A 55,628-nucleotide genomic window follows, 5' to 3' on the forward strand; every position below is an offset into this window, starting at 1 on the left:
TCGGATCCGTTCTTGGCGAACTTCACCATGTCGTCGCCGACGGCGACCTGGGACAGGAACACCTCCGCAGCCTGGAGTTCGGCGGTGGGGGGGAGCTGGAAGGCCGTGCCGCGCTGGAGCGCGGCGGGGACCGCCGCGGTTGCGGGGGGGTGGGCGTGGGGGTGAGGGCCGCTGGTCAGCCGGGCGAACCAGGCGGTGTAGCGGTGGGCGTCGGCATCGCAGAGCCGGGCGCCGGGGGCGGGGGCGTGCGGCGGCGGAGCGTGGGGGGGGGGGGGGTGTTGGGGGGTGGGCCGGCCCGAGGTGTGGCCGTGCTTGTCGCGGGCCTGGTGCGCGCCGGTCGGGTGGTGGGGGCGGGTTCGGTGGTGGCGTGTTGCCAGCGGGTCCGCACGGCGGTCAGGTCGGCGAGAGCGCGGCGGCTGCCGACGACGAGCTGGTACGGCGTATTGGCCGGGTCGTTGGTGAATGTCTCGATGCGCCGGCCGAGGTGGTGGGCTGCGGCTAGCACGGAGCGGTGCAGGATGCGCTCGCCCCAGTGCTCCGGGGTTCCGACCGGCCCGGCGAGGAGCTTCAGCAGCTCTCGGGGTTCGGCTCCGGCGCCGAGAAGGCCGCGGTGTTGTGCCTCCCACAGCACGGTGACGGGGTCGACCGGTGTGTCGCGGCGGATCAGGGTCGTCAGGCACAGCCACAGCCCGGCGTGCACAGGGTGGGTGAAGTCGCCGGGCGTCAGCCAGCGCATCTGGCCGACGCTGTTGGGGTGGGCGGTCGCGGTGGCGAGCAGCAGCCGTTCTTCGTCGAGCGCGTCCTGGTCGTGGGTGGTGGCCTGCGGTGGCGTAGGGGTGCGGGGCAGGGATCCGGCATGCGGCGGGAAGCGGGCGGCGATGTCGTCCACCACGCAGCCCAAGACGTCGGCCTCGTCCAGGGTGGAGGCCACGCGCTGGGGGAGTGAGGTGTCGCGGGCGCTCTGGATGAGGTGCTGAGCGGCGGCGGCCAGACGGCGCCTGCACTGCTCCGCTTCGATCATCCGCGCGTACGCGGGCGCGTGCGGGGGCCACGGGCAGACCTGGATCAGGCTGTGGAGGTAGGCGGCGGTCAGCCCTCGGGCCTGCTCGCGAGCGACGGCAAGCACGGCGTCGAGCCACTGCGGGTGGGCGGCGTGCTCCGCCGGGTCAGGGGCCGGCAGGGAGCTGATCGCGGCGAACAGGGCGGCGTGCGAGGCGGTGGAGAAGGCGTCGGGGCCGATCCCGGTCACCTCGTTGAGGCGCTGTGGTTCGAGCAGGAAGGCGCCGAGGAGGGCCTGCTCGACGTGGAAGACCGGGTGCGGCGGAGCGACGGCGTCGAGAACGTCCTCGTCGGGCTCGGGGGAGTGGGGCATCAGGCGGCCAGGGTGAAGTCGTCGGGGTTGAGCGGAACGTTCAGGTGCGGGGCGAGGAGGTAGGCGGCGAGCAGCGGGGGGACGGCGTTGCCGATCTGTGAGAACTGCTGGCCCTTGTTGCCCGCCCAGGGGTAGTCGGCAGGGAAGGTCTGCAACAGCCCGGCCTCACGCGCGGTGATCCGGATCGGGTCGGGGACGGCCTGGGAGGCGCTGTTTTGCTGGTGGATGGTGGGGGCTTCGGCGATCCAGGTGCATTCGTTCGCGCGGTGCCCGAAGAACAGCGTCCCGGCGGGCTCCTCGATGGATCGGATGGTGGCGTTGGCCTGGTTGTTGCTCCGCAGGGACCACGCCCAGCGTGCCGCGGCGTCCCGGCGGGGCTGAAGGGCGATATCCGGGGGTCGGGGAGTCCAGGTGCCGCGGTCACGGGCGTTGGCGAGGGTCTTTCGGGAGCCGGAGGGGAAGGGTTCGGGTCCGCCTCCGGGTCCGCCGCCGGCGCAGACGGTGGGAACGGGCCGATCGGTGGCACCCCATCGCAGGGCCTGGGCCATGCTGACCCAGCCGGCGCGGCCCGGGCCAAACAGGCTGTCGGGCTCGGCCGCTTGGGCGTGTGTTGGCGGGGGCGGCTGGGCTGTGCGCACCCGCGAGGCGATCAGGATCGCCCGCTTCCTGGTCTGGGGTACTCCGAAGTCGGCCGCGTTGAGGATGCCGGTCCACACGGAGTATCCCCAGGACCGCAGGATGGCGGCGTACTGCTTCCACAAGGGCAGGACGTCGGGGACTTCCTCCATGGCGACCCACTCCGGCTCGCCTACGGTGTTCAGGGCTTGGAGGTAGCGCATGGGCTCGGCGGCCAGCAGGGAGCGTTGGTCCCGGCAGGCGGACAGCAGGCGTTCGCGGATGTCGCGGCCGGCGGCGAGACTCTCGACGGCCTCGTGCACGAGGGGCTGGTCGAGCAGGCCGAGGCGTTTGCCGGCCATACTCCACGCCTGACACGGAGGCGACGCCAACAACCCGCGGGTCCGGCCGAGCCACGGCCACGTCGGATATCTGGCCACGTCGGTCCGCACCGTCCACTGCCCGGCGGCCACACGGGTTTTCTAGGCCCATTCGTCCCATTCCAGGCCGACGTCCCGCACACCGAACACCGTCAGCGCGCGGCTCCAACCCCCCGGACCTGCAAAGAGGTCCAGAATCAAGTGGCCAGCCCGTAGTCGTCCTGCGTCGGCCCGTCCGCGTCCCCGCGACATGCCCAGGGGGAGCAGCCGTCCACGACGCCGTTCTCCAGCTCGTCCGCGTCGCCTAGTTCGGGCTGGAGGGCGGCCCGCTCGGCGGCGGTGACGTGGTCGATCGGCGCCTGGCCCAGCGGCACCCGCGAGCGGTGCAGGAACGCCTGGCCAAGCAGCGCGTTGCCCGTGGCGTTGGCGCGGGCGTTGCCCTGGCGAATAGCGGCGTCGAATTCCACGACGTCCTGCCACTCGTCGGGGCTGGTGTCGCGAATGGTGCGCCACTGCGCGTTTCCGTGGAAGGGGCAGCCGAGGCACGATGACTTCGGAGTGTCGGCGAGGCCGATCGAGGTCAGGTAGCGGATGCAGTCGCCGCGTGACCAGCCCAGGTCGATGAGCGGGTGCCGATTGCGCATGTAGCGGACGTCGGCGTCCTTGGCACGGTGGAACTCGTCCGTGGATATCCCGACCCATTGCTCGACGAAGACACCCTTGGGAATGCGCTGCGGGTACGGGTATCCGAGAAGTTCGCGGACCTTCTTCTTGATTGGCTTTATCTTATATTCGCCGGTGCATTGGCGTCGGGTCATGCCTTGCTTTCCGTCCTTGTTCAGGATGTAGAGCGGCATGGAGGCGAATCGGTGATCGGGGTCGAGTGCGTCGTTGCGGATGTTCCCGGAGCTGACTCGCAGCACGGGTATTCCAGCGGGTTCGGCGACTTCCTTTACGAGTCGGTCGAGATGGGCGTATACGGCGCGAGGCTCCCACCCGGTATCGGCGAAGATCGCGTAATCAACCTTCGGGAGAACGCCCTCGGCGGAGAGGGCGAGCATGGCGCTGGACTGGATTCCCGCGCCGAGGGAGATGGCACGGAACTGCGGTATAGGGGAAATGGGGAGTCCTGACGGTAAGGAGGGGCGGCGGTGCGACCGTGCGGAGCGTGCGGGCGAAGGCGGTGACGGTGGCGCCCGCCTCGTGGGGCCGACCCTTGAGGGAGAGCCGGACCGGGGACGCCGATGGCGTTCACCAGAGGCACCGCAGCGGTGCCCGACGAGCCCAGCACGAGGCCACTGGTGCCGGCGTCGTTGCTGCGGTCAGCGGCGGTGGCCTGCTGCGAGAGTTGAGGTAGTGACGGGGACAACGGCGCTCGCGCGCGGTTGCGGACCGGGCACGGCGCCCGTGGGCCGGCCACTGAAGGCGGGAGCGACCTGGTCGAGGGTCTGGGCGACCTGCTGGGCCTGGGCTCGGGCTTGACGGAGCTGTTCGGCCACCTCGTGGGGGAGGCGCTCCCACTGGGCCGTGTACTGGTAGTCCCGAAGGATTTCGGCGGCGTTGCGGAGTTGTTCGGCGACTTGTTGCAGGATCGCGGTCTGCTGTTCTGGGCTGGTCGCGGTACCGGTGTGCTGCAGGAGTGCGTCGAGGGCGGCGGGCAGGGGGTCGGTGTCGGCGGGGAGGCCGAACAGGTGAGCGTGCAGGGATGCTGCGAAGGCGGTGACGGGCCCGCCCCGGGAGCGGTGGCCGAACTCGGCTGCCGCCTGTGGCCGGACGTGGAAGCTGACAATCACGTCTCGGGGCGCGGCGTCGGGGTGGATCTGGTCGGCGAGGGCGCGGGCGAGGTCATGTGCCGTCGGTAGGTTGGAGGGCGTGGTGGCTCCCAGTTGGGTTGGTCAACGGGCCAAGCTGCGTGTGGCGGTAGCGGTCGGTCGTGCTGCGGCGGTTGCGGCGGTGCGGATCGGCCGAGAGCGGTTGCGAGGGCGCGGCAGCCGTCGAAGGTGCGGTGGTGGGGGTGTGGTGTGCGAGGTTGCCGGCCGGGTCCGGGCCGCGCAGGAGAGCGAGGTAGTTCAGCGCGTCCTGGTGGCGGGTGCAGTCGGAACCCAGAGCCAGCAGGCGTTCGAGGATGGTGGAGGCGGCGGTCATCGTCTCGGCTGTCGGCTGGCGTGCGCCCGGGCAGCCTGGGCGACGGCGTGGTGGGCGTGGGGGTTGACCGCGGCACCGCTCACGGGTGTGATCAGCGCGCTGTCGCTGTTCTGGACCAGGAACGGCACCTCTTTGAAGACCCGTTCGACGGGTTCATCGCTGGCGAGGTGGACGAAGAACTGGGCGACCAGGCGCTCGGGGGTATCACGGGTGAAGGTGGCGCTCCACTCGGTGTCGAAGCCCTCATAGAGCGAGTGCTCGAACCGCCAGGGCACCTCGGCGTCCCGTTCGTGGCGCAGATGACAATGCTCGTCGGGCGAGGTGAACAGGGTGATCCGCCCCACACGTACGACCGTCCACCCGTTGAGCTCCGCGCTCTGGGCGAGAGTGCTCGTGGTGAGCGGGATGCGATCGGCGTGCCGAGTGTCGCCCAGGAGTTGGGGCAGGACTTGTGTGACTGCGGCCAGGGCCTCGGCCGGTGTCTGCCGGCTGAACCGGGCTGTCCAGTTCGGCTCGTGGTGGCGCAGTTCCCACCAGATGCCGTCCCGCCGGTTCGGCTCGAAGTCGAGGAAGACGCTGCCGCAGGGGCTGTCGATCTCGATTCGCCCGGTGCTCGGGTTGTGTTCGTAGCGCCAGTTGAACAGGTGGACCAGCGGACCGATCACGTCGTTGAACTTGTTCATCTCGCCGCTGGCGAGGTGCCGCGGAGAGACCATAACCCGCTCATCGGGGTTGAACTCGGTCATCGACGCGGCCCCTTCGTCGCCGCCGCGGCGGACGGCGTGATGGCCGCACCCTTGCCCGCTGAGTGATGGGCCAGTGCGCGGTGCCCCTCGGGGGTGACGGTGATGCTCCGCCCCCTGTACAGGGGTACGGAGGTGTCGAGGTGCAGCAGGCCGCGCTTGTCCAGGGACTGGAAGGTGGCGGTGGTGATCACGGTGAGGTCGGGTGTGCAGACCGTGGTGGAGCCACGACCTCGCGTCTGCATCGTCGCCCCGCCCTGCGCCAGCGAGCGCAGCGCCTGGTACTGGGCGGCGCTGAGCCGGTGCGGTACCGGCCGGCCGGCGCTGGTGCTTGCGGTGCGTTCGAGATCGCGGGTGATCCCGGAGGCGGTGTAGTGGCAGCAGGTCGCGCACAGCTTGAGGTGGTGGGCGGCGGTGACCAAGCTCTCGGCCAGGAGCGGTGCGGCTTCCGCGTGCCGGGCCTGGCGCACGACCGCGTCATCGAGCGGCGGCCCCCCGGCGAAGGCGGAGGCTTCGAGAGGGTTGTCCGCCACAGCCCTCGCCAGTTGCCAGGCGGCGAAGCAGGCGGAGGCGACGACTTCGCCGAGTGTTTCCAGGGAGGACCGGCTGCCGGGCACGGCCGTGTACTGGCTGCCGTCGAGAGCGGACAGGTGGACCAGAGTGCGGCCGGTCAGCTCGTGGATGGAAAGGATCTTCGGGCCGAGCTGCTGTAGCAGCTCGGCGCCCGGTCCCGCGTCCAGGGCGGTGAGCGTGGTGCACAGGGCGGCGAAGTCGGCGCCGAGTTGACGCAGATGCTCGATCTGCACAGGCAGGTCGATGGGGCGACGGGTGATGGTGCGGCTCCGAGGTTGGGTCAGATCTTTCGGGCGGATGCCTTTGCGGCGGCGGGGACCGGCGCGGGTGCTGCGCCGAGTGCTTTGGCGGCGGGAGGGTGGCTGAGGGCGGCGGCTAGGGCAGTAGTGCCGGCGGAGGTGAGGTGGACGCGGTCTTGGAGGGGTCCACCGATGTAGGCGGAGGGCGCGGACTTCGGGAGGCGCTCGGCCAGGCCGGTTGCCTCCAGCGACCGCAGGGTGCCGATGAGTACGCGCTCGCGTCGGTAGTGGACGTAGTGCCGTCCCAGGGAGCTGGTCGCCACGACGTTGCCGCAGGCGATCTCCCACAGCGCGGTGTGCTGCGCGGCGGTCAGCGGGCGCTGCGGGGGGTCGGGGGTGTTCCCACGTCGGCGTCGCATTTCTCGGGCGATGGTGTCGGCGCAGTCCGTGGCCGCTTCGGGTGCCAGGGCGGTCAGCGTCCGGGCCATCGCCAGGCGGTGGTCGGAGGAGGCGCCGCTCAGGAACGCGACCTGCTGGAGACGGACCACCGCGTCCGACAGCTCGTGACTCTCAAAGAGCCGCTCATCGATGACTGCTTGGATAGCGGAGCGGGTCGCGGCGGCCAGATGCTGTGCGGAGGCGACGTGGACGTCGGGCTCGGCTGGCGAACCTTCCCGCAGGTGCCGGTCGAGCGTGTCGTTGTGGCGCACGTACTGCCCTGCGAGCAACAGCAGCCGTTCAACCGGCGTCGGTAGCCGGGCCACATCGAACAGCAGGCCGTCGCCAGGCGGTGTCGTCATGCGCGGCGCCGGACGGCCAAGGCATGCGACGGCGCGGGCGTGGGTGCGCTCGTAACAGTGGGGGAGAGCGGATCCTCCAGCGCTGTACGGGCCGACACCAGGGCTCGGTCGGCATCGTCGAGGTGAATCCGCAGACGGCTGTGATGTTCGAGCGCGTCGACCTTCTGCTGGAGCGTGTCCTGCGCTGTGGTGGTGAGGGCGATGAGCGGCGCGAGGGCCTGGGTGGAGTGGGCGATGGCCTGCCCAAGCTGGCCGACGCTGCGACCGAGCCTCTTGGCGGGCGGCAGGTCGCAGACGTTCCAAACGAGTTGATACTCGACGTCGGCGGCCATGCTGGCAGCTAGGTGGCACAGCAGGCTGCCCTGCCGCATGGAGTTGAACAGGCTCGTGTCGTCCGCGGTGATGGGGTAATCGGGGATGTCGGCGATCACAGCGTCCACGGCGTGGCGCGGTGACAGGTCGCCGAGGCCGGCGGGTTCGTAGGTGTGCAGGTCATCTCCAGGCTCTGGTTTTGGGGGCTTGCTACAGGAAGCGGGCCTCGCTGCTCTGGCAGGCCCGGGACGGGACGTGGCGCTGCCAGGCGGGCACGGAGTCCGTAGCCGCACCTGGGTGGATCGGCACCAGGTGCGGCTGGACTCTGGCTTACACGGCCTTGCCGAAGTCGGATCGCGTCGGCGCGTGCTTGGCGACGGCACGGTCGGTGATGGCCTTCGATGCGCGAGCGGAGGCGGCCGACAGTTCGGCGGCGCCGGGCTCTCTGTACCAGGGGCGCAGGTCGAGCATGGCCACGCGCATGCCGGTGGCGAAGCACAGGGCGCTGCCCTTGGGCAGGGCGCGGATCGCGTCGGCGGGCAGGATCCGTTCCTGCCGCATCGACACGGAGGTCGATTTCCCGGATTCGGAGTGCGAGGTGGAGGTGGTCTCCACGTCGTGGTCGCCGATCAACCGGCTGAGCTTGTCGGCGAAGTCCGGGTCGTCGATGCCGGCCCCGATGACTTTCACGGTGGAGGCGGACCACATGGCGTCCATGCCGGCGTCTCCCCAGACTTTCTGGCCCTGGCGGTAGCTCTGGAGGATCGTGATGGGGATGATCCCGCGGCTGCCGAGGTGGGAGTACAGGTCCGGCAGGTCGCTGATCTTGCAGACGTTGGCGGCCTCGTCGAGGATCGCCAGCATCGGCGGGTCGAGACGTCCTCCGGCGCGCTCAGCCTGGGTGGTCGCGGCCCGCATCACCGAGTCCGCGCACGCCGCGATCAACGCCGAGGCTCCGCCGCCGCCGTCCTTGCTGAGCAGGAACAGCGTGTCGGTGGAGGTGACGAAGTCGGCCGGCCGGAACTCGGCGACGTCCTTCTGTGGGGTTACCCACGCGGCGATCTCGGTGTTGAGCAGGGCTGCGGCGTACTGGCGGGCGGTCTCGTAGATGCCGTCGCGTGTTTCGGGGGGTCCTTCGACGGTGCCCTTGAGCTGGGCTGCGACGGCGGTGAAGTCGTGGTCGCGCAGGATGTCGAGCGGGGTGCGGTCGGCGGGGAACGCGAGCCACTGCATGATGTCGGTGATCGGCCGCTCGTCGAGGGCTGCCGCGAGGAGCAGTTGGCTCAGGATGTTGCTGCCGGCTTTGGACCAGAAGTCGCCCTGGGCGCTGGCATCGACGCTCGCGGCGAGGAAGTGGCCGGCCAGCCGGCCGGCGCCGTCGAGGGTCCTCGCGCTGGCCAGAGGGTTCCACCACATGTCACGGGCCGCGTGGGCGATCTGCTGCGGGTCCATCGTCCACACCTGACCGACCTGGGTGCGGGCGTCGTAAGCGGCGGTGAACGCGTCCCTGGCGGCCTTGTTCGAGGTCAGAAGGACCGGGCCGGGGGCGTTGAGGATGGAGGGAATGGCAAGCGAGGTGGTCTTGCCGGACCGGGGGGCCATGATCGCGACAGCGACGTCCTCGAACCCCATCCGCACCTCGTGCCGGGTGCCTTGCAGGTTGCCGAGCAGGACCCCGGTGTCCTGGGCGCCGATGCGCTTGGCGTCCTTCAGACTCGGCCGCAGCGACCGGGCCTTATCGGTGATCGCTTTGGCCATGAGGGGCTCGATGTCCCTGGCCTTGGCCATACCGGTGATCTTCTTCCGGCCGCCGTTGCGGTTGTTGTGCCGGGCCCACAGGACACCGGCGACTGTTGCGAGGGCTAGGACGAGGAGACCCGGCACGATGCGAGTGCCAATCAGCAGGGACGTTTCTGCGGCCTGCGGCCAGAGCTGTTCGGGGTGGAGCAGGGCGGTGGTCGGCTGGTAGGGCGCCCAGGGGGTGCCGGTGAGGTGGGCGGTGATGTTGCCGGACAGCCAAGCGAGGTTCGAAAGGGGAACGACGACGGCGAAGACTCCCAGCAGGAGTCGGAAGGCGATGTCGTACCCGTCGGTGGAGTTGTTCGAGGAAGGGGGCAAGGAGGTACGCAACTTCCGGGCGGGGACGGAGGGGTCAGCGGCTGCGGCCGTTGCGGGCTGGCGGCTGTGGCGGGGCACTGGGACTCGTCGGGGTGGTGCGGCGCGAGGCGAGGGTGCGCACGCGTTCTTCCAGGGCGAAGGCAACGCGCTGGACGGGCATCTCCTGCGTAGTCCCGATCACCAGGGAAGTGCCGCAACCCGCACCTTGGTGAGCGGAACTCGGACGTGGCAGGGGGTGGGGTCGGCCAGCGCTGGGGTGAATGCGGCGATCAGGTGGCGAGGTGTGGGCGCCGAAACGGGTCTCCCACGGCGGTCCCTGCGGTAGAGCGGTGGTGACGAACCAGCAGTCGGTGGTGCTGTTGACGAAGTGCTCCACGCGGGCCAGACCATCAGGCGAGGTCATCGCCCTGTCACCGCCGACGTGCCGCCAGTCGGCAGCTACCAGGGACCTGTGCGGATCGGCCTCGGCGGACGTACAAGCTTGCGGGTCGGTGAGGGCGTCGGTGAAGGCGGCGATGATCTCCACCGGGGTGCGGGAGCCAAAACTCGCGTACCAGGCCGCCGGTCCGGTTCCGGGGCGTGGTGCAGCGTCCACCACTGTCCGTCGGGATCGGGCTCCAGACGCAGGAGGGCCTTGCGGTCGGGGCTGGTGAGGATGACGCGCGGCATCAGGAGGTCGTGGCCGTAGCTGTTTGACATGGACGGGTCTGGCCGACTCTCCGTATGCTGGTGATCGCTTACGAGGGGGGCAAGGTGAACGGCAATCCGCTGTACCACTGGATAGCGTTGGCCGTGTATACGGGCCTCTTGCTGCCCGTCGCGGTGGCGATACTGGCAGGCTGGACGCCGCCGTGGCTGCGGAAGCGACAGGCTGGGCTGCGATTTCATGCCTACGGCCTCCTGTGCGTCTACGCCGTCATGCTCGTCAACGGCATCCCCCGGATCGCAGGCGCCTCTTCCGGCACAGTTCTGGCCTGCATGGGCGTCGGTATCGGCTTGTTCGCCGCCGCCGCAGTCCTGTTCCTGCTCTCCGAACGCAAGGATTCAGGCGCCCAGAGAACGGGCGCAGTCGAACCTCGGGAAAGCTGAGAGACACCGCTCCAGCCGCAGGCGCGGTGAAGGGGGACGGTGACCCAGGCGGCGTCACCGCCGCCGGCCAGGTGGCGCGGCGCGATGAACGAGACCTCGACGGTGTCGGGCACCAGGGACACCGTTACCTCCGCACTCGGGCGGGCCGGCCGGGCGTGGGGGCCTTGGCCGGCGGTGGGGCCAGAGGGGAGGGGGTGTGCTGAGCGGCGGCGTGGATCTCGACGAGGACGTGACCGTGGGTGGCCCAGTCGTCGAGGTAGCTCCACGACTCGGCGTGGTACTCAGCGAGGGCTTCGTCAAACGGCGGGGTGCCGGGCGGGGCGTCGGCGAGGAGGCTGTCACGGGTGTGCACCCACTGCTCGTGCAGCGCGTCGAGCAGGTCGACCGCCGCGCGAAGGTGGCCCAGTTGGTAGGCCCAGCGGTGTTGCACCGCGCTGGTCGGCATGGTTCTGAGCTGCGCCTCGGCTGTGGCCAGCAGGTGGCGGGCGCCGGCGCGGACGGTCTCGAACGCCTCGGCGGTGTCGGCGTCGCGCTGGCGCTGGCGGGTGCCGTAGGCGTGGTCGTCGTGGGGCCAGCCGTCGAGGTCGGTGTGCTCGTCGGAGTAGGCGTCCCAGGCGTCGTAGATGTTCTTGCTGTCGCTCAAGTAGTCGTCGAGATGCTGGAGGAGATCGCGGTCAGCGGTGGTGTCGGGGGAGATGGGGAGGGTCCTGTCGGGGTCAGCGGCGAGCGGCCGGACGAGGGGTCGCCGGCGTCGCCGGGGCTGTCGCGGGTGTCGGCTGCTTCTGGCGGCGGGCGGCGCGGGCTTGCGCGCGGATCGTCTTGATACGGGTGGTGTGCGCGTCGACCACCTGCTGCGGGGTCAGCGGGCTGGGCTGTTGCACGACGGTGTAGTGGGCGGTGCGTTCGAACATGGCGCGCTGCAGCGGGGCGGGGTCAGCGAGCGCGGTGACGAAGGCGGTCACGACGTGCTCGGGTGTGCGGCTGTCGAACCAGGCGTGCCAGATGCGGGGGCCCAGGAAACCGTCTTGTCCCGGCTCACCCGCCTCCACATGCCAGGACGCCATTGCGGGGTCGTGGGGATCGGCCCGCTGCTCGACGCGGCACATCGCGTCCGGTGAGGCAGCCGCGTTTCCTGCGTCGATGAGCCAGCCCGCGGCCTGCAGCGCCGACAGGGGTGCCGCCGGTTGAGTGCGCGACGGGGCGATCAGCGCATCGGTGAGGCCGGCCAGGACCTCAGCGGGGAGGAGTTCGCCGAACTCGGCGTACCAGCCGTGCTCGGCGTCGGTGGGCTCGGCCCGCAGCCGCCACCACGCGGAGGTGGCGGACTGCGGGTCGAACTGCAGGCGGTAGCGGCGATCGGGGCTGCGCAGGATGATCTCAGCGCTCAGCGGGTCGGAAGTGGGGGACCAACCGGCGGCGGCCAGGCCGTGGGTGACGTGCCGAGCATCCCCGGGGCCGGCGAGATGACGCGGGCTGGTATCGAAGGGCACCCGCCAGGCGTGTATCTCGGCGAAAGCGGCGAGCTGCCGTTCACTTACCGGCACTCGCCGTCCTCCGGCCTGGTCTGCGGGGCGCTGTCGATCAGGGCGCGCACGTGGTCCAGCGAGTAGTGCAGGGTGTGCTGATCGGACTGCTCCCACGCGGCAGCCCGCAGCTCGTCGACCAGGACGCTGACCTCCCTGCTGCGCGGGGCGTCCGGGTGCTCCAGCAGGGAACGGGCGAAGGCGCGCAGGATGTCGCCGAACTGCACGGGGATGCCGGTGTACTCATCGAGCAGCGGAGCGACGAGGGCGAACGCCTCCTGCGGGTCGGGCTTGTCGCGCAGGTATGCCGTCAGGCGGGACAGCGTCTGCGTCACGGTACGGACGGATTCCAGGGTGGGTGCGAGCATCGGGCTCCTCGGGGGCGTCGGGGTTCAGCGGCGGGTGCGGGCGCCGCCGGCGTGAGCGTGGGGTCGCGCCGCGGTGCGGGGACGGCTACCACGGGGGGTGCTGCTGCGGGCCCAGGCGGCGCGCGCGGCGGTGATGCGTGCCTGCTGCCAAGCCCGGAGCTGGGAAGGCAGTACGGAAACCGATGTGGTGCGGACCTGCGCGCTGTGCGGGACGCGGCCCAGTGGCCGCATCACGGGCTCGGGACTGGAAAGCGCGGTGGAGAAGGCTTGGACCAGGTGCATCGGGGTGCTGGCGGTGAACTGAGCGCTCCAGCCGTTGCCCTGCTGGTCCTTCGCACCCGACGACCACATCGCGGTGCCGCCGGCGGCCTGGTGGTACTGCATCCAGGCACTGCCATCGGGGCTGGTCACGGTGGGATGTCCGGCGTGGGGATCATGGCGCCAGCGCTGTTCCCGCAGCGGCGCCCACACGTTGGGGGCGTGCGCGGAGCGGGGCTGGGTGAGGGCGTCGGTCAGACCGGCGACGATCTCCACCGGCGTCTGCCGGCCAAGGACCGCCCACCATTCGTCCTGATGGCCGTTCGCCTTGCCGTGGATGGTCCATCCGCCCGGCAGGACGTAGGGGTCGTAGCCGACGCGCACGGTGCGGTCCGGGCTCTCCATGACCAATGGGCCACCCCGCTTGGACCGGTCCTGCCATCCCGAAGCGCGCAGGAATTCCGAGACGTGCCGCAGATCGCCACCGCCCGCAAGGCCGCGCGGTGCGACGAGGTAGTGCTGCTCTGGCTGCTCGACCGCCCCCCAGTTTCGCCGCTGCTGTTTGCTCATCGGTGCCGCCGGACCACGAGCGATGCAGGGGCGGGCGGCCTGCCCGCGCTGGTGGCGGGCTGTGCGGAGGCGCGCTGGAGCGTCTCCCGATACTCCTCCAGGTCCGCGCTGGTGTGGGCGAGGTCGTTCGCGGCTCGGCCTAGGGCGAGCCACACCTCGGCTGGCAGGGCGCCGCGCTCGGTCTGGTCCTTGGCGAATCTGCTCGCTGTGTCAACCAGGTGGGCGACGCCGCCGATCAGTCCGTGGTCGGGGTCGCACATCCGCGCGATGACCTGGGCGGCCTCGGGCGCCGGCAGCTGGGTGAGGTGCTCGGTGAGCTGGTCGAGCTGGCGGCTGATCTCGTCAGTGAGCCGCACCGCGTACGGGGTGGGCTGAGACATGCTCCTCCAGAAGGGGGTTGGTCAGTCGCGTGGGCGGTTCGCGACCTGTGGAATTTGGCGGGAACCGCCGTTGGGCGTGCGCCGGTCAGCGGGCGGGCCCGGTCCGGGCCGATGAGGACGTATGTGTGCAGGGGTATGGGCGGATCAGTCCGGTCGCGGCGGGGCTCGCGAATCCGCCGCTCTGCTTCAGCGAGTCCGGCGGGCCGGGGCCCGGGTCGCGGCAGGGGCCGGCGGCAGGGTGACGGTCGGCGCGGTTCTGGTGGCGGTGTGCTGGAGCGCGGTGCTGATGCCGAGGGCGTCGAGCTGGCGACCGATGGCCAGTACGGCGTGTGCCTGCACGGTGGTGTCGTCCCCACCGAGTCGGAAGATGCCGCTCTGCGGGTCCTGGACGAAGCCCTGCTCGCTAAGGACTGCGCCGGCCACTTCGCCGACCGGTGCGGCGGCGAGGCTGCCGTCCGGCTGCCAGGTCAGGACGACCCGCTCGGGCTGGGACGGCTGGACGCCGCCGATGGCGTTGTGGCGGACCTGGGCGAGGGCGCTGTCGTAGCGGGCGAGGAGGTCGCCCGCGACGGTCTCGGCACCTTGGAAGGGGTCGTCGACCAGCGCGATGCCGTTGGGCTCGGGAACGGCGCGGTATGCCTCGTCGGGAAGGTTCTGAGGGGCGAGGGCGGCGACGAGGAACCCGTCGCGATCGTCGTACCGATCCAGGACGAGGAACTGGGCGCCGTCCGGGCGGCTGAGGACGGCCGCATGCCGCAGCGCAGTCTCGGCGAGGGTGTCGGCGACGAGGTCCAAGTCCCAGACCCGGTCCGTCAGATCGATGAGGTCGTCCTTGTTCTCGGACGGAAGGTAGGTGCTGGTCCAGGCGCCGGACAGTTCCCCGGCGAGGACGTCGGCGTAGGAGGCGAGGCGCTCGGAGTTTTCGTGATCGGGCATGGGGTCCTTGGCTGTAGTGGAGGTCAACGGCGCAGCCCGGTGGCCACCGGGGGTGGCGGGGCGGGAACGGTGCGCGGTGGGGGCGGGCAGGCGCAGACGGCGGACCGCTCGCGCTCGGTGGCCGGCACCTGTTGGGTGCAGGCGCTGCGGCCGGGGTGCGGGGCGTGCCGGTCGGCGAGGGCGTTGCGGGTGTGGTGGAGGTCGGCGCTGATGACGGGCAGGCGCTCGTCGGCGAGGTAGCGAAGCCGCTCGGCGATGTGCGGGTCGGCGGCCTGGCCGAGGCCGTCGTGGAACTCCGCGGTGGCGGTCAGGACCTCGGCCAGGGCGGCGAGAATGCCGTCGTGCGCGGCGGTCAGCTCGGTGAGAGCGTCGGCGGCCTCACCGGTGGTGGTGGCCTGGCGGATCCGCTCGGCGAGCTGGGCCACGGAGGCGCCGAGTGTCGGGTAAGTGGCCGGCCGTGCCTCGGTGTCGAAATCCGCATCGCAGTCGACGTGGTAGCTGGCGGCTCGCAGCCTTGCCACAGCGCCGATGGCGAGGCGAGATTCCTCGTCCTGATCGAGACCGGTGGGGGTGCGGTGGTAGGTCTCGTGGACGCGCACGACAGGGACGAAACCTGCCCGCTGCAGAACACTGTGGGCTCCTGCGTCTCCGCCGCGGGCGAGGACCTCATCGGAGTGCGGATCGCGGCGGATGTCGAGGAAGCGGTCGGCGAGAGGTGAAGGAACGTTTCTCCTATGGTGATCGGTGGGTGGCGGACCGGACGGCGGGTGGTGCGGGGGCCACGCTGGGGCGGACGACCGACAGGTGGACTGCCGTGGTGTCGAGGTCCTGCTGGATGGCGTGGAGCCGGCGGGCGATCAGCTCCAGACGGTGTGCCGTGTCCGGCCTGGTGGCTCCTGGCTGGCGGGCGATCCGGTGGGCGGTGTGCTCGATGAGTGAGCGGACCGTGGCCAGCGGACCGGCGTGCTCGTCGGCGAGCTGCGACAGGACGCTCGCGAGGTGGCCTGTGGCAGTGGGTACGGGCGGGATGGGGGCCTGCGGCTGGGGAGCGGTGGGTGCCGGGGTCAGGCGCAGGTCCCCTTCAATGCGGCGGGCTTCGACCGAAAGGCGCTGCAGGACGCCGGCGGGCTGGGTGTTCCATTCGCCGTCGAGGCGGATCAGGTTGGCGATCAGGTCGAGGTGCCCGAGTTGGGCTTGGACGGCGATCCACCGACAGCCGTGCTCGTCGCCGGGGACCTCGATGCCTGCGGCGCGGGCGAGCCGGTGGGCGACCTCCGCCCACTCCGCCGATGACAGGTCACGGTCATCGTGGTGGAGCCGGGCGTGCAGGTGGAGGATCGCGCGCCGGTCCTCCGTGGGACTGGCGGCGAACGGGTGCTCCAGAAGCGGGTCTTCGAGGTGATCGGCCCACTGGGCGGACGTCCAGACCTTCTGCTCGTCCTCCAGGGTGTAGGAGTCCAGGCCCGGCCAGTGGGCGACCACCGTGTACTCGGTCAGTCCGTCATCCGGTGAGACCGGGCGGCCCAGTGCCGCGGTGAGCGGGTCGTGCGGGGTATGGGTGCGCTCGTGGACCTGGAAGATCACCGGCCGCCCCGGACGTCGGCGACGTGCACGAGCTGGTAGAGGGCGGTGATGGTGTACCAGCCGCAGTCGACAAGGGCGTTGGCGTCGGTGTGCTTCGGCAGGAGGTAGTCCTCCATGGCCCGCAGGTGGATCAGGCAGTCCGGGCAGCGGCGCGTGAGGTGGACGAGATAGCGGGGGTGGGCGGTGAGGTACGACTGTGCTCCGCCGGTCGCGTCGCGCACTCGCCATCCGTCCTCGTCGGTCGGGGCGTGCCAGGAGGAGGCGACCACGCGCACAGCGTCTCCCCACAGCTCTCCGCCGGCGACCCCTCTCAGGACGACGACCTGGTCGCCGGCCTGAAAATGGCCGTGGGTGATGTCCCGGACGGGGGTGAACGGGTCAGGCGTCGCAGCGAACGCCGGTATGGGTGGGGGTAGGGTCATCCGGTTCCTTCCACGTGAGACGTGATGCGGTGGGAGGAACAATGGTCCGGAAGAACGCCGGTTTGGCTAACCGGCGATCCCCGGCTATGTTCCCCCTTCGTCACCGGAACGGGTTCTCCGTCCCCTGGTCGTCCTCACCCGCCGCGTCGAGGAGTTCGGGCAGGTCAGAGCCTTCTACGTCCCTCTGGTCGATCCACCATCCGGCCCGCGTGACGCCCCGCGCTTTCTCCTCCATCTCCGCCCAGTCCGCCTCGTCCCAGGTCCCCTCGACGACCAGCGCGACGTGCGCGGCAGCCATCAGCTGGTGGCGGGAGCGCACACCCCAGTCCAGGGCCTTGTCCGGCCCTTCCAGCGGCGGCATGTCGAACTTCTCCGCCCATTCGACGGCAGCCTGCTGCTCCTGGGCACGCTTGGCGGCGAGCCACTCTTCCTTGGATGGGCTGTCAGCGTCCCGTGCTGCCTTCCAGCAGTCGGTGCAGTCCTTCGTGGCGAGCCAGCGGGCGAATCCGGCCCGTTTATCGGCGGGACGGTCGGACAGGTCGTGCTCGACTGCGTGGGAGCAAGGGTGCTGGACGGTCCATTGGGTGCGTACTGCCATAGATGGGTCTCCTCAAGTAAGTGGGCTGAAAGTGGTGTTGGGCTGCTGGTCGGGGGGTTTCGCTTCGGGGTGGGGCCGCGCGGTTGTACCGGCAGGGCCGGGAAGGTGTCCGGCCGGGCGCAGGTGCGGGCGCCCGGCGAGCAGGACAGTGAGAGCGAAGGCGGCGCCGGCTGCGGGGAGTGCGGCGCTGGCGAGGTGGTGCTCGGCGAGGCGCCCGGCCAGCGCGGTGCCGGCAGCCTGCCCGGCGCCGATCGACAGGATCAGCCACGCGTACGCCTCGCTGGTGCGGCCCGCAGGGGCCAGGGTGTCCGTGGTCAAGAACGCGCAGGCGACCACGACGGTGAGGAACGCCCCGGGCACGATGACCGCGGCGGTGGCCGCGCCCGGGCCCAAGACGGCCAGGAGCGGGAGCCACCCGGCCAGGAACGCTGCCCCACCGGTGATCAGTCGGCTGGTGGTGGTGCCCTTCCACGTGCGGCGTCCGTAGACCAGGCCGCCCAGGAGGCTGCCGATGGAGAAGGCGGCGGGGATGATCCCGGACAGCATGCTCTGGCCGTGCTGCTCGGCCAGGGAGACGGCCCAGACGTTCATCGCTCCGATTGCGAACCCGACCCCGGCAAGAGCGGCGAACAGCAGCACCAGACCCCAGCTGGTCAGCCTGCGGACCGACCCGGCGTGCGCACTGGCGGGCTGTGCGGGGTGCCAGCGCCGGGAGGGCGGTGCGAGGGCGACGACGGCGGTGCCGATCAGGCCGAGGGCGGCGGTAACGATCAGGGCGCACGATGGCTCGTACGCGGCGGTGAGTGCGGCGACAAGCAGCGGGCCGACGACGTACAGCAGGCCCTGGCTGCCGGTGTCGAGAGCGAGCGCCGCGTGCCGCATCCGGGGGTTGGGCAGCACGCTCGGCCACAGAGCCCGCAGTCCGACTTCCAGGGCTGGCGTGGACAGGCCGGCGGCGATGACGATCCCTACGGCGAGCGATGCTCCGCCGTGCAGGCCGACCGCTGGGAGAGCCACCAGGAACGAGGAGTTCGCCAGGGCCGCCAGCAGGTGTACGGCGGTCTGTCCGTGGCGGTCCATCAGGCGTCCCATGGCTGGCTGAGCCAGCGACGACGCGAGCCCGTACACGGCAGCGAGCATTCCTGCGAGGGCGATGCCGCTTCCCGAAGCGGTGGCCCACAGCATGATCGCGACCGGGGCCGTGGCGTTGGGCAGGCGGCCGGTGAGAGTGCCGGCGAGGAGCCGGGTGATGTGCGGGCTGCCCAGCACCGCGCGGTAGGTGATGCGCGGTGCCGGAGTCGAGGGTGCGGTCAAGGACAACGAAGGGCTTTCTGGGAACGGGAGGTTATGGGCGGCGCGCGGTTGTCGGAGTGCGAGGTGGCGGCGCAGCTGGAGGTGCGGTCTCCAGCGCGGGGCGTGGCCGGATCCGCGGAGGTTTCGGCACGCGGTGCGGCGGCAGGACGGCCACGGTGGCACCGAGGTCCTCTGCCGCGTCGCGGACCTCGCGCATCAGGGAGTCGAGCTGCCGCGCGAGTGCGTGGATCCGGGCGCCGATCTGCTGGCTCCTCACCGTGCCCAGCGCGTCGGAGAACTCCTCAGCGGCGTACAGGAGGTGCCCCAGGCGGACCATCGCACCCGCGCCGACGCCCTCTTGCGTGGCACTGAGCAGGACTCCGGAGACATCGCCCGCGGTACGGGCTTCGACCACCTCCCGGAGCAGCTCCTGCAGGGGCTGCTCGGGGACGGGCTCTGGGCGGTTGAACCGGGACGCGGCGTCGGGCCGTAGGACTCCGGGCGGCACTGCTCGGGGCAACGCCTGCCCGGCCGCGTACTCATGGACGTAGTGCCCGATGATCTCCCAGTCCGAGGCGTCCGGGTCTCCGGCGAGCGCGACCACCGTGGAGTCGTCGTCCTCGATGAGGTACGCGAGCGTGATGCGGCGACCGTCAGCCACATGCCACGACTCGATCAAGTCCAATGCCCCGCCCTGCCGTAGCGCGGCGTGCGCCCGCGCGGTCCAGCTCTGCCGTTCCTCATACGTCAGCCCGGGTTCGGGCTCGTGGTGCTGCTCGGCCAGGTCAGCGGCGATGGATCCGTAGTCTGCCCAGGCGGCGAGGTGAGGCCACACCAGGGCGTATTGGACACGCTGCGCGGCCGAGTCAGGCTCGGCGGGACGGTCGAGAACGCGGACGATCTCGGTGTGGGAGGTGGCGAGCGAGTCGAGCACCTCGCGCCACGCGCTCAGGGGTCCGGTGGGCGGCAGTTCATCGAGCGCGCGGTGAGCGGCGCCGAGCAGGCCGTCGGCGTGCGGGGCGAGGTAGGTGGTGTACACCTCCACGGCTGCCGTGTTGCGGTGGGCGAGAGCATCCGCGGCGGCGCCGGGGTGCGCGGTGCGGCCGTAGCGGTCACGGGTCGTGTCGAGCGCGTACTGGGTCTGGGTGTCGATCACGGACATCCGTAGCCGGAACTCGCGGGCCTGTTGCGCGAGGCGCGATGCCTCCGCCTGGAGGCTGTCGGGATACGGGTCGCCGGCGGGCGTCATCGGGCTCGCCCCTCGCCCGAAGACAACGGGCTGCGGGTCGGGGCAACAAGGCCCAGGCCGGCGTGCTTTGCGAAGCAGATGTGGTCAGACAGGAGGAATCCCTCGGTCGTCGTGGTCGTGTGGTGGTGTCTCAGCGTGTTCTGCGGATGGCGTCGGTGGCGGCTTTGGCGATGGCGGCGGGGGTGCTGGAGGGTTGGGGCAGGTGGAGGGGGGTGGTGCCCGGCAGGTGGCGGGACTCTTTGGTGAGGGTGAGTTGGAGTACGGCGCAGCCGGCGGTGGTGAGGCGTTTGATGCGGGTGAGGGCTTGGGCGGTTTCGCCGTCGGTGTAGTGGGCGTCGGTGACGATCACGAGGAGGCGGCCGGTGCCGGGGCGGCTGAGGTCGAGGCCGTGGTCGAGTGCGTCGATGGCGTCGCCGAGGTTGTGGTTGCCGCCGTTGGCATGGAACGTCGTCACACGCTCTGGTGCCCGGTGGGTGGGTCGGGTCAGTGCGGTCAGATTCATGTCGTAGGCGATGGTGGCGGTGCGGGAGTCGGGGTCGGTCAGGGCCGCTGCGCGGGCCACGATCCATGCGGCGGACGCGACGGGTTTGCAGGCGGCCGACATGGAGCCCGAGACATCGACCGCGATCCCCACCCTCAACGGTGGGGTGGGGGAGTTGCGGCGGCGGGTGTGGGTGAAAGGCTCCGCGGTGGGTATCGAGCCGGCGGCGCGCTGGGCGTCGCGGGCGAGGGCTTGGCGCATGTTGAGGCGGCCGGGCGGGGTGGGGCTGGTGGTCCGTTCCTCGGCGCGTTCGCGGTAGGCGGCGGCGCGAAGGGCGCGGCTCAGGCGCGCGGCGGCGCTCTGCTCGGCGGCGGTGGGTTTGCGGCTGCCGGTGACCGGGTTGCTGGAGGGCGCGGGTGTGCCGTCGGGGCTGACGGTGGTGCCGCGTGGGTTGAAGACCGACTTGGCGGTGGCGGCGGCTTTGCGTCGCTGGCCGGCCTGTTGGGCGCGGTCGTTGGCCTTCGCCCGGGACTGTGCTGCCACGGCGTTGTTCGAGGCAGCGTGTGCCGCGAGGTCGGCGGCGTCGTTGGCGGCCATGTTGTCCAGGACGACCGTCACGGCGCCGGACAGCAGATCGGTGAGGTCTTGCGGTACGGCGGGCAGGGCAGGGGCGGCGGTGTCCAGGGCGTCGCACCAGTCCTGGGCGTGTTGGAGCATGGTGGTGGCGTCGTAGTCGGCGCACCGGTGGGCTGCGGTCCAGATGCCGGTGAGGGTGGCCAGCAGGGGCGCGCCCAGGACCCTTTCGCACAGATCGGCGACGGCTTTGGTCTCGCCGGCGTCCAGGATGCCGGCGTCCCGGCGCCCGAGCATCAGGGCCGCCGCACTGGCGGCCTGCTCGACGCCCTGAAAGCTGGGGTTGGCGATGTCGGGCATGACCAGGGTCCGGGCACTGGTGCGCAGGTACGTGCGGTCGGTGGGCCGCCTGGTCAGATGGGCGCCCTCGACGCGGCTCTCCTCCAGCAGCAGCGCGGCCTCGACGACGCGGGGTTCCGCACCGGCCGGCTCCTCCCACACCGAGTGGGCGGCGTGCGCGGCCTCGTGGACGAGGACCCCCCAGGCGGCGGGATATCGTTCCTCGTCACCCACGATCCGCGGGTGCACCTCGTGGGGCTGGAGGGGGGCGAACAGCTTGGCATCGAACTCCACCTCCGCCAACCGGGGAAAGTAGGCCGCCGGTGCGCCGGAGCGGGTGCCGGGACGGCAGATGACGAGCAGGTCCTGGCGGCCGGACAGCGCGACCAGCCGGTCGCCGAGCTCGGCTCCCACCCGCAGCCACGCCGCCGGGGAGGAACGGGGCTGTGCGGGCGGGGCACCGTCGTCGTCCCAGCGCGTGAGGTCAGCGTCGTCGGGCGTGGTGGCGGAGGACTGGACGTGGTGATGGGCGCTCATCGCGAGCGGCCCCGATAGGCGGAGCCGGTGCTGCCCGGGGGCTGCCGGGCGACCGACGCACTGCCAGCGGAGAGCTGCCGGCCCAGGGTGAGGGGCGCGACCTGCTTGACGCCGGCGATCTTGCCGACGGCGTCGGCGACGGCGTCGCGGTCCTCCAGGGGAGCGATGCCGATTAGGTTCGCGAGCGCGGCCTTGGTGCCGAGGACGGCCTCGGTCTTCTGGTAGCTGAGCAGTTCCCGCAGCTGCGGTGCCCAGCCCATCTCGCCGAGTTCGACCTGCCGCGCGAGATGCCGGGCGATCCGGACCACCCGGGCATCGATCTTCAGAGCCAGGGCGAGATCGTAGTCCGTGCCGACCTGAATCTGCACGCTGAACCGGGACGCCAGCGCCTCCGTCAAAACGGCGCCGTGCACGCCCGGATTGTGGCCCGCCACCACGTAGAAGCCGGGCTCGGCCTTGATGGTCTCGCCCTTATGGGCCTTGACCTGGATCTGGCGGCGCCCGTCCATGGCCGGGTAGAGGGCGGCCAGCACCTTCGGTGAGATCAAGGTGGCGTCGTCGATCAGCAGGGCGCGGCCCTCGGTCATCGCGGCGACCAGCGGACCGTACTGGAAGACGTACCCTCCGCCGTCGGCTTGCGTGTACTCGCCGATCAGGTCGCCGACCGTGGTGTCGCCGTCGCCGGCGACGGTGACCAGGTCAGGAAACGCGGCCTCCACCAGGGACGTCTTGCCGGTTCCCGGGGGACCGTAGAGCAGCACCGGCACGTCGGCGTCACGCAGACGATTCAGCGCCTCGACGTCGGGCAGATCGGCCAGCTCCCGGGGATGGTAGAGCTGGCCTCCCGCGCGGCGGATCGGGCCGCCCTGCTGGGGCGTGCGGGCCGCGGGAGCGCTGATGCGGGCCGTGGCCGCTTGGCGGGGAGCGTGGGTTCCCGGTGGGCTGATCACTGCGGCCTGCGCGGCTGCGGCGGTCTTCTGATTCGCGCGGAACTGCGGCTGTCCGGTGCCGTGCTGGTCGGCCTCGCCGCGTCGCGCCAGGGTCAGGGCGGCGTTGCGGACGGCGCCGTGGGAGTGGCCCAGCTGCCTGGCCATGTCCCCGATGGTGAGGCTGTCCGCGGGCCGGTCGGCCAGCAGCCTGGCCACCTTGGCCCGTAGTTCGCCGGCTTTGGTGCGTGCTGTGGCGGGCGGTCCGGGTGTGGTCAAAAAGAGGATCCTTCAACGAATCTGCGTGCGGGCGGGGTTGGCAATGCAGGTGCGGACGGCCTCGGCGTGGGAGGTCCTATCGCTGGTCTGTGCGGGCGTGCCCGGCGGGGGAGCACCGTCGGCGTTCACAGGCTGGCCGATGCTCGGTCCAGGGACACGGGGTGGCCGGCGGCGCGCGGTTCGCCGGCTGCCGTGCAGGTCCGCGGCTCCGGTCCGCGGCGGTTTCCGCGGGTTGGGCGGGCTCAGCCGGGAGTCTCCTCGAAACCGGACTGAAGCAGGATCCGCCGGGCGGCGGCGTTATAGCCGGTGGTGGTGATCTCGCCAGTGGTGCTGTGCCGGATCGGCGCGAACGGCTGGACTGTGCGCTCTGCTGGCGCCGCCTCGTGGACGGGCCAGGGCCCCTTCACGACGAGGGTGCGGGTCGCCGACAGGGATTCGAGCGCCTCCCTGCGGCGGTCTGTCAGGTCCTGTTCGATCCTGGCCAGGGCGTGCGTGAGTGTGTAGGCGGGGACGGATTCCCGGTTGGGGTGGGTCTCGTCGAGGCAGGGATCGACTGCGGTACGGGCACGGGCGATAAGCCGCTGGGCGGCGTGGAGCAGGCCGCCGTCCTGCAGGAGGTGTTCCAGGAGTTGGTCGAGCTGATCGCTGTCGGCTGTGGTGAGGTGGCCGGCAAGTTCGTGCAGTGCCGCAGCGCTGGCCTTGACGTCGGCGACGGAGTCGAGAGGATGCGAGGTCAGGACTTCTCCGTGATGTTCGATTCGCGGCTTGGAGGGCTTGGGCGGCAGGTACCAGCCGGGCTCCAGGGGGCTCGGCGTGCGGGGCCGGTACGGGGGGCCCGTAGCCGGCCTTCCACTGTCCGTACGTTTCTCGGTCGGCGTCGGTCGTCGCGTGTCCGGTGACGGTGACGGTGCGGTTGTCATGGGCGGTGTCGGGCCGTCCGCAGGGGTTGCTCCTAGCGGTGCGCGCGAGCCGGCAATCCTGCAGCAAGCACCGGCGGGCGGCTGCTGGCAGGAGGCTTGGGTGGTGTGGGGTCCGCAGCTCGGCGAGCACTGCCTTCGGCAGGAGCGCCGGAATCCGCAGGCGATGGGCAGCGCCCATGTCGGCTGATCATGAGCAAAACACCCAGCTGGGCGAGCTTGGAGACCACAGTCGGCAACGGGCTCGCAAACGAAGTCCTGCGGTGGGAAGCACTTAGTCGTGCGAAGAGGTGCGTTGGTGACGGGATCCCTGCGAGGCTGCTGTGGTGGGATTGTCCTCGTGGGCCGCTGCGGAGCCGATGCCCTCTGCTCGTAGTCTGATTGGGGAAACTCATCACTGGGTCGTGCGTGCGAGGGGCGTGGGAATGAGGGCACTGGAACCGCTGGGTGCGGACGACCCGAGCGAGGTGGGGTCGTACCGGTTGCTGGGGGTGCTTGGGCACGGCGGGATGGGGCGGGTGTATCTGGGGCGCAGCCCGGGTGGCCGACTCGTTGCGGTGAAGGTGGTGCACCGCCACTTGGCGGGCCACGAGCGGTTCCGTTCGCGGTTCGCGAGAGAGGTAGCGGCGGCGCGGCTGGTGAATGCAGCCCAGGACCGCGACTACACCGCCGCCGTACTCGCCGCCGATCCGGAGGCCGAGGTTCCGTGGGTGGCGACTGGCTTCGTGGCGGGCAGCGACCTGACGCACATTGTGGAGGAGCACGGTCCACTGCCTCACCGGACCGTACGCGCGCTGGGAGCCGGGCTGGCCGAGGCACTGAAAGCTGTGCATGCCCACGGGCTCGTGCACCGGGACGTCAAGCCGTCCAACGTGTTGCTTGCGCTCGACGGACCGTGTTTGATCGACTTCGGTATCGCCCGTGCCGCTGAGACGGCGACCCGGCTTACTTCGACCGGCATGGCCGTCGGTTCGCCCGGTTTCATGGCTCCCGAGCAGGTCACCGGCGAAGCGGCGATCGGGCCCGCCACGGACGTCTTCGCGCTCGGCGCCGTGCTCGCCTATGCGGCTAGCGGCCACCAGCCCTTCCCTGGCGACAGCGCCGCCCAACTGCTGTATCGGATCGTTCACGTCGAGCCGCGGCTCGACGGTGTCGAACCGGATGCCATACGTGAACTGGTCTCCGCCTGCCTCGCCAAAGATCCTGCCGCCCGTCCAGAACTGCTGGAGGTCATCGGGGCCCTGGCTGGCGAGCAGGGTGCGGGCGCGTTGCTGGAGGACTCCTCCCGGTGGCTGCCCACGGCAGTCGCCGAGGGCATCGGCCGCCGGGCCGTCGAGCTGCTTCAGTTGGAGTCTGGGCCGCCGGATCTGGAGCCGCCCGTACGAGGTCCCGTGCCGCCTCACCCACCCACGGCCGTAGACCCGGCACCGGCCTCCGGTCCGGGCGCCGCCACGCTGACAGCGATCACCAAGCCGAAGCCGAAGCCGAAGCCTGCGGCCAAGCCTGCGAACGAGGGGAAGCCCGCGCCTGCGCCCACGGCATCGGCGAAGCCGAAAGCCCCGGTGGCCGAGTTGAAGAAGCAATTCGGACTGGCCGTAGGAGTCGTCCTGGTGTTCGCCGCAGTGGGCCTCGGCATCTGGATCGACCGTCATGGAAGCGACCAACCTGACCAACCCGTCGCCCTTCCCGCCTCCTTCATCGGACGCTGGAACGACTCCCAGAACGGCTACGGCAACGAGCTCGAACTCAAGGCCGGTCGGGTCGGCGAAGAAGTAGGCACGCTCACAGCCGACATCGATGGCCAGAACGGCTCCGCTACCTGCACATACGGCCTCAGGCTCAACCGTACGGCGACCGACAGCTTTTACGCAGACCTTGACGCCGATCCGACGTCCGCCAATCGTGCTGCCTGCAGCACCCCCGTGAAGATCAAACTGCAGACCCAGCGTCTCAAGGGAGCGAACGGCGAAGACGTCCTTATGTTCCTCGCGGGCAAGCCGGTGACCAGCCTCAACGTGTTGTCACGCGCGAGCTGATCAACTGGCGATGCACCTAGGTACGCACGCACAGGACACCGTCCCACGGGTGCTTGCTTCCAGGCCGACGCGCGGTGCCGCGCCTCGTCCAGCTCGACGCTCGTCGGCGAACTACGCTCGTCGGCGGGCGTAGTTGCTTGACACGGGTCGCTGGTCGAATGACACGGGCAGGGTGGGCCAGGGCGCTGGCGACGTGGTCCGCGTCCACGAGGGCCAGCAGGGCCCCTTGCTGGCTGTGGAGTGCCGGTCGTCCATGATCACGCGGAAGTGCTCACGAAACCGCGGAACCTATAGGCGGTGTAGGGGGCGCGCTTTCGTGAGCACCGGCTCCTGCGGAAACGCTGGATTCCGCGAGCGGTGAGCAGAGGGCGTGTCGGCTGATCATGAGCAGAACTGCCGGCCGTACCACAAAGAGCGGTCGCTCTCGGTGACGCGCCGAGGATCCGGGCATGGCCACGAGGCCAGAGTTTGTGCGGTTCGTATGGGCTCCACGGGAAGCTCGTCGGGGGCGCGGGCGAACTTCAATGGTCGCGATGATCGCCGGTTACCCAAACCGGCGATCATCGGCTATGTTGCCGCCGCCTCGATGGTGTCCCGTACCGATCACTTCGTCATCAAGGGCCGCCAATACTGAGGTTCATGGCGGGCCCGCCGCTGCCGCTAGCGCCCTGTCAATAACACCTTTTTGGACAATAATTGGCGGTCTGCGGCTTTCATCGGACTGGGGTGACTGGCGTGCGTAATGTCCCTTTCTGGTGCCGGGCGCTTGGGTCCCCGCACCAGAAAGGGAAGGGGTCTCATGCCGCAGTCCCGTAGTGCCGGGGAACGTCTGGATCTTGTGCGCGAGACGGTGCAGGGCTTCCAGGGGGCGCGCGCCGAGTCACGCACCGCGCGCCGACGTGGGTTGTCGCGGGGGCAGAATCTGCTGCTGGGTGCGGCGCTGCATGCCGCGGCCCGTCTGGAGCAGGGTCTGGAGGCGACCGAACTGGAGAAGAGCCTGCTGGAGATCCTGCGGGTGGCGGCCGACGACGACACCGAGATCGCCGCCTGGGGGCAGGTCTTCGCCGACCAGCGTGCGACCCGGGGCGGGACGGGCATCTTCCCCGACGCGATCAACGGGCTGGACGTGAAGAGCGGCTACGACTTCGCCGACCTGCGCGCCGATCTAATCCGGGTGACCCCGGAGATTGTGGCGCAGCCGAACGTCGAGATCGTGGAAGTGAACGGGCTGGAGCTCGACGGGCCCAAGGACAGCGATGAGTTCCTGGAGGCGATGGGCCGCTACGGCACCGGGGTGAGCGTGTTCACCGGCAGGCCGTCGGAGCCGGCCGCGACGGACACCGGGGAGGCAGGTGCAACGCCCGCCGCGGCGGCGCTCCCGGCGCCGCTGAAACTCACGCTGCGCCCCTCGCGTTTCGAGTGCGAAAAGCGCTCGGGCGAGTTGGGGAGGGACGAGATCTACTGGGCGATGACAGTGGGCACCGACACCGACTCGACGTACGCGGTGAAGACGCCCGAGTTCGGGTCCATCGTCGCCGGCAGCCACCGCGAATTCCCCGTGATCATCCTGGAAAACGGCCCCGTACGCAGCTATGTGTCACTGAACATCGAGTGCTGGGAAGCCGACGACAGCTCCGGCGGCTTCTACAACGCCCTCCGCGATGCCCTGAGCTACATGTCCAAGCGCCTCGCGGACGCCTCCAAGAACCAGAACTACACCCCGCCGGACCGCGAGTTCGACGCCGACGGCTGGGCCGCCCTGCTCGCCATCGTCGGCGAACTCATCAACGCGATCCTCGGCTGGCTCACCAACGACGACGACCTCGTCTGCGAACGCTCCATCGGCCTGTCCCACGCGGCACTCACCCGCTACTTCACCGGGGACCGCGAAGAATGGTGGAAGTTCGACGGCGGCGACGACGGACGCCACAAACTCTGGCTGCGCGGCAAAGCCCAACTGCTTCCGCGTAACGTCAAATTCAAGTCTCAGATCAACGGTGCATGGTCCTTCACCAACCAGGGACTCGACACCGCCGGCCAGGTAGGCACCACGGCTGCGGGGGCCGCCTTTAACGGCGTTCCCAGCTATTTCTACACAAACTCCGCCACTCATCGTCTGTACTGGAAACCCGCCGCCAACCAGGCGGGCCAGGTCATCCATCAGGCCGTCACGAAGGTTCCGCCCGGCGTGGCCGTGCACGACGGCGCCCTCTACTGCATGCACGTCGGACTCGACAATGCCGTGTACTGGAACAAGCGCACGCCCAGCACGGACTGGACCCCGCACACCCCCATCCCGGGATGGGCCACGACCGTCAGCCCCGCCCTGGCCTCGCACAACGGCACCCTGTACTGCGTCCTGACCGCCATGGACGGCTCGGTGCGCTGGTCGAAGTTCACCGGCTCCTCTTGGACCAGCACCACCGTCATCGGTGGCTGGGGGACCCCCCGCGCCGCCGCCCTCACCTCGCACGGCAGCAGCCTCTACCTGGCACACCTGGGGTTCGAGGGCCGCATGTGGCTCTCCTCCTCCAGCAACGGCTCCGGCTGGTCCCAAGCCCAGGCCCTCAGCGACTGGAGCAGCCTGGAAGCTCCCGCGCTGGGCTCGGCCGACGGAAAGCTGTACTTCGCCTGGCGCACCGTGGACGGCACCCTGCGCGTCAGCACCCACAACGGCAGCACCTGGTCCGCCCCCACCGATCTCCAGACCGGCGGCTACGGCGCACCCGCCCTCATCACCCGCCCAGGCTCCGTCCAAGTCCTCTACGTCGCCTAGCCCCCCGGCCGGGGCGGCGAGCCGCCCCCGCCGCACCCTCTCGGCGGCCGCGCGCCCCTGGCCGCCTCCACCCGGCCTTGACCACTGCTCCCTGCGGCCCGAGCTGCTAGTCCTTCGCGGCACCTCGAAACCCCGCAGGCGGAAAGTTCGGGGCTGCGGAGCAGGGCAGTGTGCAGACGCCGGAGCCGAGATCGGTTGTGGTGTGGGGGCGGGTTCGCCCCGTGGACGACAGCAAAGGATGCGTCCGGATGGCTACAGGCACAGTGAAGTCGTTCAACGGTGAGAAGGGCTTCGGGTACATCTCGCCGGACGGTGGAGGGCCGGACGTATACGCCCACTACACCGCAATCCAAACCCAGGGCTTCAGAGACCTGCAGGAAGGCCAGAGGGTCGAGTTCGACATCACCCAGGGCCCCAAGGGCCCCCAAGCCGCGAACATCCAGGTCGGGTAGAAGCAGCCGGTCCGGATCCCGCCGCGCCGGGCTGCCGGCCAACCTTCGGGAGATGAGCTCCCACCCCGTGTCTAGCGTTTGCCCTCTGTTCGGCACTCGGATGCCGCGAGGCTGGTGAGGCCGGACATGCATCCCCGCCCCGGTACAGGCGCCGATGGCTCGTACCGGGCGTGGCCTGGTGTGTCTATTTGGTGCCGAGGCTTGTGGGCCGGAGCCCCGATCCTTGAAGGTATGCCATTTCCATGGACGCCGGCAGGGGCGAGCCATCGGGTTGCAGTAGTTCGATGGTGGGGTCTACGCCGGCGTAGATCGTGAGGCTGCGGGTCTGCGGAGCCGTCTGTGCAGTTGGGGCTTCGCTGGCGACGGCGCTTACGGCGTATACCGCCACTGCTGTGCCCGTCTCGTCAACGACCCTGATTCCCGAGGGGATCGCCGTTCCGCCACTGAGGGTCAGCGTGGGCATACCGTCCTCTGAGTACGTCAGGGCGAGCGTTCCTCTCTGCTCCGGCGTGATGTCCTGCACCAGCAGCTTCGGGACGCCAGTATCGGCGGCTTGCCCGTCGCTCGGGGACTCATTCGGGATCTCAACCATGGGCGTTCCTCCAGGTGTTCGCTCTACTACGGACAGCGATTCAGCGTCCCGTGATCAAGGCTTCACGACTACCCCACCCCCGACTCTGGGCACCCTCGTACGCCCCGCAGGCCCCACAGCCGCAGGCAACCGGTGGCTTCCTCGCTCTCCGGGCGGAAGTGGTTTCAGAACGGGATGGGCAGGGACTGCTCCCGAGCTTCGGCCGCGGTAAGGCATGCGTCAGCGGAAGCGACGTAGTACGTCGTCTCGCCCTGGAGGCTCGGGAAGCAGCTCTGTTCGTAGGCGTACTCCTGAGCCACGCACGCCATGAATTTGGTCGGGTTGCTGGGGTGAGGGTAGTTGCCGTCGGCCCGGCCCTCGCAGGAGAACGGAGCGGGGTCCTGGAGCGCGGCCGGTTGCTGGGCCCCCGCGGCGGAAGCGGCGGCGAGCACGGCAATACCGCTCAGGGCGAGGCTCGTAAGGATCTTGTTCATCACGCCCCGTACAACGTCGCGGACGGCGAGATGTCGCGGGTCGTCACCCGAGCGGGTGGGCGTTACCGGGCGGCGAGGTGGGCTGTCAGGCGGGAGGCGGAGGTGCCCATGCCGGTGGGGCCGGCCGGAACGCGTCCCGGCCCAGGGCGGGAGGGGGAGGCCGAGGCGGGTGCGGGTGCGGCGGGGGTGAAGACTTCGTGCCAGTCGTATTTTCCTGACGTCACGTGCCATTCGAGCATGGCCCGTACGACCTTCTTGATGCCGGCCGTGTACCTTTCCAGCCGGTCGTCCGCGATGCCGTCCTTGCCCGCGGACTGCGCCATGTAGTCGAGCGCGGTCATGTCGGCGTTGATGCGGTCCACGAGGAAGGTGACGGCTTCCACCGAGCTCTTGCCTTCGTGGGCCATCATGGCCGCGATCAGGTTGTACACCTCACCTGATGCCATGTCGCGGTTGAAGCCGAAGATGTCGTTGTACCAGCAGACGGCGTTCATGAACCGCACATGGGTGTCCGCCACGGACGGGTGCCCGTAGATCTCCTCGGGCAGGAACGCGTTCAGCGCGATCTCGTTCCACGGGATGAACATGTCCATCCCGTGGACCTGGATGAACTTGCCCAGGATGTGCGCCGTGGTGGGGATCCGGCGCTCGTGCCGTACTGCCCCGCTCTCATCCAGGGAGACGTTCAGCCAGTTGTCGATGACGCTCGCATGGCGCTTCAGCTGGTCCAGCGGGGAGATGGCCCGCACCTGGGCCCACAACTCGGCAAAGGTGTTCAGGGTGCGGGCGCCCCACGGGTCCCGGCAGGGACCGGGGACCCCTGCCCACAGGATCGGTCGGAACGCCTGGACGTACTCGACCTGCTGGGCGCGGTATTCGTCGCCGCGGGGTTCGTCCATGAAGTCGTCGAGGATCCAGAAGAACGTCAGGAGCTTGTCGGCCAGCGCCAGGTAGTCATACTTCGGGGCGTCGCACCACATGCGGGCGTGGAGGTCCGGCATGCACTGCCGCTGCAACCGCCCCAGAACCTCCTCCTCGCTCACCCCCGGGTAGGGAGGCGCCATCCCCTTCTCCACGATCCACTGAAAATTGTCCTTCTTGAGCCGCTCCGCCTGGGGGTGGATCCCGACTTGCGGGAACGGGCAGACGATCTCAGGGACCTCCGGGCTCGCCCGCGGCACGGCAAGCCCGCGTACGGCGGGGATGGGAAAGCTATCGCGGACGGCGGGAGAGCTCAGGTCATCGAGCGTGAGTACGCGTGCCACGGGGGACCATCCTTAGGACCAGTCAGCCGGCCCGCTCGGTACCTCTATTCGCACCATGGCCAGGCCGCCCGCTGGGGAACGTCACTATCCGTAACAACGGGCGAGTGGACCAAAACATCAGGAAACGAGGCGGGACATCATGGAGCCTCCGGAGCTCCGTTGACGCATTCAACCGCTGGTGCCCTCGCGCGGGCTCCGCAACGTCCTGGCTACCACTCGATGCGGTGAACGCGACCGCGTCGAGGTTTGCGGTAGAACCCGCCGCGGCAACACGAAGCAGCAGGCCCCTGCTGAGCTTCGGCTCATGGCGACGGTCCGGCCTGATCCGGTACTGGATCAGGCCGGAGCGGGCCGTGACTAGATCTCGCCGCCGTCGTCGCCGAACTGCATCCCCTCAGGGCGATCTTGCTCGTAGACGTGCTCATGGGCTACTACCGAGAGCATTTTCGCGGGGTTGGTGGGGTGCCGGTAGTTGCCGTCAGGCCGTTCAAGGAACTCGGGATAATGCTCGGTCGCGAGCATAAGCTCTCCTCCGGTAGGCGTTACTGGCCAAGGGTGCAGCCGCATCCTGGCGGCAATAATGTCTCCTGCCACCCCACAAACCACAACATCCCGATTGGGGAGCGGCGCGCTTCCCTGACGGTTTGAACCACCCTGGTTCCGCTTTCCGAGGTCGAGCCCTGCGGATGGGGCACGTTCAAGCTCGAGCACTGGAATGGCCTGCCTGGGCTGGTCGCGGCCGGTGGTGGCGTACAGGTGCAGCAGTATCCGCAAGGAACTCGGCGCCGCCGCATGGCCGACCGTCTCACGGTGCGGCAACCGGCTCGGGCCCAGGGCGCCAGGCGCGATCAAGCCGGGCCTGGGTGATCCGGGCCGGGCGGCTATGGTCGGTCGTGGTCGAGGCGCTGTAGCAGTAGTTGCGCTTCGTTGAGCAGGGCCTGGCCGCGTGCCGTCGGGGCGACGGGGCGTTTGCGGTGGTTGAAGATCGCGAAGCCGGCGGCTGTCTCCAGCTTCTTCAGGCGCCCGTTGAGGGAGGTTCGGGGGATGCCGAGCGTGAGGGCCGCCGCGCGGCGCGTGCGATAGCCCGGAAGCAGCAGGGGAGTCCGTAGTTCTTCCAGTGCGCCCACGCGCGTGCTGATCCGTTCCATGTCCGGCGACAGCGGCACGCCGAGGTCGGCGAAGGGACTCGGCTGCCACGCCGGCGGTGCGCTGTGGCCTGGCGGATGGCGGGGGACGCCCCACGCGTCGAGGAGCTGTGAGACGTTCGCATTGGGGGCGGCCAGTTCCCGGGCGATGTCGGCCACCGTTCTGCCCTTGCCGTGGTACTCGGTGCGCAGCCACGCCGGATCGACCGATCGTTTCAGTTCGCCCGGTGCGCGGTGGGGTTGCAGCGGGATGTTTGCTTGCTTCAGCGCGGTCTTGACGATCGAGGTGGTGCATCCGGCGAGTTCGGCGATCTGCAGTTGCTGCAGGCCCTGCCGCTGATAGAGGTCGCGCAGCTGTTCGGGTACCAGGTAGCCCTGGCGGGGTGGGCGGGGGTAGTTGCCCTTGTTGTGCGGGCGGGTCTGCGCGCTCAAGCGGCGGTTCTCCATCAGCAGGCGCAGTTGGTGGACCGTGAGGCCGAGGCTCTGGGCGACGTCACGGGCGGTGGAGTTAGGGGTCAGCAGGGCGCGGACGTGCTCGGTGGGGGTGGTGACGGGCGGTTGGGGCAGGGGGATGTTGTCGAGCCAGTGTGCTGGCGGCTCCCACGTCGCCGGCTCGTCGGTGATGTGGTGGCCGGCGAGGTTGCGGTGCGCCTGCTCGTCGAGGAAGGCGAGGATCTCCGGGTGCGTCCGGTAGGCGAAGCGGTGTGTCCAGGCGGGTGCGTGGTTGCCGGGCTGCGGGTCGGCCCCGAGCAGGAGCCGCCGCAGCTGCCAGCGCAGCCGGTAGAGGTGGACTTGTTGGAACTGCCGGGTGCCCAGGCTCTTGCAGAGACGCCAGTGGGCGTTCTCGTCGAGGAGCAACGGACCCGTCTCGTCGGTGAACAGGGCGCGGCGGCGTGCGTAGTCGATCGGCACCTCATGGGTGTCGAGCACGCGCGCGTAGCGGGACAGTGTGCTGCAGATGTGATCGACGTCGACGAAGGCCAGCAGGGCCTCCAGGTTGCTGCGGAAGTGCGGATTGCCCATGATCCGGGCGGCCCCGCGGTGTCCGGCAGGCCCGTCTGGAATGAGCATGAGGCTGGCGCAGGCGCGTCGCAGGCCCGCGATCCTCGGCTGGTGCGGGCTCTTGGGCGGCAGCAGCCGCAGCGTCCAGGACGGCCAGAGCATGCCGGGCATCTTCGCCGCCCGTACAGTGATGTCGGCCTCGCTCAGGGAGGGCTCGGCGGGCTCGGCGGTCGCTGTGCCGTAGCGCAGCCGGGCCTTGAGCGTGAGCTGGCTGTCGGACGCAGCGAGAAGGCGCTGGATGACGCGGGGGCCTGCGGGCCTCCAGTTGATCAGGTTCCGCGTGGGGTGTTCGCGCAGCTCACCCACTTCGCGGTCCGGCGCCAGGCACATCCACGTGAACACGTCCTCGCACCGCGGATGCCCGGGATCGGTGGCGATCGCGGCCAGGGTGGTCCCGATGGCAACGTTGCGCGCGTCGTGGATCTCCATCGCCGCGGCGCCGGCGAGAAGCTCGCCGCCGCAGGCCGTGATGATCTCGCGGGCGATGGGTGGCACGACGTCGGGCCGGGTGCCGATGTTGCGTAGCGCTCGTCGTCCCAGGTGTGACAGTTCCCCGGCCCGTTCGCGCGCAGCAGCGCTGCGATGATCCGCGATGACGTGCGCGTTGACGTCGGCCTGCGACAGCAGGACCGCATCGCCTTCGGCGAGAGAGAGGACGGGGGCTTCGGTCAGGGGGTAGCCGCAGCGGGTGCCGCGGCCGTCGCGCTCGGTCAAGGAACGGCAGGCTTGTGGCCTAGGCAGCATGCGGTGATTTCCGCCGCTGAGTACGGGTGGGTGCTTGCCACAGTGCGGGCACCGGTCGAGGAGCAGGAGCAGGAGCCGGTGTCGGCTGCAGGCGAAGGTCCAGCCCAGGCGCCAGTGCACCTGCCATTGGCCCCCGTTGCCGGCCAGGCAGGCGGGACAGTATCGCGAGGTGGTGCCGTAGAACCGCCAGTGGGCGGGCGCTCTCAGCCGCCGGGTCGGCCCGGTGATCCGCACGAGGGAACCGTCGAACGCCTCCAAGGTCATCGCCCTCAGCTGCTCGGACCCGACGCCGGTGCGCCGCTCCAGCAGCTCCAGCTCGCCCTCGGTCAGGCGCCGGACCATCCTGCGCACGGATGCGTGCGGCAGCCCCAGGTAGTCGGCGAAGTCCACGGTGTGCGTGCGCAGGCGGTGAGCGTAGCGCTCGCACCAGCTGTCCAGGGCCTCCCCAGGGGAGGGCAGTACCCCGATGGGGATGCGCTCGTCACTCCAGCCCGTCATGCCGACCTCCTCCGGCGTCGTGGATCCTGGGGCCGCGTGGTCTTGAGACCGGCCTTGATCTCGGCCTCCAGTTCCTTGCGGGCCTCCTCGGCCGCGGCGTCGTTCTTCACCTGGTTCATCAACTCCTCGTCCAGGCGCTCGTGCCCACCTCGGATCGCGCGCAGGCAGCCACGATTGACCAGCGCCATCAGCGACGCGAAGTGCCCGGTGGAACGGGCGAAGAGGTAGTCCGAGAGGTCCTCGGCGAGCATGCCGGGGTACTTCTCGGCCAGGACGAGCTTCTGCTCGATCGTCTTAAGCAGCTGGTGCCACTGCAGGCGGCCCTCGTCGTCATCGACCTGGAAGGGCAGCAACGTCAGCGCCGTGGTACGGCGCCCGAACTGTGCGAGCGGGCTCTCCCGCGGTGAGAACCCCTCATGGAGAATGCCGCGTTCCTGGACGCCGACACCCACGTAGATCAGCGTGACGGGGAAGACGTTGGAGAGGTACTTGAGTTGGTTGGCCATGCGGACCGCGTTCGACTTCGAGCCGGCCAGAAAGTGGATGTCGTCGATGACCATGGCGACGGTCTTCATCGACAAGACCGCGTCCACGGCCCGCTCGGCCAGCGTGTCCGCGTCTCCCTTGACGGGCAGGCCGTAGAACCGGCAGATCGCCGCGTTCAGACCGCGGATCAGCGTGTTGCCACTGAGCGCGATGTAGATGACCGGCACCCGGCGGGCGCCGCCCGGCGTGGTGTCTCCGCGCAGGTTGACCTGCCGCCTGAACAGGTCGCAGCCGTACGCGCGCACCGCCGTGCTCTTGCCGAGACCCGGATGGGCGTCCACCAGGGCGGCCGGTTTGGTCTTGTTGCCGTCCTGCCGGTTCGACTCGACGATCTCCCGCAAGTCCGCATGGAGCGCGAGCAGCTGCGGGGTGTCGATGGGGCCGATGTTGGCGTGCCAGACCTCCCGGCTGTCGTTGTGCACCGCGAGCGCCCGCGGCGCAAGGTCGGCGATCTGGGGACGGCTCAGGTGCTCGGGCCGGATCCGGTCAGGGCCGTAGACCTCCTGCAGCCACCCGGATAGCCGGGTCGGGCTGTACTGACGGTCGTCGCCTTCGAACGGCTCGGCGTGTACGGCACTGCCCGCCGTACTCAACGGCTCTCCCAGACGTCGGCGTAGTAGTCGTCCTCGTCGATCGCGGCGCCGTTCTCCTCGCCAGGAAAGGCGGCTTCCAGCTCATCGTCTTCGTCATCGTCCCCGCCCGGCACCTCAGCCGTGCCATCGATGACCCGCAGGTCCGGGCCCTCCGTGTCGGTCTGTTGGGCCCCGGGCCCGCCAGCGGCCGCCACGTTCCGCAGAGAGGGCAGAGAGGCGATGAGGTCGGTGTCGGCGGGCGTCTCGTCCTCGCCGACCATGAGCAGTCGTTCCTGGGACAGCCGCACCGCCATGCGGCGCTCGGTACGATCTCGCGTCAGCCCCGCACCCCAGCGCTCCAGCAGCTCGACCAGGGTGCGCTTGGTGTCCGGGAAACGGTCCTTCTGCCGGGCGAGGCGACGGGCGTACCCCAGCGCTTCCCGGCTCACCGGGCCTCCGAGAGCAGCGGCATGCTCCCAGTTCAGGACGTGCCAGTCCCGGATCTGCGGGTCCTGGAAGTACGCCTTGGTGATGTCGCCGGAGTCGATGGCGATTGGCCACTTTCCCGCGTCCACTCCGCGGTAGGGGCTGGGCTGGTTGCGGTGGCCGTTGAACCCGTCCCCGTTGTAGCGCAGGCTGTCGATGTCCACGCCGTAGTGGTGGATCGGGACGCGGAACTCTTCGAGGAAGTCCAGGGCGAGATGCGGGCGCAAAGGAATCCGCAGCGGGCCGGCGCGGGTGACGCCGTGCTCGAACATCTCCAGCGGGCTGAGCTTCAGCCCCGGCACCTCCGGGATGCACAGCCCGCGATGGCGGCGCCGGTGATACACCGTCGTGATCCAATCCCGGATGACCGCTTCGAGCTCGTCGAGGAAGAAGAACGCCTCGTCCTCGACCTTCTCGCCGCGGCTGTGCACGTCGGCGCCCTTGTAGCCGGGCAGCGCGGCCAACAGGCCCTGGTTCAAGGTCCGGAACCAACGCTCGACCGGCTTGTCGGTCGGCGTCTTGGGCCGGGCGGGCTGCAAGGAGATCCGCAGCTTCGCGCAGACGCTCTTGATATGGTTCGACAGATAGACCTTGCCGTGGTCGAAGATGATCGTTTCAGTGGCGACCGTCGGCAGCAGCGGCTGACCATCCCGGTCCACGAGCTTCTCCGCGTCGACCACCACGGTGGACGGCACCCCGGCATACGGCAGCGGCTCCCCGCCGCCGGTGTGGGCCTCGCGCGGACGGACCGTCTCATACAAGACCCCAGCGACATCAACGGACTTCGTCGAGACCGGTGTCAGCCGCAGACCCACGATGCACCGGCTGTAGAGATCCATGGCGACCGTCAGCTCGCACCTAACCCACCGGCAGGTCAGCGGCTCCATCGCGAAGACGTCCAGGCTGTTGGTGTCCAGGACCACGTACTCGCCCGGCCGGGTGGCACGCAGGCGCCCGTACGTGCCTTTCGGGGCGTCCGCGATCGACCGCTTGCCCTTGGTGCTGCCCTCGAACGCGTTGGTCCCCTTGGCCAGTTGCCGCAGCAGCTCGTAGCCCATCGTGCTCGCCGGCAGCGGCACCGGGCCCTTGCCGTGCTCCTTGACCAGCCGCTCCTCGATCTCGGTGAGGATCAGCCCGCGCACCGGACGACTCGCCTTGACGTGCGCCTTCAAGACCTCCTCCGCCATCTCCACCCAGCGAGGATCCGCCCGCTCCACCACGCTGCGTACCGGACGGTCGATCACGAGCCCGGCCGGGCCGGACTTCTTGAAAGCCGCGGTCCAGCGGCGGACCGTGCTGGCCCCGACGCCAAGCTCAGCGGCCTTGACCGCATAGCGGTGCAGCAGCGGAATTCCCGGCGCAAAGTCCTCGCGCGGCTCTCCTTCGAGGGCCAACGCGGCGTCGCCGAGACGGAAACCGGTCAGGACCTCCTGGACGTGCTGGACCTTCGCGGTCAGCTCGTCGTCTTCCTCTTCGGCCAGGCCGCTCAGCAACGCTGCCGATGCCGTCGTCTCTTCCGGGGCCGGTTCCAGGATCTCGGTGCTGGGATGGCTGAGGAGTACGGAGATGTCGACCTGCCGCAGCTTCGGCGGCCCGGCCACCGCGGACTGCCGCAGGAGAATACGCCGTCCTTCGATCTCCGCGACGGTGAACTGCTCACCGTCGAAGGCGATCGGCAGCCCGGGCCGCAGCGTCGTCGTCCACTGGCTCATCCATGCCTCCGCAGAATGCACTCCCCCGACAGCGGCCCAGCTGTGAGATCCGTGGTCAGCCGCCCCGACCACAACAGCGCCATCAGCGCCGGACGGGCTACCTCGGGCTTGCCGTCTCCGGCCAGTCGTCGCTCAGCGAGCCCCAACTCCTCACCATCGACGACCTCCTGCCAAGCCCGTTCGACTTCGGCGACGGGCACGACACCGGGATGGCGATAGGCGGCCAGGAACCGGACGTTCTCCAACAGAGCCGGATCGGCTCCCGACCAGATCTCGTACTGCCAACCATGGCGCTCGATCAGATGGCCCGGCCAGGCCAGCGCCTGCGCGACCTTCGGGTCCTCAAGGCGCGAGGCCGGCTTGACGTTGACGACGCGTACCGTCCCCGAGCCGTCACCAGAAGGAAGTCTGGAACGTGGCTGCGGACCTTGCCGTCGATTCGCGCCACCATGCGCAAGGGCTGGGCGTAGATGCCGCACACCGACGGATCGAAGTCGGCGAGCAGTAGGCGGGCCAACTCGAGCCAGCTCTCGTGGACGACCTGGCCGCCCGTCGTTGCCGAGGCGTAGTCGCCCGAGTAGTGAGCCATGCCGTGTACCGAGCGGACCCGGCGCCACGGGTCCGACTCTGCGAAATCCTCCAAGCGCAACTGATTGAAGGGGACTTCGCGAGTCGACCCGTCGGTGTACCGAATCGACGCCGTAGGGATGTTGTGCTTGCTTCGGCTCTTCCTCGGGCGCTGTACGGCCATACTGGAATGGTGTGAAGAGGACGCACCACCCAAACCGGAAGCTCGTTAACGGTCAGCAATGACCGCTACTAACCGTTACCACTGCTCATGATCACGCGGAAATGCTCAATCGGTGCTCATGATCACGCGGAAGTGCTCACGAAACCGCGGAACCTACAGGCGGATGGTTGCGGAGGGCGGACCGCAGGCTGCGGCCGTACTGCCAGGCATGCTCGCGGGCCGCCGCCTCCAACTCGTCATATCCGTGCTGGGCTGTGAGCTGGCCGGCGTGCTTGCGGTACCTGTAGACCGGAACGGGCAGCAGGATTCCGGGGGCAAGATTCGAGATGCCGACGGCCGTGCAGTAGTCCTCGCCCTGGACGAGGCCGCCCATCGGGGCGGCGCGTACGAGGTCGGTGCGGGCCAGGATCGTGGTCGGCCCGATGGGGATGGTGTCGGCCGGGGACTTCCAGTACGTCCATACGTCGCCGGCCTCGTGGCGGCCGGGCGGGGTGGGGCACCGCCACAGGGTGGTCGAGCCGTCCGGGTGAAGGTCCTCACTCCACCCTGCACACCAGCCCACTCCGGCCGATTCCAGGGCGTTCAGTCGCAGGGACATGGCGTCGTCGGTGAACTCATCGTCATCGTCCGCCCAATTTGTGTACTTGGTGTCGACTTGGTTGAGGGCGAGGTTCCTGGCGCAGGCGGCGCCGACCGGACGGGGGAGCGCCAGGGTGCGGACCCGGGGGTCGTCGGCGAGCGGGGCCGGCAGCCGCTCGGCCGAGACACCGTCGAGTGCGATCACGGCCTGCCAGGGGACGGTCTGGCGGGTGAGGCTGGCGTGCATGGCGGTCAGGTAGTCGAGGCGGTCCTCGCGCAGGCGGGTGGCGATGACGACGGTGATCAGGGGAGCGGCGTACGGGGGCAGGGAAGACTCCTGGGACGGGGGTGGCTAGCGGCGGCTGGTGTGCTGCGGGGTGCCGGCCTGCGCGGGGGCTGCTGCGGGCGTGGTGCGGGGTGGTGCCGCGTGGGCCGGCTGGATGATGGGGGTCGGTGCAATGGGGGACCAGTGCTCGGGGTAGTCGCTGAAGTTGGTGCGCGGGTCTGTGGTCCAGTCCACGAGCCGGCCGGAGCCCTCGTGGGGCGCGCCGATCACTTCGATGCCGTGCTGGTGCAGGAGGTAGCCCCATTGCATGTCCTGCGCGTTGGCGGTTTCGTCGGTGACCGTCATGCGCACCGGTGGGGTCCCGTCGGGGGTGATCAGGTGGTCCAGCGTGCTGCTGGGCCACTGTTCGCCGCCGGTCAGCGCGGTGAGGAGCGCGGGTGGGGCGCCGTCGAGGAGGTCGGTGCCCAGCTCGTCCCAGCCGACGGCGACGTCATCGATGAGGTTGACATGGCCTGCAGGTCGCGCCCGAACTTGTGCTGGTAGGCGGCCAGGAGCAGGGGGAGATGGTGGCTGGGCACGCCGTCGTGGTGGACGTAAATGCCGCTGTAGCCCGAGGTGGTGGGGCGGGCGATGAAGGAGCGTGTGGACAGGGAGGTCTCCAGGTCGCAGGACCGGTTGAGGGAGGTCAGCGCGCCGGTCGGTGCGGGGGCGCCTGGCCCGGTGCTGTGCTGCTCGGCGGGAGCGCGGAACGGCTGGGGGCCGGGTGCTTCAGCGCCGGCGCAGGGTCACATGCGGCCCGCAGCGCCTCCAGGTCGCCCTGGTCGGCGATGGCCAGCGCGGACAGGGCGCGGCCGGCTGCTTCCAGGAGCAGTCTGGCTGGGGAGCCCTTCGCCGCCTCGCGGTGCTGACCGCGCCACTGGGCGGCAGCGACGAGGTAGTCGCTCATCGCGCGGAGCGCGGGTTCGGCGGCGTCCAGGAGGCGGCTGGTGACGGCGTGGACCTCTGCGGGCGTCTGGGCCGCGGCGAGTGCCGCCAGGTAAGGGGCGGGGTCCGGGCTGGGCAGGGGGCTGTCCGGCAGCGGGTGCTCGGCCAGGAAGGGCACGGCGTCGCGCCGTGCCCACCGCAGCAGGTCGGCGCGGGTGGCGATGCCGTGGCGGGCGGCGCTGATCTGGTCGGCGTCGCGGCCGGCGTTGTCGTACAGCTCGAAATCAGGGTGGGACAAGGGCGCTCCTTGGTGGCGCGGGGTCTATGCGCGCTTGAACTGCAGGGGTGTGGACGGCGGGCCGGAGGCGTCGGTGCGGGCGCACGTGTAGCCGATCAGCCGGGAGGGGCCGGCTGTCGCCGGAACGGTGGCGGCGTCGTTGCACACGAAGGTGTAGCGAATGGAGCTGCGCGCAATGTCGTGAAGCCAGGCCCGGTCGTCCTTGTTGGGGATGATCTCCAGGCCGGCGCGGGTGACGGTGTCGGTCTGGGTGTGGGTGTGGGAGAACAGGATCAGCGCGCCGCCCTCGGTGGTCTTGAGCGCGTAGGCGTCCGGGAAGCGGTTGGTGGTCCCGGCGAACACGCTGCTGCCCTGGGACCCGTACTGGCGGCCGGTCTCGGCGTGGACCTTGATCTGCCGCTTGCTCGCCTCGGTCGCAGCGAACACCTTCTGGCCGGAAGTGGTGCCACCGGTGGCGAAATTGTCGAGGACGCCGCTGCGCAGCAGGTCTGCGTTGGCGGCGAGGGACTGCCCGTTGGGCGCCATCGCGGTGGCGTACCCGTCGGAGTCCAGCGCGATCGAGGGCAGCGTGGTGTCGTCGAGGTCGGTCACTGAGACCATCTCCCACCGCTGGTGCTCCGGCTGCTCGGCGAACACCGCGAGCCGGGAGGGGGCTTTGCCCTGGGCGGTGGACAGCGCGGCGACGAACCAGCGGGGCTGGCCGGCGGTGACCCGCGGGATATACAGGCGGGCGCTCGCCAGGTCGTAGGACCACGGCTTGTACGGCTTGCGCTCAGCCTTGGTCAGCCCGCCGTATTCCGTGTACTCCGCGAGCGACATGGCATAGAGCGAACCGTCCTCGACGGTGTCGAGCAGGGCGCGGTCGTCGGTGGCATTGGCCTGGTTGTTGATCATCGAGTAACGGGCGATGACGGCCCTGGCCTGGGCAGTACTGAGAGCGGGCGGCGGCTTTGCCACGGAGCTTGGGGTGGGGGTCGGTTCGGCGTGGGAGGAGCTGGTGCCGGTGGTGCAGGCGGCCAGGGCCAGGGTGAGGCAGGTGGCGCCGGCGATCAGCGGCAGAGAACGATGGGCAATGCGGATGGAGACTCCAAAGGTCAACGGGAAGTGGTCAGCGCCTACGGGGCGAAGAGGGGCTCACGGCCTGAACGGCGGCGGGTGTCGGAGCACGGCAGGGTGGGAGTGCTGTCGGGGTGAGGTGGTCCGCGTCGAGGCGCAACTGGTGCGCTGCCTGATAGAGGTGATCGCGGGCGTTGTTGAGCAGTTGGTCGAGGGCGGAGTGGGTGACGTGCCCGGCTCGGGCCAGTTCCGGCAGGCCCGCGAGGGGGGCGGCGTGTTGCAGGAGCCCGGCGTGGGCGACGGCTGTCCCGAGATCGGCCACGACGCACCCCACGGTGCCCACGGCCTGCGTCAGCGCGGTGACCCTGCGCTGCGTGATGCAGTCCTTGGGGTCGGCCGGGCTGCTGATGCCCCGGTTGGCGAAGGCTGCGCTGCTCGTGACGTGCATGATCAACTCGGCGATGTCGCGGATCCGGTCTTCCAGCTCGTCGAGGTTGTCGCTGACGTAGTGCCGGGCGTTGGTGAAGGGCATGTCCTGGGCGGCCTGGTGGATGCGCTCGGCCAGAGAGCGCAGTTGGCTCCTGGCGTCGAGGTCGGACAGCCGACGGGATCCGGGAGCCACGCTCAGGAGCGGGTCAACGCTGGGGCGCACGGGCAGCGGGCGGCGAGGCCGGCGGAAGGCCGCGCGCGGTGGTCGGTGCGACGTGGCGAAGGTTCACTCCGATGCCCTTGGCCGCGAGCAGTCGGGCCACGACTTGGATCCGCAGCGCCCGACCGCTCTCCCCATACTCGGTCGGCAGGAGGAATGCGGCCTGGTGCGGGTGGTTCTGAAAGCCCCAGGCATACAGCGTCAAACGGGCCTGCTCAGGGACGCTGTTGTACGGCGCGCCCAGAGCCCCGTCGTTGTACAGCGTCAAGGTGAGGACCTGGTCGACGTGCGGTGGTGCGGGCCGATGCGGCGCGTCGGGCTGGACCGCCGCATTGTCGAACACCATGTCCAGCGCCTGCTCGTAGCGGGGCAGCACCCGTCGCGCGACGTGGGCCGCGGCCCGGGCCGGATCGTGGGAGACGGCGATGCCGTTGGGCTCCTCGACACCGTCGAAGTGGTGGGCCTTGACGCCGTCCTCGACGGGTTCGAGTGGAGCGACGACAAACTGGTGCCGGTAGCGGGGTCGGTCGGTGACGTAAAGCCGTTGGCGTTCCGGGCCGTACAGGATGGCGTCGTGGGCCAGGACGTACTCGCTGACGATGTAGTGGATGTGCCCGTTGTCCCAGAGCTGCTCGGCCCGGGGGAACTGGTCCTCGTACCGTTCGTGGCGTTGGTAGTCGCTGGTCCAGGACCCGGGCAGGCGGGCGGCAAGAGCGCTGGCGAAGTCGGACAGGTCGGATCGGGTTGCGGTCATGGATTCCTGAGGGGAGAGGGTGCCGGAGCCGCCGGCGGCGTCAGCGTGTGTGCCGCGGCGCCGGCGGGAGCGCCGACGCAGGGGGACGCGGTGTACGGGCGGGCGCCATGGTGGGCCGGAAAACTGGAGCTTGGGCGGTCAGTGCTCGCATCCTGTCCTCGGCGACGTGCAGCACCTCGCCGAGGTTGCGGATCTCGCAAGCGGCGTCGGCGAGGTCGTACGACAGGTCGAAGCCGTCGTCCTCCTGGGCTTCCTTGGCCTTCTCACCGGCTGCTTCGAAGAACTCGCCGAGCCGGTCCAGCAGACCGTTGATCGGGTCCAGGATCTGGTGCAGCAGCGCGGCGGCCTCGGCGTGCGATCCGGCCCCGTTGAGCTGGTCGGTGAGGGCGAGCAGAGCGTTGCCGTAGACGTACCCGGCGCTGCTGTCTGCGACCTCGGCGGGAGGTTCCGGTGCTTCGGGCTGGGCTGCGGCGGACATGCCCTGGCTTTCGGTGGACGCGAGAGGTACGGGCAGCAGTCTGAGGTGGGTGAGCCGCTGGTCGATGGCCTCGATCATCGGCGTGGCACTGTCCCCGTGGCGGACTTCGGGCCGCTCAGGGGCGCCGGGGTCGGTCGAGGGGACCGAGTCGTAGATCAGATCGAACAGCTCTGGCCGGTCCTGGTGTTGGCGGGTCACGATCCACCCCTCGGGATCCCCCGGCGGACGCTCGCAGGACGGCTCCTGGAGTGGGCCGATGATCAGGTAGCTGTCGTCGGGGAGCGATACGTGCACGAGGTACGAGCTGAGCCCGAACACGATGTCGCACTGCAGCCCGTGCTGCCGCAGGGGCGTGATGATGTGCGCGTGGCGCCGCCACAGCTCCCGCCACCAGGCGGTATGCACGTTGCGGTGGTCGGGAAGCGGTGCGAGAGGCGAGGGGCCGGCAGGTACGCTGCGCGCGGCGGGGACGGAATCCGGGGAGCTTTCGTTGTCAGCGGCCACGGTTGCGCCTGTGGGGGATCAGTGCGCGCAGGCGCGGGGTCCGGTAGGCGGTGCGGGGCTGTTGCTCCGGTCGGGCAGAGACCGCGCAGTCGGATGCGTATGCGTCGTAGGTGCCGAGCAGGTCGTGTTCCATCTGAGCTTCGTGATCGGCGATCTGTGCCATGAGGTCGTCGTGTTCGGCCTGGCTCTGCTGGTACGCGGCCCAGTCAGCGTCGCTGAAATGAGTGGGGCGGTTCAGGGGACTCCTTGGGAAGGGGTGCGCCGGCATGGATGCGTCGGCTCGGTTAGAGACGGTGCGGGCTCGGCTTGGGCGGCACGGGTGCCGGGAAGAAGCGGTGCAGGTCGAGGTACCTGTCGAGTTCCTTGACCGCATCGCGCAGCGCTTCCGACGTGCGCCGCAAGTAGGCGCGGGCCGTGGCGTGGTCGATGACCATGCGGTTTTCCGCGTATTGCCGGTCGGTCGGGTTGCGGGACCGGGCCAGGGAAAACGCGGTCTCTGCGGTTTCGGCGAAGTGCGGTGCGGCGAAGGCAGACAAGGTGGCGGCCGTCGCGAGGTGGGTCAAGACGGCGCTGCCGACACGGCTCGTGCTGTGGGCGCTCCGCGCCCATGCGGTGGTCAGGTCCATGACGTCGCGAGAGAGGGTCTGCGCGTCGGCGGCGTGTTGGATCAGCGCGGCATAGGGCGGAGAGGCCGGTACGCGGCCGGTGTTATCCAGGAGCTGCCACTGCTGGGCGGCCTGGCTGAGCTTGGTCTTCACGACGTCGAGTGCGCCGATCAGGCGGAGGGTTTCGCTGTGCGGCATCAGTTCGCGCTGGAAATCCGGATTTATAGGCACCTCACGTGTGCTGCTCCTGCGCGGGTTCGATGGCCACGTGCACGGTGCGGTGCTCTGCAGCTGCGGGCCGGCGAGCGGTCGCGCGAGGGATGCACAATCCTCGTTCCGGGTCTCCGAGTCCTACGGGTATCGACAAGCCGGTGCGGGCTACGGCTCATCGAAGTCGAGGTCGTCGAGGGTGCCCTGCCGGTAGTGGAAGACGTGCTCTTCGAGCTGGGCGAGACGGCCGTAGGCGGGGTTCTCGCGGAAGGCGTCGGTCCGGTCGAGGGCGTATTGCTGTTTTTCTGCCTCCGCGGTGAGGACACGGGCGGCATTTCGGGAGGAGACGCTCGCCCACTGGGCCATGTCGGTGGGGGTGGCGTCCTTCATCCACGCCCAGGTGCCCCGGCCGAGCCGCAGAATGCTCTCCGGGTGGTAGAGCCCGCCGGTCTTGCGGTGGCGGCGAGGACTTCGCCGCTCGGCGAAGTCGCGCGCGACCGACTGGGCGGCTTTGTAGATTGCGGCGTCGTACAGCTCTGGGACCTGGCGGATCCGCCCGTCCAGAGCGGCGTGGAGGTCTGCCAAGTGGATGCGGCCGTTGTCGGCGGTGACCTCTTCGGCCGCTTCCAGCGCGAGCTTGCGCAGTCGCGCGTCGAAGTCGTTACTCACGGAAGGTCACGCTCCTTCCACACGGCCGCCATCTCGTCCAGTGCCGTCGTGGCGTGGGCAATGACCTCGCGGGTCACAGCGCGTCCAGGGGCGGCGAACTGGGGGTCGTACAAAGCGAAGGTCTGGCTCCCCCGGACCTGGGCGAGCGAGGGCAGGACCTCGCACAGGAGCTGGGTGGCGACCCGGCGCTGCCGCTTGTCCTCCTCGCTGCGCTCGGTGCGCTCTGCCCACGCGCCGGCCAGCGTCAGGGAACCCTCGACGACTCGGTCGGCCAGTTCGGGATCCTCCTTGCGCAGGCGGGCGAGCTGGACCTCGGCGGAGTTGGCCTTGGCCTTGTTCTCCTGCGCGACCGCGTATGCCTCGTTGAGTCCGGTAGCGCCGCTGATCACCGGGTCGACGTGGTCGGGCGCGTGCTGCAGCACGACGTTGGCCTTGCTCACGATGCCCCGCGACATTCCCAACTGTCCACTCAGGAAACGGGAGGACTGTCCACTCGGTGGACGGTCGCTCTGTTCACTCAGGAGACAGGCTTTAGCCGTGATCATGGCCAGCTGGCCCTTGGTCAGGTTGCGCCGGTGAAGGTTCGCAGACAGGACGTAGCCGTCGGGGTCGTCGCCTTCGTACGTGGTGAACGAGGGCTCGGTCTCAGCGATCTCGCAAGCCTTCAGACGGTTGCGTCCGTCGAGGACCTGGCCGTCGCGGTCGAGGACGACGGGGTGCAGCAGCCCGTGTTCCTTGATGTTGTCGGCGAGGGCGGTGAGATCTTCCTCGTCGAGCGCGGGGAAGAGCAGAATGGTGGGATGGAACTGTATGGGGATCTCCTGGTGCGAAAGGGGGTGTGATGCGGCTGGTGTGGCCGACGGGGCGGATGGGATCTCAGTGCATCCGGGCATCTGTATCGAATAGTGACAATTCGTTCGGGTGGAGCTGGTGTTGCACGATGAAAGATCGCCCGGCGACCTTCCAGAGCCCTCGGCCGCGGTTGAGGCGGGAGATGGCGTCCATCTCGACGGAGGTGAGGCCGAGCAGGGTTGCTGCTGCCTGCAGCTGGTCGGTTTCCTGGCGGTAGATGATGCGGGTGGAGCAGTCGGCGAGCAGGCCCTCGGCCAGGGCGCGTCCGCGGGATCCGGCGTCGCCTGCGGTGAGCAGGTCGGACAGCCGGTGGATCACCATGAGGTTGGCGATGCCCAGGCCGCGGGAGAGTTTCCACTGGGCCTGCATGCGTTGCAGGAGGCCCGCGTGGCGCATCAGGCGCCACGCCTCGTCGTAGACGATCCAGCGCCGGCCGCCGTTGGGGTCGGTGAGCGCGGACTCCATCCAGGCGGAGGCGCACGTCATGGCCAGCACGAGGGCGGTGTCGTCGCCGGATCCGCCCAGTTGCGACAGGTCGATCGTGAGCATCGGCGCGCTGGGGTCGAAGGTCACGGTGGAGGGGGCGTCGAACATCCCGGCCAGGTCGCCGTGGATCAGCCGTCGCATGGCATGCGCCAGGTCACGGGCCGCGTCGCCGAGCCGTCCCGACATCATCCCGGCGGCCTCGTCGAGCGCGGCGGGATCGTTGAGGGTGGCCGCGACATCACCGAGGAGCGGCGTGCGGCCAGTGAGGGTGGCGTGGGTGACGGTGGCGTCGAGGGCGATGTCCAGGGCAGTGTGCTCCATGGGCATCAGGTCCCGGCCCAGGACGGTACGGGCGAGGGAGCCCAGCAGGAGCAGGCGCCGCTTGCGGATCTCCCCGCCCCAGTCGGCAGCCGCGATGCTCGCCGGCCGCGGGGCTGCGTCCAGGGGATTGAGGCGGCCGGGCAAGCCCGGGCCGAGGGCCACGGACGTGCCGCCCAGGGCCTGCGCCACCGCCGTCCACTCGCCCTTGGGATCGCACGGAACGTAGACGCGGTACCCGAAGGCGACCGAGCGCAGCGCGAAGCTCTTGGCCAGCGCGCTCTTGCCCTGCCCGATGACGCCGGCGAGCAGGATGTTCGGGTTGGTGAAGCCCTCGATCTTGCCGTACAGGGCGAACGGGTCGAACACGAAGGACGCTTCGGCGTGGACGTCACGGCCGATGTAGACGCCTTCGGCGCCCAGGCCGCCTTCGGCGAGGAACGGGTACGCGCCGGCCGCCACCGCGGTCGTCATGCTGTGGGCGGGCAGCTTCAGCCGGTTCTTGCGGGCCGAAGCCGGCCCCGGCCGGCCGCCGAGGGGATAGAGGGCAGCGGGGGTCGCGTGGGAGGCGGATGTGCTGTCGGTCGGTCGGGTGCTCGCTTCGGCGCGGGCCTTCGCGGTGGCCTCAGCCACCTGGCGGCGGGCTGCTTTGCGGCTGGCCCGGTCGGTTCCGTGCGGGGTGAACAGCGCGGACGCCGAGGCGCGGCGGGCGGGCCGGTGACTCATCGGGCCCCTCTCATCGGCGGTTCATCGGACGCAGGCGGTGGTGTGCGGGCGCAGGTCGGTGGGGGTGGTCTTGCGCCGGATGCTGTGCCCGGCGGCGAGGTGGCGCTGGCAGATGGTCAGGACGGGTGGTCCCTCGGGCAGCCGGTCCGGATGGCACGCGCTCGCCTCGGCGCCTTCTGCCGCCGAGCTGGGCAGCAGGTGAAAGGCCAAATGGATCTCGGCGGTCGCCTGCCAGAGGAGGGTGTGCGCGGTGGTGAGGTGGCGGCCGGCGGCGGGGTGCGGTGGCCGCGTGGTCTCGGAGAGGTGGTCGAGGAGGTGGTGCAGGGCGGTGAGGTGGGCGTGGAGTACGTCCAGGTGCACGCGGTCCGCTGGAGCTGCGGGGGTGGTGCGTGTCAGGGCGCGGGTGTGATGGCGGACTCCGGCGTTTGCGGCCCGGAGGTAGGGGTGCGCATCGTCCGCAGGGGTGCGAAAGGTCAAAGGTGGTGTTCCTTCCTGCCATGGGCAGGGATGTCTGCGGGGATCGGTCGGTGAGGTGGATCAGCGGGGACGGCGCGGTGCCTTCGGCGGCGGGGTCGGCACTGTTGCCGCGGGTTGGGCGGGGGCACGCTGGGCCAAGAGGCGAGCCTGCTCGTGGCGCAGGTCGTTGTACGAGCCGGGGGCACGGGCCCCGGGGTGGCTCTCCTCGGGCAGCAACGTTGTGTCACTGGCCGAAGGGCCGGGAGCACCTGGAGCGGCGACGTCGTTCAACCATGCTTGGAATGACGGCAGTTCGTAGAGGGTGCGGTGCGCATCGTGGAGGTCGGTGGCAAGGACGACGAACAGCCAGGGGCGCTCGCCGTCCTCCTGACCGGGGCCGGTCAGGGCCAGGGTGAAGGCCCGGCGGGCGGGGAGGGCGGTCAGGAGTTCGAGGCGCTTGATCACGACGTCGAGGGTGTCGCTGGCCTCCATGGCCGTTGCTTCACGCACCTCTTCGTATGCGGAGCGCTGTTGCTCGATCACGTCTCCGTCCGCGGTGCGATGGACGTCCAGCTGCTCCTGGTGGCGGTGGCGCATGACCTGCAAGGGGGTAAGCAGGGCCAGGATCTCGTCCATCAGGTGGGGTGCGGGGCCGGCGGCGGGTCGCACCCCGGTCACAGGGCGGTCCGAGCCAGGGGCAGCGCGGCGAGGGTGAAGGCGTCTGGCTGCTGGTAGTTGAGGCGCCGCAGGTCCACGCCCGAGGTGACGGCGTGGGTTTCGATCTGCGCGCAGGCGGCGTCCAGGAGGGTGTCGGTCTCGGCGGTGACGGTGACCAGGCCGGTCAGGGCCACGTCCGCGTGCCCGGCGATCAGCTGGCGCTCCCGCGTTTTGACGTCGGCGTACTCGACGGAGTCTTCCTCACTGTCGACCTGCCCCTTGCGGGTGCGCTCGTTCGCGTCGGCGATGATCGCGGCCTTCTTCCGCTGGACATCGCGCAGCGCGGACTCCAGCCCCTGCGGCGCGTAGATCAGGGACAGAGTGCGCCGTACTCCGGCGGTGAACATGATGCTGTGGAGGAACCCGGCCCCCATCTCGGTGCGGGGCCAGTTCTCCACCCAGTACGTGGCGTGGCGGGCGGAGTCGGTTGCCAGGCGGTCGTACTCCTCGACCTGGACGACGGGCCCGGCAGCTGCGGGGTCCGCCTCGGCGCGACCGGTGTCGGACCACTGCTGGAGCGCGGCGAGCGCCTTGGGATCGTAGGCGGTACGGATGACGGCGGCGATCTCCCGCGAGCTCAGCCAGCCCGTCACCATCAGTCCGGCGTTGCGGGCGGCCTGGGCGATGGACGCGGTGGTCTGTTCCATGACGGTGAAGGAGCCCGGGAGTCCTCCGCCGGCCTGGGAGATCAGTCGCCGGGCGGATTTGAGGTCGAGGGAGATGGCGAGGTAGGTCTCGTGCGGGGCGGCGGCGGGACCGGCGGAGGCGACCAATTCGGAGTAGATCTGGCCGGCGACCGGGATCTGGGGGTGACCGTTGTGGGCCCAGTGCCGGGTGAGGGTGTCTCCGCTGTCGGGGACCGTGCGCTCCAGGACCTGCACGGTGGCGATGTGCCCGGTGCGGGCGATGCCGGCGAGCGCGCGGCCCCAGCTGGTGACGTTGTGGTTCTGGGTGGTGGGGTCGAGCAGGGCGAAGGCGCGGGAGGTGACGCGGGCGATGGCGGTCAGGGTCTGCTGGTGTGGGTCGTACACGGCGGCAGCGCCGTTGGCGGAGTCGCCGGGGGTGACGACTTTGAGGGAGGCGGCGGTGCCGGGCAGGTGCAGGACGCCTTCCTGGCGGGGCCGGGTGACGGGCCGGGCGAGCCACAGGGTCTGCCCGGTGCTACGGCGGTGCGCGTAGCGGGCGACGATCGGCGCCCAGTCGGTCAGCGACCGCCCATGCCGGCGGATCATCACGAGCGCACCTGCCGCGGCCCACAGGGGTGTCAGGGCGATGGCGCCGAGCAGCCCGGTGGAGACCACCGTCATCAGCAGCAACGCCAACGCTGCTGTGACAAGTGCAAGTTGGGGTAGGGAGAGGCCGAGGAGGATGCCGCGGCGGGAGCGGTGCGGGAACTTCACCGTGACCGGGGCGACGGACAGATCAGTCAAGGGGACGGGTCCTGGGGTCGGCGGTGGGGCCCGGGGGCGGGAGGTGCGGTGCACGTCCCGCCCCCGGACAGCGGACAGGGGATCAGAGGCTGGCCGGGGGAGTCGGCGGCCCGGCCGGCCGGCCGGTTGCGGTGGCGGGTGCACTGGTGGGTGGCGGTGCACCCTGGGGCGGCGGGCTGGTGGTCGGCGGGGCGGACATCCGACCACCTCCCGGGCTGGGCGCGGCGCTCGCTCCGGGACCGATCGCACCGGGACCGTTTGGTTCTGTGCCTCCTATCTGGCCGCTGGTGTCGTCGGACACGCTTGTCGGCGGGGGCTGGAGAGCCTGCTCCAGGCCGGGCGGGGCACTCCCGCCGTCTGCGCCGGTGGGGTTGGCGGCGATGTCGCCGGGGAATCCGCCTGCGGAGTCGGGGCCCTGTGGGGCGGCTTCCGCTCCGGCTGCCGCGCCGCCGGCCCCGGCGGTGGCTGCTGCGGCTGCCTTGCGGGCGGCCTTCTCGGCGTGCTGCTTGGCGATCTGCGCTCCGGCGCCACCGGCACGGTGGATCGACTCGCCGTCGGTGCCGTCGGCAGCCCAGTGCACGAACTTGAAGACCGCGTACGGGCACAGCAGCACCAGGACCATGATCACGATGCCGGACATGACGTCGGCGAGTGCGCCGACCCCGTCCTTGGACTCGGTGTTGCCCATGGCGGCGATGCCGAGCACGAAGATCACGGTCATGAGGAGTTTGGAGACCACCAGGGTGGCGGTGGCTTCGATCCAGCCGCGGCGCCACCGGCGGGTGGCTTCCCAGCCGCCGCCCGCGCTGGCGAAGATTGCCAGGGTGACCATGACGAGGATGCCGACCTTGCGGACCATCATCACGCACCAATAGAGCATGGCGCCCAGGGCGGCACCGAGGCCGGCGAGTGTCGCGATGAGCCAGCCCATGGGGATGATGGCACCGATTTGGGAGACCTTGACGATGCGGCGCACGGCCGTCTCGATCGTGAGGTGTGAGGCTCTGAACAGGCCGTCGGACAGGGCATCGACCACTTCGATGGCGACGGTGGTCAGCGCGATGGCTGCGAACGCGAAGATCACGCCGGAGGCGGTGCCGGTGAATGCCTGGGTGAGGGCCTGGCCGTCACGCTTGATGGCGGCGCGGATGAGCTGGGCGCAGAAGGTGGCGACGAGCAGGACCAGGCCCAGCGGCAACAGCATCTGGTAGTTGTCACGGAACCACGGTGCGTTCAGGTCCACCTTGGTGGTGGTATTCACAGCCGTGGCCGCCAGGTCGGCGGAGGTGGCGGCGAGTTCACCGGCGGACTTGGCCATCCAGTTGCCGATCGCTTTGCCCGGGTCGGTCGCGAAGTCCACCGCGTCGCCGACGGCACACGCCTTGCCCACGACGGGGAGGTCACAAAAGTCCATGAACGGGTTCCTCCATTCTTAGTCGGGGTGGGTCACGGCGCGACGCGGGGAGCGATGGCGACCAGGGAGCAGTCGTGGGCGGGCCGGCACTGAACAGCGAGGGACACGGCCCGGTCCTCAGCTCCGGAACCGCCGTTCTTCCAGGCGATCTGCTGCTTGCCGGTGATGGTGACGAGGTAGATGTATGCCTCGGTGATCGCGGTCGGATCATCGGCGAGGGCTTGCTGGAACGCGCTGGGGTAGTGCCCTTCGGCGACGGTGGAGGTGGCGTGCTGGGCGTTGTCGGCCATCCGCGACCACAGCACCGGATCAGGGACCTGCGCCGAGATCGACGGCCAGTCCGCGTACTTGCTCTCCTTGCTCATCCACGCGTTCATGCCGGCGAGCTGCTGGTCACGGCTGGTGTTGCGGGTGTCGTACGACCACAGCATCGCGGCGGCGGCCTTGGCGTAGGCGACCGGCTCCGAGACCGCTGGTGGCGGGGGAACCGAACCCGTCCCACCGGCCGGCCGCGACACGGCCTGAGACGGTGCAGTACTGCCGGTAGCCGAAGGCGTGGGTCTGCTGGCGCGGCCGTGCTGGCTACCGCCCCTGGAGAACCAGGCGAGGGAGGCGACCACCGCGAGGAGGCTGGTGAGGATGATCGCGGCGATGACGATGCGCCGGTTGGGCGACCAGTCGATGCCGCGAGTGGGCCGGGGCAGGGAGGGGAAGCGTTTCTGCATCAGTGGACCTGCGACCCCAGCACGCTGAAGAACGCGACGATGCCGTTGGCGGCGCCGAGGCCCAGGGCCGCGCCGGCGGCGACGACGGCGCCCTTCTTGCCGTTGGCTTCGGCCTGGTGGCCGCCGCTGTGGTGGCCCCAGGCCCACACCGCGAGCGATACGGCCAGCGCTCCGACGACGGCGACGATGCCGAACAGGTTGATGCTGTTGACGACGTTCTTCAGCACGGACAGGCCCGGCAGCCCGCCTTCCGCCGGCGCGATGCCGGGATCGTAGGCGAGGTAGGTGATGCGTTCTGCGAGTGGGAAGGGCATAGGTGTGGCAAGGCTCCTTGCGTACGCGGGCCAGGCGGGGGGCCGGCGGAAGGGGGGAGGGGAGGGGAGAGATGCGCTCGGGGCGCGGGAGAGGGCTGCCCGGGGCGGTGGCCGAGCGGGAGGGCGTTATACGACGCGGCGGACGGCGAGGATCGCCCAGTCCTTGAGCGGGGTGATCCGTACGGGTTTGGTCGTGCGCGGCGCCTCGATGACCAGGCCCGCGCCCAGGAACATGCCGACGTGTTCGGGGCGGGCTGCGGTGCCGCGGGCGAAGATCAGGTCACCGGGTTGCAGCTGGCTGGGGGCAACCGCCTTGCCTTCGTTGACTTGCGTGTACGTGGTGCGGGTGAGGGTGATGCCGGCGTGGGCGTATGCCTGCTGCATCAGGGAGCTGCAGTCGCAGCGGCCCATCGGGTCAGGACCGTGTGAGTCGGTGCAACTGCCGCCCCACTGATAGAGCGTGCCGAGCTGAAACATCGCCCATTCGATGGCCTTGCGTGCCTTCGGGTCGGTATCCAGCGGGATCTTGTACCCCTTGGGCACGCTGCCTTCGGGGATGCGGCCGTATCCGGAGCCGTCAGCGGGAGTAGTGCAGCCGGTGGCGCCGGCCCCGGGCTCCGTGCCGTCCGTGTCCTTGCCGGCGTTCGGGAAGGTTGCGGCGATAGCGCTCTGCAGCGCGGTGGCCAGGCCCTCCCACTGCGCGTACGCGTCGGGGTAACCCGATGCCTGCACGGCCTGGGCGGCCTGGGTGACGGTCAGTTGCTGCCACCCGGAGACCTTGAGTAGGTGGTGGTAGAACTGCTCGGAGGCGTAGATGGGGTCGCGGATCTGCTGGGCGGTGCCCCAGCCTTGCGAGGGCCGCTGCTGGAACAGGCCGAGTGAGTCGCGGTCCCCGGAGTTCAGGTTGCGCAGCCTCGACTCCTGCATCGCGGTGGCGATGGCGATGATCTGCCCTCGTACCGGCACGTGCAGGCTGATCCCGGTGGCCACGATCGTCTGGGCGTTGGGGATCTGTTCCTTGGGCAGGGTGAGGCCCTTGATGTGGACGTCCTTGTCGGACGCGCCGTCGAGGATGGCGGTGACCTGCTTGCTGACGGCGTCGATATCGACCGTGTCGAGGCAGTCGCTGAGGGAACCGGTGTTCTGGACGGCTTCGCTGGAGGAGGCCAGCATCATGGCCGTTCCCGCGAGCAGGAGGGGCGACAGGACGGCGACGGCGATGCCGGCGGCGAGCCCCTTCAACCGGAGCGAACCACTGGGGCGTTAGCAAGCGCGGGTGTCGGCGGGTGGCGCGATGGCATGGGTTTGTCCTTCGAGGTGCGGTGTCCGGCGTGCCGCATACGCGCTGGCGTGGTGGAAGGGTGCGGCGGCCGGGGGCGGGCAATCGAGACGGGCCGGTGCGGGCGAGTTGCCGCTCGCTTCGCCCGGCCGGGCGGTGCGCTAGGTGTGCCGGGGCAGGGGAAACCTCCGCAAGGTGTGGCGTGGGGATGACCGACGGCTGGTGCTCGCCGGCCGGTTCAAAAACAGTAGGGCCGAAATGGCCGTTGACCAAAAAGTTGGTTCGAGGGGTCGGAATTCGACCCCTCACCGGAGACTTCTTGGTCAGCGGCGGATTCGGCCCTATAGTTTTTGGACTCCCTCTCACCCTCCCCGCTCTGTGGCCCGGGCATTTCTATGCCCCTTCGGGCCTGCGGGGACTCGTCTGCGAGATGGGCAGTTCCCTTTGCTTCTCCCTACCCGAATCGGGGTTCCTCTTTGCCATTTTCTCTACACCAGGGCGACGCTCTCAGTGTTCTGGCCGGTCTGCCGGATGACTGCGTCGACTCCGTCATCACTGATCCGCCGTACAACAGCGGTGGCCGGACCGCGAAGGAGCGCACGACGCGCTCGGCGACGCAGAAGTACACCTCCGCCGACGCCCAGCACGCTCTGCCGGACTTCACCGGCGAGAATATGGATCAACGGTCGTACGGGTTCTGGCTGACGCAGGTCATGACCGAAGCGCAGCGGCTGACGAAGATCGGCGGCACGGCCCTGCTGTTCACCGACTGGCGTCAGTTGCCTGTCACCACGGACGCGATCCAGGCGGCCGGCTGGCTGTGGCGGGGGGTGCTGGCCTGGCACAAGCCGCAGGCCCGGCCCCAGAAGGGCCGGTTCACCCAGAACTGCGAGTTCATCGTGTGGGCGTCCAACGGCGCGATGGACGGCTCCCACAACCCCGTCTACCTGCCCGGCATGTACTCCGCCTCGCAGCCGTCGGGGGCCAAGCGCCAGCACATCACTCAGAAGCCCGTCGAGGTGATGCGCGAGTTGGTCAAGATCAGCCCTGAACGCGGCACGGTCCTCGACTTCTGCGCCGGCTCCGGCTCGACCGGCGTCGCGGCCCTGTTGGAGGGCCGCGACTTCATCGGCGTGGAGAAGACCACTCAGTACGCGGCCATCGCGGCCG

The 55,628-nt window shown here is 69.9% G+C and carries 61 protein-coding genes (1 of these 61 running past the window's edge); 7 read left to right on the forward strand and 54 right to left on the reverse strand.

The window, feature by feature from the left end; translation table 11 throughout:
- Positions 1–175: 175 nt before the first annotated feature.
- From O3X23_RS32875 to O3X23_RS32925, 11 genes are all read right to left on the reverse strand, one after another.
- Complete coding sequence (locus tag O3X23_RS32875; RefSeq protein WP_269276070.1) at positions 176–1,372, reverse strand: DnaB-like helicase N-terminal domain-containing protein; 1,197 nt, start codon at positions 1,370–1,372, stop codon at positions 176–178.
- Complete coding sequence (locus tag O3X23_RS32880; protein ID WP_269276072.1) at positions 1,372–2,460, reverse strand: DNA cytosine methyltransferase; 1,089 nt, start codon at positions 2,458–2,460, stop codon at positions 1,372–1,374. Before O3X23_RS32880 ends, O3X23_RS32875 begins: the two co-directional genes overlap by 1 nt.
- A gap of 104 nt (positions 2,461–2,564) precedes the next feature.
- Positions 2,565–3,428 carry a hypothetical protein gene (locus tag O3X23_RS32885; RefSeq protein WP_269276074.1) on the reverse strand — a complete coding sequence of 288 codons (864 nt, stop codon included), beginning with the start codon at positions 3,426–3,428 and terminating at the stop codon, positions 2,565–2,567.
- Positions 3,429–3,689: 261 nt separating this feature from the next.
- Complete coding sequence (locus tag O3X23_RS32890) at positions 3,690–4,160, reverse strand: hypothetical protein (protein WP_269276075.1); 471 nt, start codon at positions 4,158–4,160, stop codon at positions 3,690–3,692.
- Between the two features lie 52 nt (positions 4,161–4,212).
- A complete protein-coding gene (locus O3X23_RS32895) occupies positions 4,213–4,512 on the reverse strand; it encodes a hypothetical protein (RefSeq protein ID WP_269276077.1) in 300 nt (99 codons plus the stop codon).
- Positions 4,509–5,258 carry a DUF317 domain-containing protein gene (locus O3X23_RS32900; protein ID WP_269276079.1) on the reverse strand — a complete coding sequence of 250 codons (750 nt, stop codon included), beginning with the start codon at positions 5,256–5,258 and terminating at the stop codon, positions 4,509–4,511. Before O3X23_RS32900 ends, O3X23_RS32895 begins: the two co-directional genes overlap by 4 nt.
- The gene (locus O3X23_RS32905; RefSeq protein ID WP_269276081.1) at positions 5,255–6,061 is read right to left on the reverse strand and encodes a hypothetical protein; all 807 of its coding nucleotides are present in this window, start codon (positions 6,059–6,061) and stop codon (positions 5,255–5,257) included. The genes O3X23_RS32900 and O3X23_RS32905 overlap by 4 nt, the downstream gene beginning before the upstream one ends.
- A 47-nt stretch (positions 6,062–6,108) precedes the next feature.
- Complete coding sequence (locus O3X23_RS32910) at positions 6,109–6,867, reverse strand: hypothetical protein (RefSeq protein WP_269276083.1); 759 nt, start codon at positions 6,865–6,867, stop codon at positions 6,109–6,111.
- Positions 6,864–7,298, reverse strand: a complete 435-nt coding sequence (locus O3X23_RS32915) for a hypothetical protein (RefSeq protein ID WP_269276085.1) — start codon at positions 7,296–7,298, stop codon at positions 6,864–6,866. Before O3X23_RS32915 ends, O3X23_RS32910 begins: the two co-directional genes overlap by 4 nt.
- 211 nt (positions 7,299–7,509) lie before the next feature.
- Complete coding sequence (locus O3X23_RS32920; RefSeq protein ID WP_269276087.1) at positions 7,510–9,297, reverse strand: type IV secretory system conjugative DNA transfer family protein; 1,788 nt, start codon at positions 9,295–9,297, stop codon at positions 7,510–7,512.
- Between the two features lie 34 nt (positions 9,298–9,331).
- The gene (locus O3X23_RS32925; protein ID WP_269276089.1) at positions 9,332–9,892 is read right to left on the reverse strand and encodes a DUF317 domain-containing protein; all 561 of its coding nucleotides are present in this window, start codon (positions 9,890–9,892) and stop codon (positions 9,332–9,334) included.
- A gap of 128 nt (positions 9,893–10,020) precedes the next feature.
- Between O3X23_RS32925 and O3X23_RS32930 the strand changes: the two genes are divergently transcribed.
- Positions 10,021–10,386 carry a hypothetical protein gene (locus O3X23_RS32930; RefSeq protein WP_269276182.1) on the forward strand — a complete coding sequence of 122 codons (366 nt, stop codon included), beginning with the start codon at positions 10,021–10,023 and terminating at the stop codon, positions 10,384–10,386.
- Between the two features lie 124 nt (positions 10,387–10,510).
- On the opposite strand, the gene O3X23_RS32935 is transcribed toward O3X23_RS32930, so the two are convergent.
- From O3X23_RS32935 to O3X23_RS32965, 7 genes are all read right to left on the reverse strand, one after another.
- Entirely contained in the window at positions 10,511–11,029 is a 519-nt protein-coding gene (locus O3X23_RS32935) for a hypothetical protein (protein WP_269276091.1), read from the reverse strand.
- Between the two features lie 73 nt (positions 11,030–11,102).
- The gene (locus O3X23_RS32940) at positions 11,103–11,930 is read right to left on the reverse strand and encodes a DUF317 domain-containing protein (RefSeq protein ID WP_269276092.1); all 828 of its coding nucleotides are present in this window, start codon (positions 11,928–11,930) and stop codon (positions 11,103–11,105) included.
- Positions 11,921–12,277 (reverse strand): hypothetical protein, encoded by a 357-nt coding sequence (locus O3X23_RS32945; protein WP_269276094.1) that lies wholly within the window; start codon positions 12,275–12,277, stop codon positions 11,921–11,923. Before O3X23_RS32945 ends, O3X23_RS32940 begins: the two co-directional genes overlap by 10 nt.
- A gap of 24 nt (positions 12,278–12,301) precedes the next feature.
- Positions 12,302–13,105, reverse strand: coding sequence for a DUF317 domain-containing protein (locus tag O3X23_RS32950; protein WP_269276095.1), 804 nt, complete (start codon positions 13,103–13,105; stop codon positions 12,302–12,304).
- Positions 13,102–13,485 (reverse strand): hypothetical protein, encoded by a 384-nt coding sequence (locus O3X23_RS32955; RefSeq protein WP_269276096.1) that lies wholly within the window; start codon positions 13,483–13,485, stop codon positions 13,102–13,104. Before O3X23_RS32955 ends, O3X23_RS32950 begins: the two co-directional genes overlap by 4 nt.
- A gap of 186 nt (positions 13,486–13,671) precedes the next feature.
- Positions 13,672–14,421, reverse strand: a complete 750-nt coding sequence (locus O3X23_RS32960) for a hypothetical protein (RefSeq protein WP_269276098.1) — start codon at positions 14,419–14,421, stop codon at positions 13,672–13,674.
- A gap of 23 nt (positions 14,422–14,444) precedes the next feature.
- Positions 14,445–15,020 carry a hypothetical protein gene (locus O3X23_RS32965; protein ID WP_269276100.1) on the reverse strand — a complete coding sequence of 192 codons (576 nt, stop codon included), beginning with the start codon at positions 15,018–15,020 and terminating at the stop codon, positions 14,445–14,447.
- Between O3X23_RS32965 and O3X23_RS32970 the strand changes: the two genes are divergently transcribed.
- On the forward strand, positions 15,009–15,140 hold the full coding sequence (locus tag O3X23_RS32970; RefSeq protein WP_269276102.1) for a hypothetical protein: 132 nt from the start codon (positions 15,009–15,011) through the stop codon (positions 15,138–15,140). The two genes, O3X23_RS32965 and O3X23_RS32970, sit on opposite strands and share 12 nt — an antisense overlap.
- A 13-nt stretch (positions 15,141–15,153) precedes the next feature.
- Here O3X23_RS32970 and O3X23_RS32975 read toward each other — a convergent pair whose 3' ends face one another.
- The 8 genes from O3X23_RS32975 to O3X23_RS44350 all read right to left on the reverse strand — a co-directional run bounded on the left by O3X23_RS32975 (position 15,154) and on the right by O3X23_RS44350 (position 23,622).
- On the reverse strand, positions 15,154–16,005 hold the full coding sequence (locus O3X23_RS32975) for a relaxase/mobilization nuclease (RefSeq protein ID WP_269276104.1): 852 nt from the start codon (positions 16,003–16,005) through the stop codon (positions 15,154–15,156).
- Positions 16,002–16,427: a hypothetical protein gene (locus tag O3X23_RS32980; protein WP_269276106.1), complete on the reverse strand. Its 426-nt coding sequence runs from the start codon at positions 16,425–16,427 to the stop codon at positions 16,002–16,004. Before O3X23_RS32980 ends, O3X23_RS32975 begins: the two co-directional genes overlap by 4 nt.
- 100 nt (positions 16,428–16,527) lie before the next feature.
- The gene (locus O3X23_RS32985) at positions 16,528–17,025 is read right to left on the reverse strand and encodes a hypothetical protein (RefSeq protein WP_269276108.1); all 498 of its coding nucleotides are present in this window, start codon (positions 17,023–17,025) and stop codon (positions 16,528–16,530) included.
- Positions 17,026–17,037: 12 nt separating this feature from the next.
- Entirely contained in the window at positions 17,038–18,345 is a 1,308-nt protein-coding gene (locus O3X23_RS32990) for an MFS transporter (protein WP_269276110.1), read from the reverse strand.
- Between the two features lie 25 nt (positions 18,346–18,370).
- Positions 18,371–19,567, reverse strand: coding sequence for a hypothetical protein (locus tag O3X23_RS32995; RefSeq protein ID WP_269276112.1), 1,197 nt, complete (start codon positions 19,565–19,567; stop codon positions 18,371–18,373).
- Positions 19,568–19,697: 130 nt separating this feature from the next.
- Positions 19,698–21,497: a VWA domain-containing protein gene (locus O3X23_RS33000; protein WP_269276114.1), complete on the reverse strand. Its 1,800-nt coding sequence runs from the start codon at positions 21,495–21,497 to the stop codon at positions 19,698–19,700.
- Positions 21,494–22,642 carry an AAA family ATPase gene (locus O3X23_RS33005; RefSeq protein WP_269276174.1) on the reverse strand — a complete coding sequence of 383 codons (1,149 nt, stop codon included), beginning with the start codon at positions 22,640–22,642 and terminating at the stop codon, positions 21,494–21,496. The genes O3X23_RS33000 and O3X23_RS33005 overlap by 4 nt, the downstream gene beginning before the upstream one ends.
- Positions 22,643–22,944: 302 nt before the next feature.
- Positions 22,945–23,622, reverse strand: coding sequence for a hypothetical protein (locus O3X23_RS44350; protein WP_443048050.1), 678 nt, complete (start codon positions 23,620–23,622; stop codon positions 22,945–22,947).
- Positions 23,623–24,044: 422 nt separating this feature from the next.
- Between O3X23_RS44350 and O3X23_RS33015 the strand changes: the two genes are divergently transcribed.
- The 4 genes from O3X23_RS33015 to O3X23_RS33030 all read left to right on the forward strand — a co-directional run bounded on the left by O3X23_RS33015 (position 24,045) and on the right by O3X23_RS33030 (position 28,883).
- Positions 24,045–25,655, forward strand: coding sequence for a serine/threonine-protein kinase (locus O3X23_RS33015; protein ID WP_443048051.1), 1,611 nt, complete (start codon positions 24,045–24,047; stop codon positions 25,653–25,655).
- Positions 25,656–26,025: 370 nt separating this feature from the next.
- A complete protein-coding gene (locus O3X23_RS33020) occupies positions 26,026–26,289 on the forward strand; it encodes a hypothetical protein (RefSeq protein WP_269276115.1) in 264 nt (87 codons plus the stop codon).
- A gap of 165 nt (positions 26,290–26,454) precedes the next feature.
- Positions 26,455–28,431: a hypothetical protein gene (locus O3X23_RS33025; protein WP_269276116.1), complete on the forward strand. Its 1,977-nt coding sequence runs from the start codon at positions 26,455–26,457 to the stop codon at positions 28,429–28,431.
- A 248-nt stretch (positions 28,432–28,679) separates the two neighbouring features.
- The gene (locus O3X23_RS33030) at positions 28,680–28,883 is read left to right on the forward strand and encodes a cold-shock protein (RefSeq protein WP_269276117.1); all 204 of its coding nucleotides are present in this window, start codon (positions 28,680–28,682) and stop codon (positions 28,881–28,883) included.
- A gap of 184 nt (positions 28,884–29,067) precedes the next feature.
- On the opposite strand, the gene O3X23_RS33035 is transcribed toward O3X23_RS33030, so the two are convergent.
- The 28 genes from O3X23_RS33035 to O3X23_RS33170 form a co-directional block, all read right to left on the reverse strand.
- Positions 29,068–29,475 carry a CS1 type fimbrial major subunit gene (locus O3X23_RS33035; protein WP_269276118.1) on the reverse strand — a complete coding sequence of 136 codons (408 nt, stop codon included), beginning with the start codon at positions 29,473–29,475 and terminating at the stop codon, positions 29,068–29,070.
- Positions 29,476–29,639: 164 nt separating this feature from the next.
- Complete coding sequence (locus O3X23_RS33040; RefSeq protein WP_269276120.1) at positions 29,640–29,948, reverse strand: carbohydrate-binding module family 14 protein; 309 nt, start codon at positions 29,946–29,948, stop codon at positions 29,640–29,642.
- Positions 29,949–30,010: 62 nt separating this feature from the next.
- A complete protein-coding gene (locus tag O3X23_RS33045) occupies positions 30,011–31,213 on the reverse strand; it encodes a terpene synthase family protein (protein ID WP_269276122.1) in 1,203 nt (400 codons plus the stop codon).
- A 357-nt stretch (positions 31,214–31,570) separates the two neighbouring features.
- Positions 31,571–31,735, reverse strand: coding sequence for a hypothetical protein (locus O3X23_RS33050; RefSeq protein WP_269276124.1), 165 nt, complete (start codon positions 31,733–31,735; stop codon positions 31,571–31,573).
- Between the two features lie 359 nt (positions 31,736–32,094).
- Positions 32,095–34,662, reverse strand: a complete 2,568-nt coding sequence (locus O3X23_RS33055) for a TniQ family protein (protein WP_269276126.1) — start codon at positions 34,660–34,662, stop codon at positions 32,095–32,097.
- Positions 34,659–35,801 carry an AAA family ATPase gene (locus tag O3X23_RS33060; RefSeq protein ID WP_269276128.1) on the reverse strand — a complete coding sequence of 381 codons (1,143 nt, stop codon included), beginning with the start codon at positions 35,799–35,801 and terminating at the stop codon, positions 34,659–34,661. The genes O3X23_RS33055 and O3X23_RS33060 overlap by 4 nt, the downstream gene beginning before the upstream one ends.
- Complete coding sequence (locus O3X23_RS33065; RefSeq protein WP_269276130.1) at positions 35,798–37,978, reverse strand: integrase; 2,181 nt, start codon at positions 37,976–37,978, stop codon at positions 35,798–35,800. The genes O3X23_RS33060 and O3X23_RS33065 overlap by 4 nt, the downstream gene beginning before the upstream one ends.
- The gene (locus O3X23_RS33070; protein ID WP_269276132.1) at positions 37,975–38,223 is read right to left on the reverse strand and encodes a hypothetical protein; all 249 of its coding nucleotides are present in this window, start codon (positions 38,221–38,223) and stop codon (positions 37,975–37,977) included. The genes O3X23_RS33065 and O3X23_RS33070 overlap by 4 nt, the downstream gene beginning before the upstream one ends.
- 53 nt (positions 38,224–38,276) lie before the next feature.
- A complete protein-coding gene (locus tag O3X23_RS44000; protein WP_331283970.1) occupies positions 38,277–38,729 on the reverse strand; it encodes a TnsA-like heteromeric transposase endonuclease subunit in 453 nt (150 codons plus the stop codon).
- Between the two features lie 136 nt (positions 38,730–38,865).
- Positions 38,866–39,555, reverse strand: coding sequence for a glycosyltransferase family 2 protein (locus tag O3X23_RS33080; protein WP_443048052.1), 690 nt, complete (start codon positions 39,553–39,555; stop codon positions 38,866–38,868).
- Positions 39,556–39,660: 105 nt separating this feature from the next.
- The gene (locus O3X23_RS44005; protein ID WP_331283971.1) at positions 39,661–39,939 is read right to left on the reverse strand and encodes a hypothetical protein; all 279 of its coding nucleotides are present in this window, start codon (positions 39,937–39,939) and stop codon (positions 39,661–39,663) included.
- Between the two features lie 340 nt (positions 39,940–40,279).
- Positions 40,280–40,816 (reverse strand): hypothetical protein, encoded by a 537-nt coding sequence (locus O3X23_RS33090; protein WP_269276134.1) that lies wholly within the window; start codon positions 40,814–40,816, stop codon positions 40,280–40,282.
- Positions 40,817–40,840: 24 nt separating this feature from the next.
- Positions 40,841–41,914 (reverse strand): hypothetical protein, encoded by a 1,074-nt coding sequence (locus O3X23_RS33095; RefSeq protein WP_269276136.1) that lies wholly within the window; start codon positions 41,912–41,914, stop codon positions 40,841–40,843.
- Positions 41,915–41,924: 10 nt separating this feature from the next.
- A complete protein-coding gene (locus tag O3X23_RS33100) occupies positions 41,925–42,494 on the reverse strand; it encodes a hypothetical protein (protein WP_269276138.1) in 570 nt (189 codons plus the stop codon).
- A 13-nt stretch (positions 42,495–42,507) separates the two neighbouring features.
- Complete coding sequence (locus O3X23_RS33105) at positions 42,508–43,275, reverse strand: hypothetical protein (protein WP_269276140.1); 768 nt, start codon at positions 43,273–43,275, stop codon at positions 42,508–42,510.
- Positions 43,276–43,315: 40 nt separating this feature from the next.
- A complete protein-coding gene (locus O3X23_RS33110) occupies positions 43,316–44,158 on the reverse strand; it encodes a hypothetical protein (protein ID WP_269276142.1) in 843 nt (280 codons plus the stop codon).
- Between the two features lie 88 nt (positions 44,159–44,246).
- Positions 44,247–44,420 carry a hypothetical protein gene (locus O3X23_RS33115; RefSeq protein WP_269276144.1) on the reverse strand — a complete coding sequence of 58 codons (174 nt, stop codon included), beginning with the start codon at positions 44,418–44,420 and terminating at the stop codon, positions 44,247–44,249.
- A 121-nt stretch (positions 44,421–44,541) separates the two neighbouring features.
- Positions 44,542–45,093, reverse strand: a complete 552-nt coding sequence (locus tag O3X23_RS33120; protein WP_269276145.1) for a hypothetical protein — start codon at positions 45,091–45,093, stop codon at positions 44,542–44,544.
- A 147-nt stretch (positions 45,094–45,240) separates the two neighbouring features.
- Positions 45,241–45,741: a hypothetical protein gene (locus O3X23_RS33125; protein WP_269276146.1), complete on the reverse strand. Its 501-nt coding sequence runs from the start codon at positions 45,739–45,741 to the stop codon at positions 45,241–45,243.
- Positions 45,738–46,634 carry a ParB N-terminal domain-containing protein gene (locus tag O3X23_RS33130; RefSeq protein WP_269276147.1) on the reverse strand — a complete coding sequence of 299 codons (897 nt, stop codon included), beginning with the start codon at positions 46,632–46,634 and terminating at the stop codon, positions 45,738–45,740. Before O3X23_RS33130 ends, O3X23_RS33125 begins: the two co-directional genes overlap by 4 nt.
- Entirely contained in the window at positions 46,618–48,123 is a 1,506-nt protein-coding gene (locus O3X23_RS33135; protein ID WP_269276148.1) for a VirB4 family type IV secretion system protein, read from the reverse strand. Before O3X23_RS33135 ends, O3X23_RS33130 begins: the two co-directional genes overlap by 17 nt.
- A 21-nt stretch (positions 48,124–48,144) precedes the next feature.
- A complete protein-coding gene (locus O3X23_RS33140; RefSeq protein ID WP_269276149.1) occupies positions 48,145–48,600 on the reverse strand; it encodes a DUF6238 family protein in 456 nt (151 codons plus the stop codon).
- Positions 48,601–48,660: 60 nt separating this feature from the next.
- Positions 48,661–49,257, reverse strand: coding sequence for a hypothetical protein (locus O3X23_RS33145; protein ID WP_269276150.1), 597 nt, complete (start codon positions 49,255–49,257; stop codon positions 48,661–48,663).
- Positions 49,254–50,726 carry an SCO6880 family protein gene (locus tag O3X23_RS33150; RefSeq protein ID WP_269276151.1) on the reverse strand — a complete coding sequence of 491 codons (1,473 nt, stop codon included), beginning with the start codon at positions 50,724–50,726 and terminating at the stop codon, positions 49,254–49,256. The genes O3X23_RS33145 and O3X23_RS33150 overlap by 4 nt, the downstream gene beginning before the upstream one ends.
- 82 nt (positions 50,727–50,808) lie before the next feature.
- On the reverse strand, positions 50,809–52,140 hold the full coding sequence (locus tag O3X23_RS33155; RefSeq protein ID WP_269276152.1) for an SCO6881 family protein: 1,332 nt from the start codon (positions 52,138–52,140) through the stop codon (positions 50,809–50,811).
- A 32-nt stretch (positions 52,141–52,172) separates the two neighbouring features.
- Positions 52,173–52,865: a hypothetical protein gene (locus tag O3X23_RS33160; protein WP_269276153.1), complete on the reverse strand. Its 693-nt coding sequence runs from the start codon at positions 52,863–52,865 to the stop codon at positions 52,173–52,175.
- Positions 52,865–53,179, reverse strand: coding sequence for a DUF6112 family protein (locus O3X23_RS33165; RefSeq protein WP_269276154.1), 315 nt, complete (start codon positions 53,177–53,179; stop codon positions 52,865–52,867). Before O3X23_RS33165 ends, O3X23_RS33160 begins: the two co-directional genes overlap by 1 nt.
- A gap of 126 nt (positions 53,180–53,305) precedes the next feature.
- Entirely contained in the window at positions 53,306–54,421 is a 1,116-nt protein-coding gene (locus O3X23_RS33170; protein ID WP_269276155.1) for a C40 family peptidase, read from the reverse strand.
- Between the two features lie 513 nt (positions 54,422–54,934).
- On the opposite strand from O3X23_RS33170, the gene O3X23_RS33175 reads away from it, so the two are divergent.
- On the forward strand, positions 54,935–55,628 hold the 5' portion of the coding sequence (locus O3X23_RS33175; protein WP_269276156.1) for a DNA-methyltransferase. 62 nt of this gene lie beyond the right edge of the window; the window shows 694 of its 756 coding nt (coding positions 1–694); its start codon is at positions 54,935–54,937; the stop codon falls past the right edge of the window.

Source organism: Streptomyces sp. H39-S7 (assembly GCF_027158205.1).
Lineage (GTDB): Bacteria > Actinomycetota > Actinomycetes > Streptomycetales > Streptomycetaceae > Actinacidiphila.

Excerpts from the sequence above, each read along its gene's own strand:
- O3X23_RS32875 (WP_269276070.1), bottom strand. The coding sequence starts at position 1,372 with ATGCCCCACTCCCCCGAGCCCGACGAGGACGTTCTCGACGCCGTCGCT.
- O3X23_RS32885 (WP_269276074.1), bottom strand. The coding sequence starts at position 3,428 with ATGCTCGCCCTCTCCGCCGAGGGCGTTCTCCCGAAGGTTGATTACGCG.
- O3X23_RS32895 (WP_269276077.1), bottom strand. The coding sequence starts at position 4,512 with ATGACCGCCGCCTCCACCATCCTCGAACGCCTGCTGGCTCTGGGTTCC.
- O3X23_RS32900 (WP_269276079.1), bottom strand. The coding sequence starts at position 5,258 with ATGACCGAGTTCAACCCCGATGAGCGGGTTATGGTCTCTCCGCGGCAC.
- O3X23_RS32910 (WP_269276083.1), bottom strand. The coding sequence starts at position 6,867 with ATGACGACACCGCCTGGCGACGGCCTGCTGTTCGATGTGGCCCGGCTA.
- O3X23_RS32930 (WP_269276182.1), top strand. The coding sequence starts at position 10,021 with ATGCTGGTGATCGCTTACGAGGGGGGCAAGGTGAACGGCAATCCGCTG.
- O3X23_RS32945 (WP_269276094.1), bottom strand. The coding sequence starts at position 12,277 with ATGCTCGCACCCACCCTGGAATCCGTCCGTACCGTGACGCAGACGCTG.
- O3X23_RS32950 (WP_269276095.1), bottom strand. The coding sequence starts at position 13,105 with ATGAGCAAACAGCAGCGGCGAAACTGGGGGGCGGTCGAGCAGCCAGAG.
- O3X23_RS32955 (WP_269276096.1), bottom strand. The coding sequence starts at position 13,485 with ATGTCTCAGCCCACCCCGTACGCGGTGCGGCTCACTGACGAGATCAGC.
- O3X23_RS32960 (WP_269276098.1), bottom strand. The coding sequence starts at position 14,421 with ATGCCCGATCACGAAAACTCCGAGCGCCTCGCCTCCTACGCCGACGTC.
- O3X23_RS32980 (WP_269276106.1), bottom strand. The coding sequence starts at position 16,427 with ATGACCCTACCCCCACCCATACCGGCGTTCGCTGCGACGCCTGACCCG.
- O3X23_RS32985 (WP_269276108.1), bottom strand. The coding sequence starts at position 17,025 with ATGGCAGTACGCACCCAATGGACCGTCCAGCACCCTTGCTCCCACGCA.
- O3X23_RS32995 (WP_269276112.1), bottom strand. The coding sequence starts at position 19,567 with ATGACGCCCGCCGGCGACCCGTATCCCGACAGCCTCCAGGCGGAGGCA.
- O3X23_RS33000 (WP_269276114.1), bottom strand. The coding sequence starts at position 21,497 with ATGAGCGCCCATCACCACGTCCAGTCCTCCGCCACCACGCCCGACGAC.
- O3X23_RS44350 (WP_443048050.1), bottom strand. The coding sequence starts at position 23,622 with ATGACAACCGCACCGTCACCGTCACCGGACACGCGACGACCGACGCCG.
- O3X23_RS33015 (WP_443048051.1), top strand. The coding sequence starts at position 24,045 with ATGAGGGCACTGGAACCGCTGGGTGCGGACGACCCGAGCGAGGTGGGG.
- O3X23_RS33025 (WP_269276116.1), top strand. The coding sequence starts at position 26,455 with ATGCCGCAGTCCCGTAGTGCCGGGGAACGTCTGGATCTTGTGCGCGAG.
- O3X23_RS33030 (WP_269276117.1), top strand. The coding sequence starts at position 28,680 with ATGGCTACAGGCACAGTGAAGTCGTTCAACGGTGAGAAGGGCTTCGGG.
- O3X23_RS33035 (WP_269276118.1), bottom strand. The coding sequence starts at position 29,475 with ATGGTTGAGATCCCGAATGAGTCCCCGAGCGACGGGCAAGCCGCCGAT.
- O3X23_RS33040 (WP_269276120.1), bottom strand. The coding sequence starts at position 29,948 with ATGAACAAGATCCTTACGAGCCTCGCCCTGAGCGGTATTGCCGTGCTC.
- O3X23_RS33050 (WP_269276124.1), bottom strand. The coding sequence starts at position 31,735 with ATGCTCGCGACCGAGCATTATCCCGAGTTCCTTGAACGGCCTGACGGC.
- O3X23_RS33055 (WP_269276126.1), bottom strand. The coding sequence starts at position 34,662 with ATGACGGGCTGGAGTGACGAGCGCATCCCCATCGGGGTACTGCCCTCC.
- O3X23_RS33065 (WP_269276130.1), bottom strand. The coding sequence starts at position 37,978 with ATGAGCCAGTGGACGACGACGCTGCGGCCCGGGCTGCCGATCGCCTTC.
- O3X23_RS44000 (WP_331283970.1), bottom strand. The coding sequence starts at position 38,729 with ATGGCCGTACAGCGCCCGAGGAAGAGCCGAAGCAAGCACAACATCCCT.
- O3X23_RS33080 (WP_443048052.1), bottom strand. The coding sequence starts at position 39,555 with ATGCACGCCAGCCTCACCCGCCAGACCGTCCCCTGGCAGGCCGTGATC.
- O3X23_RS44005 (WP_331283971.1), bottom strand. The coding sequence starts at position 39,939 with ATGACGGTCACCGACGAAACCGCCAACGCGCAGGACATGCAATGGGGC.
- O3X23_RS33105 (WP_269276140.1), bottom strand. The coding sequence starts at position 43,275 with ATGACCGCAACCCGATCCGACCTGTCCGACTTCGCCAGCGCTCTTGCC.
- O3X23_RS33115 (WP_269276144.1), bottom strand. The coding sequence starts at position 44,420 with ATGGCACAGATCGCCGATCACGAAGCTCAGATGGAACACGACCTGCTC.
- O3X23_RS33130 (WP_269276147.1), bottom strand. The coding sequence starts at position 46,634 with ATGCCCGGATGCACTGAGATCCCATCCGCCCCGTCGGCCACACCAGCC.
- O3X23_RS33135 (WP_269276148.1), bottom strand. The coding sequence starts at position 48,123 with ATGAGTCACCGGCCCGCCCGCCGCGCCTCGGCGTCCGCGCTGTTCACC.
- O3X23_RS33155 (WP_269276152.1), bottom strand. The coding sequence starts at position 52,140 with ATGGACTTTTGTGACCTCCCCGTCGTGGGCAAGGCGTGTGCCGTCGGC.
- O3X23_RS33160 (WP_269276153.1), bottom strand. The coding sequence starts at position 52,865 with ATGCAGAAACGCTTCCCCTCCCTGCCCCGGCCCACTCGCGGCATCGAC.
- O3X23_RS33165 (WP_269276154.1), bottom strand. The coding sequence starts at position 53,179 with ATGCCCTTCCCACTCGCAGAACGCATCACCTACCTCGCCTACGATCCC.